The organism is Lysinibacillus sp. NPDC093712 (genome assembly GCF_050280025.1).
In the GTDB taxonomy this organism is placed as follows: domain Bacteria; phylum Bacillota; class Bacilli; order Bacillales_A; family Planococcaceae; genus Lysinibacillus.
In genome coordinates, this window is sequence record NZ_JBNNUU010000014.1 from 1 (window position 1) to 57,671 (window position 57,671).

55 protein-coding genes and 3 tRNA genes (1 of these 58 running past the window's edge) are annotated in these 57,671 nt (G+C 38.1%); 5 read left to right on the forward strand and 53 right to left on the reverse strand.

Annotated elements, in window-relative coordinates; genetic code table 11:
• Positions 1–913: 913 nt before the first annotated feature.
• The 17 genes from lysS to ACQKNX_RS24725 all read right to left on the reverse strand — a co-directional run bounded on the left by lysS (position 914) and on the right by ACQKNX_RS24725 (position 21,239).
• A complete protein-coding gene (lysS, locus tag ACQKNX_RS24645; protein WP_427431202.1) occupies positions 914–2,416 on the reverse strand; it encodes a lysine--tRNA ligase in 1,503 nt (500 codons plus the stop codon).
• Positions 2,417–2,652: 236 nt separating this feature from the next.
• Positions 2,653–3,693 (reverse strand): tRNA dihydrouridine synthase DusB, encoded by a 1,041-nt coding sequence (gene dusB, locus ACQKNX_RS24650; RefSeq protein WP_427431203.1) that lies wholly within the window; start codon positions 3,691–3,693, stop codon positions 2,653–2,655.
• A gap of 118 nt (positions 3,694–3,811) precedes the next feature.
• Positions 3,812–4,333: a 2-amino-4-hydroxy-6-hydroxymethyldihydropteridine diphosphokinase gene (gene folK, locus ACQKNX_RS24655; RefSeq protein WP_427431204.1), complete on the reverse strand. Its 522-nt coding sequence runs from the start codon at positions 4,331–4,333 to the stop codon at positions 3,812–3,814.
• Entirely contained in the window at positions 4,333–4,698 is a 366-nt protein-coding gene (gene folB / locus ACQKNX_RS24660) for a dihydroneopterin aldolase (RefSeq protein ID WP_340821420.1), read from the reverse strand. The genes folK and folB overlap by 1 nt, the downstream gene beginning before the upstream one ends.
• The gene (gene folP, locus ACQKNX_RS24665; RefSeq protein ID WP_427431205.1) at positions 4,698–5,552 is read right to left on the reverse strand and encodes a dihydropteroate synthase; all 855 of its coding nucleotides are present in this window, start codon (positions 5,550–5,552) and stop codon (positions 4,698–4,700) included. Before folP ends, folB begins: the two co-directional genes overlap by 1 nt.
• Before the next feature lie 13 nt (positions 5,553–5,565).
• A complete protein-coding gene (gene pabC, locus ACQKNX_RS24670) occupies positions 5,566–6,405 on the reverse strand; it encodes an aminodeoxychorismate lyase (protein ID WP_427431206.1) in 840 nt (279 codons plus the stop codon).
• Positions 6,389–6,988, reverse strand: coding sequence for an aminodeoxychorismate/anthranilate synthase component II (gene pabA, locus ACQKNX_RS24675; RefSeq protein WP_427431207.1), 600 nt, complete (start codon positions 6,986–6,988; stop codon positions 6,389–6,391). The genes pabC and pabA overlap by 17 nt, the downstream gene beginning before the upstream one ends.
• A complete protein-coding gene (locus ACQKNX_RS24680; RefSeq protein ID WP_427431240.1) occupies positions 6,985–8,364 on the reverse strand; it encodes an anthranilate synthase component I family protein in 1,380 nt (459 codons plus the stop codon). Before ACQKNX_RS24680 ends, pabA begins: the two co-directional genes overlap by 4 nt.
• Positions 8,365–9,582: 1,218 nt before the next feature.
• Positions 9,583–10,512, reverse strand: a complete 930-nt coding sequence (gene cysK, locus ACQKNX_RS24685; RefSeq protein ID WP_427431208.1) for a cysteine synthase A — start codon at positions 10,510–10,512, stop codon at positions 9,583–9,585.
• 152 nt (positions 10,513–10,664) lie between these two features.
• Positions 10,665–11,630 (reverse strand): peptidyl-prolyl cis-trans isomerase, encoded by a 966-nt coding sequence (locus ACQKNX_RS24690; RefSeq protein WP_340821425.1) that lies wholly within the window; start codon positions 11,628–11,630, stop codon positions 10,665–10,667.
• Entirely contained in the window at positions 11,614–12,495 is an 882-nt protein-coding gene (gene hslO / locus ACQKNX_RS24695; protein WP_427431209.1) for an Hsp33 family molecular chaperone HslO, read from the reverse strand. Before hslO ends, ACQKNX_RS24690 begins: the two co-directional genes overlap by 17 nt.
• 21 nt (positions 12,496–12,516) lie before the next feature.
• Positions 12,517–13,284, reverse strand: a complete 768-nt coding sequence (locus ACQKNX_RS24700; RefSeq protein WP_427431210.1) for a type III pantothenate kinase — start codon at positions 13,282–13,284, stop codon at positions 12,517–12,519.
• Between the two features lie 239 nt (positions 13,285–13,523).
• Entirely contained in the window at positions 13,524–14,357 is an 834-nt protein-coding gene (locus tag ACQKNX_RS24705; protein ID WP_427431211.1) for an aldo/keto reductase, read from the reverse strand.
• A gap of 121 nt (positions 14,358–14,478) precedes the next feature.
• A complete protein-coding gene (gene ftsH / locus ACQKNX_RS24710) occupies positions 14,479–16,506 on the reverse strand; it encodes an ATP-dependent zinc metalloprotease FtsH (protein ID WP_427431212.1) in 2,028 nt (675 codons plus the stop codon).
• A 292-nt stretch (positions 16,507–16,798) separates the two neighbouring features.
• Entirely contained in the window at positions 16,799–17,341 is a 543-nt protein-coding gene (gene hpt / locus ACQKNX_RS24715) for a hypoxanthine phosphoribosyltransferase (protein ID WP_228134267.1), read from the reverse strand.
• 69 nt (positions 17,342–17,410) lie between these two features.
• Positions 17,411–18,817: a tRNA lysidine(34) synthetase TilS gene (gene tilS / locus ACQKNX_RS24720; protein WP_427431213.1), complete on the reverse strand. Its 1,407-nt coding sequence runs from the start codon at positions 18,815–18,817 to the stop codon at positions 17,411–17,413.
• 28 nt (positions 18,818–18,845) lie between these two features.
• Positions 18,846–21,239, reverse strand: a complete 2,394-nt coding sequence (locus ACQKNX_RS24725) for a SpoIIE family protein phosphatase (protein ID WP_427431214.1) — start codon at positions 21,237–21,239, stop codon at positions 18,846–18,848.
• A gap of 371 nt (positions 21,240–21,610) precedes the next feature.
• Between ACQKNX_RS24725 and ACQKNX_RS24730 the strand changes: the two genes are divergently transcribed.
• The 4 genes from ACQKNX_RS24730 (at position 21,611) to ACQKNX_RS24745 (ending at position 22,249) form a co-directional block, all read left to right on the forward strand.
• Positions 21,611–21,685, forward strand: a tRNA-Gly gene (locus ACQKNX_RS24730).
• A 10-nt stretch (positions 21,686–21,695) separates the two neighbouring features.
• A tRNA-Met gene (locus ACQKNX_RS24735) sits at positions 21,696–21,772 on the forward strand.
• Positions 21,773–21,777: 5 nt separating this feature from the next.
• Positions 21,778–21,849 (forward strand) — tRNA-Glu (locus ACQKNX_RS24740).
• 151 nt (positions 21,850–22,000) lie between these two features.
• Positions 22,001–22,249 (forward strand): hypothetical protein, encoded by a 249-nt coding sequence (locus ACQKNX_RS24745; protein ID WP_427431215.1) that lies wholly within the window; start codon positions 22,001–22,003, stop codon positions 22,247–22,249.
• A 201-nt stretch (positions 22,250–22,450) separates the two neighbouring features.
• On the opposite strand, the gene ACQKNX_RS24750 is transcribed toward ACQKNX_RS24745, so the two are convergent.
• The 25 genes from ACQKNX_RS24750 to metG form a co-directional block, all read right to left on the reverse strand.
• Positions 22,451–22,879 carry a S1 domain-containing RNA-binding protein gene (locus ACQKNX_RS24750; protein ID WP_024362602.1) on the reverse strand — a complete coding sequence of 143 codons (429 nt, stop codon included), beginning with the start codon at positions 22,877–22,879 and terminating at the stop codon, positions 22,451–22,453.
• A 134-nt stretch (positions 22,880–23,013) separates the two neighbouring features.
• Positions 23,014–23,418 carry an FtsB family cell division protein gene (locus ACQKNX_RS24755; RefSeq protein WP_427431216.1) on the reverse strand — a complete coding sequence of 135 codons (405 nt, stop codon included), beginning with the start codon at positions 23,416–23,418 and terminating at the stop codon, positions 23,014–23,016.
• A gap of 16 nt (positions 23,419–23,434) precedes the next feature.
• Positions 23,435–23,926, reverse strand: coding sequence for a spore cortex biosynthesis protein YabQ (yabQ, locus tag ACQKNX_RS24760; protein ID WP_427431217.1), 492 nt, complete (start codon positions 23,924–23,926; stop codon positions 23,435–23,437).
• Entirely contained in the window at positions 23,923–24,222 is a 300-nt protein-coding gene (gene yabP / locus ACQKNX_RS24765; protein ID WP_004229167.1) for a sporulation protein YabP, read from the reverse strand. Before yabP ends, yabQ begins: the two co-directional genes overlap by 4 nt.
• 271 nt (positions 24,223–24,493) lie before the next feature.
• On the reverse strand, positions 24,494–24,784 hold the full coding sequence (locus ACQKNX_RS24770) for an RNA-binding S4 domain-containing protein (protein WP_427431218.1): 291 nt from the start codon (positions 24,782–24,784) through the stop codon (positions 24,494–24,496).
• A 4-nt stretch (positions 24,785–24,788) separates the two neighbouring features.
• Positions 24,789–26,249, reverse strand: a complete 1,461-nt coding sequence (gene mazG, locus ACQKNX_RS24775; RefSeq protein ID WP_427431219.1) for a nucleoside triphosphate pyrophosphohydrolase — start codon at positions 26,247–26,249, stop codon at positions 24,789–24,791.
• A gap of 9 nt (positions 26,250–26,258) precedes the next feature.
• The gene (locus tag ACQKNX_RS24780) at positions 26,259–27,878 is read right to left on the reverse strand and encodes a putative polysaccharide biosynthesis protein (RefSeq protein ID WP_427431221.1); all 1,620 of its coding nucleotides are present in this window, start codon (positions 27,876–27,878) and stop codon (positions 26,259–26,261) included.
• A 161-nt stretch (positions 27,879–28,039) separates the two neighbouring features.
• Positions 28,040–28,576, reverse strand: a complete 537-nt coding sequence (gene spoVT / locus ACQKNX_RS24785; RefSeq protein ID WP_107896456.1) for a stage V sporulation protein T — start codon at positions 28,574–28,576, stop codon at positions 28,040–28,042.
• Positions 28,577–28,763: 187 nt separating this feature from the next.
• Positions 28,764–32,276, reverse strand: coding sequence for a transcription-repair coupling factor (mfd, locus tag ACQKNX_RS24790; protein WP_427431222.1), 3,513 nt, complete (start codon positions 32,274–32,276; stop codon positions 28,764–28,766).
• Between the two features lie 278 nt (positions 32,277–32,554).
• A complete protein-coding gene (locus ACQKNX_RS24795; protein WP_228134495.1) occupies positions 32,555–32,782 on the reverse strand; it encodes an anti-sigma-F factor Fin in 228 nt (75 codons plus the stop codon).
• Positions 32,783–32,842: 60 nt separating this feature from the next.
• The gene (gene pth / locus ACQKNX_RS24800) at positions 32,843–33,406 is read right to left on the reverse strand and encodes an aminoacyl-tRNA hydrolase (protein WP_340821444.1); all 564 of its coding nucleotides are present in this window, start codon (positions 33,404–33,406) and stop codon (positions 32,843–32,845) included.
• Between the two features lie 215 nt (positions 33,407–33,621).
• Positions 33,622–34,212, reverse strand: coding sequence for a 50S ribosomal protein L25/general stress protein Ctc (locus ACQKNX_RS24805; protein ID WP_427431223.1), 591 nt, complete (start codon positions 34,210–34,212; stop codon positions 33,622–33,624).
• Between the two features lie 314 nt (positions 34,213–34,526).
• Positions 34,527–35,486 carry a ribose-phosphate diphosphokinase gene (locus ACQKNX_RS24810; protein ID WP_340821447.1) on the reverse strand — a complete coding sequence of 320 codons (960 nt, stop codon included), beginning with the start codon at positions 35,484–35,486 and terminating at the stop codon, positions 34,527–34,529.
• A gap of 24 nt (positions 35,487–35,510) precedes the next feature.
• On the reverse strand, positions 35,511–36,881 hold the full coding sequence (gene glmU, locus ACQKNX_RS24815) for a bifunctional UDP-N-acetylglucosamine diphosphorylase/glucosamine-1-phosphate N-acetyltransferase GlmU (protein WP_427431224.1): 1,371 nt from the start codon (positions 36,879–36,881) through the stop codon (positions 35,511–35,513).
• Positions 36,882–37,153: 272 nt separating this feature from the next.
• Positions 37,154–37,456 carry a septation regulator SpoVG gene (spoVG, locus tag ACQKNX_RS24820; protein ID WP_427431225.1) on the reverse strand — a complete coding sequence of 101 codons (303 nt, stop codon included), beginning with the start codon at positions 37,454–37,456 and terminating at the stop codon, positions 37,154–37,156.
• Between the two features lie 649 nt (positions 37,457–38,105).
• A complete protein-coding gene (locus tag ACQKNX_RS24825) occupies positions 38,106–38,480 on the reverse strand; it encodes a RidA family protein (protein WP_340821450.1) in 375 nt (124 codons plus the stop codon).
• A 3-nt stretch (positions 38,481–38,483) separates the two neighbouring features.
• Positions 38,484–39,311, reverse strand: coding sequence for a pur operon repressor (gene purR / locus ACQKNX_RS24830; RefSeq protein ID WP_427431226.1), 828 nt, complete (start codon positions 39,309–39,311; stop codon positions 38,484–38,486).
• 56 nt (positions 39,312–39,367) lie between these two features.
• A complete protein-coding gene (ispE, locus tag ACQKNX_RS24835; RefSeq protein ID WP_340821452.1) occupies positions 39,368–40,234 on the reverse strand; it encodes a 4-(cytidine 5'-diphospho)-2-C-methyl-D-erythritol kinase in 867 nt (288 codons plus the stop codon).
• 215 nt (positions 40,235–40,449) lie between these two features.
• Positions 40,450–40,629 (reverse strand): small, acid-soluble spore protein, alpha/beta type, encoded by a 180-nt coding sequence (locus tag ACQKNX_RS24840; protein WP_004229193.1) that lies wholly within the window; start codon positions 40,627–40,629, stop codon positions 40,450–40,452.
• Between the two features lie 113 nt (positions 40,630–40,742).
• A complete protein-coding gene (gene veg, locus ACQKNX_RS24845; RefSeq protein WP_010857021.1) occupies positions 40,743–41,003 on the reverse strand; it encodes a biofilm formation stimulator Veg in 261 nt (86 codons plus the stop codon).
• 155 nt (positions 41,004–41,158) lie between these two features.
• On the reverse strand, positions 41,159–42,040 hold the full coding sequence (rsmA, locus tag ACQKNX_RS24850) for a 16S rRNA (adenine(1518)-N(6)/adenine(1519)-N(6))-dimethyltransferase RsmA (RefSeq protein ID WP_427431227.1): 882 nt from the start codon (positions 42,038–42,040) through the stop codon (positions 41,159–41,161).
• Positions 42,033–42,599 (reverse strand): ribonuclease M5, encoded by a 567-nt coding sequence (gene rnmV, locus ACQKNX_RS24855; protein WP_340821454.1) that lies wholly within the window; start codon positions 42,597–42,599, stop codon positions 42,033–42,035. The genes rsmA and rnmV overlap by 8 nt, the downstream gene beginning before the upstream one ends.
• A gap of 167 nt (positions 42,600–42,766) precedes the next feature.
• Positions 42,767–43,978 (reverse strand): ubiquitin-like domain-containing protein, encoded by a 1,212-nt coding sequence (locus ACQKNX_RS24860; protein ID WP_427431228.1) that lies wholly within the window; start codon positions 43,976–43,978, stop codon positions 42,767–42,769.
• A gap of 135 nt (positions 43,979–44,113) precedes the next feature.
• Positions 44,114–44,884: a TatD family hydrolase gene (locus ACQKNX_RS24865; protein ID WP_427431229.1), complete on the reverse strand. Its 771-nt coding sequence runs from the start codon at positions 44,882–44,884 to the stop codon at positions 44,114–44,116.
• 253 nt (positions 44,885–45,137) lie between these two features.
• Positions 45,138–47,114: a methionine--tRNA ligase gene (gene metG / locus ACQKNX_RS24870; protein ID WP_427431230.1), complete on the reverse strand. Its 1,977-nt coding sequence runs from the start codon at positions 47,112–47,114 to the stop codon at positions 45,138–45,140.
• A 346-nt stretch (positions 47,115–47,460) separates the two neighbouring features.
• On the opposite strand from metG, the gene ACQKNX_RS24875 reads away from it, so the two are divergent.
• On the forward strand, positions 47,461–47,739 hold the full coding sequence (locus ACQKNX_RS24875) for an AbrB/MazE/SpoVT family DNA-binding domain-containing protein (RefSeq protein WP_024362580.1): 279 nt from the start codon (positions 47,461–47,463) through the stop codon (positions 47,737–47,739).
• 266 nt (positions 47,740–48,005) lie between these two features.
• On the opposite strand, the gene rsmI is transcribed toward ACQKNX_RS24875, so the two are convergent.
• The 11 genes from rsmI to ACQKNX_RS24930 form a co-directional block, all read right to left on the reverse strand.
• Positions 48,006–48,881, reverse strand: coding sequence for a 16S rRNA (cytidine(1402)-2'-O)-methyltransferase (gene rsmI / locus ACQKNX_RS24880; protein ID WP_427431231.1), 876 nt, complete (start codon positions 48,879–48,881; stop codon positions 48,006–48,008).
• Complete coding sequence (locus ACQKNX_RS24885; RefSeq protein ID WP_340821460.1) at positions 48,878–49,141, reverse strand: GIY-YIG nuclease family protein; 264 nt, start codon at positions 49,139–49,141, stop codon at positions 48,878–48,880. Before ACQKNX_RS24885 ends, rsmI begins: the two co-directional genes overlap by 4 nt.
• Positions 49,125–49,874 (reverse strand): tRNA1(Val) (adenine(37)-N6)-methyltransferase, encoded by a 750-nt coding sequence (locus ACQKNX_RS24890; RefSeq protein WP_427431232.1) that lies wholly within the window; start codon positions 49,872–49,874, stop codon positions 49,125–49,127. Before ACQKNX_RS24890 ends, ACQKNX_RS24885 begins: the two co-directional genes overlap by 17 nt.
• A 63-nt stretch (positions 49,875–49,937) precedes the next feature.
• Entirely contained in the window at positions 49,938–50,294 is a 357-nt protein-coding gene (gene yabA, locus ACQKNX_RS24895; RefSeq protein WP_427431233.1) for a DNA replication initiation control protein YabA, read from the reverse strand.
• A 27-nt stretch (positions 50,295–50,321) separates the two neighbouring features.
• A complete protein-coding gene (locus ACQKNX_RS24900) occupies positions 50,322–51,137 on the reverse strand; it encodes a PSP1 domain-containing protein (RefSeq protein WP_401014895.1) in 816 nt (271 codons plus the stop codon).
• The gene (gene holB, locus ACQKNX_RS24905; RefSeq protein ID WP_427431234.1) at positions 51,130–52,134 is read right to left on the reverse strand and encodes a DNA polymerase III subunit delta'; all 1,005 of its coding nucleotides are present in this window, start codon (positions 52,132–52,134) and stop codon (positions 51,130–51,132) included. Before holB ends, ACQKNX_RS24900 begins: the two co-directional genes overlap by 8 nt.
• A gap of 155 nt (positions 52,135–52,289) precedes the next feature.
• A complete protein-coding gene (locus ACQKNX_RS24910) occupies positions 52,290–52,730 on the reverse strand; it encodes a YaaR family protein (protein WP_427431235.1) in 441 nt (146 codons plus the stop codon).
• A gap of 106 nt (positions 52,731–52,836) precedes the next feature.
• Positions 52,837–53,166 carry a cyclic-di-AMP receptor gene (locus tag ACQKNX_RS24915; protein ID WP_024362572.1) on the reverse strand — a complete coding sequence of 110 codons (330 nt, stop codon included), beginning with the start codon at positions 53,164–53,166 and terminating at the stop codon, positions 52,837–52,839.
• Between the two features lie 283 nt (positions 53,167–53,449).
• Positions 53,450–54,079, reverse strand: a complete 630-nt coding sequence (tmk, locus tag ACQKNX_RS24920; protein WP_427431236.1) for a dTMP kinase — start codon at positions 54,077–54,079, stop codon at positions 53,450–53,452.
• Between the two features lie 17 nt (positions 54,080–54,096).
• On the reverse strand, positions 54,097–55,521 hold the full coding sequence (locus tag ACQKNX_RS24925; protein ID WP_427431237.1) for an aminotransferase class I/II-fold pyridoxal phosphate-dependent enzyme: 1,425 nt from the start codon (positions 55,519–55,521) through the stop codon (positions 54,097–54,099).
• Between the two features lie 657 nt (positions 55,522–56,178).
• Positions 56,179–57,671, reverse strand: the 3' portion of a protein-coding gene (locus tag ACQKNX_RS24930; RefSeq protein WP_427431238.1) for a S26 family signal peptidase. The gene runs 76 nt beyond the window's last position; the window shows 1,493 of its 1,569 coding nt (coding positions 77–1,569); its start codon lies beyond the right edge, outside the window; its stop codon occupies positions 56,179–56,181.

A 57,671-nucleotide genomic window follows, 5' to 3' on the forward strand; every position in this document is an offset into this window, starting at 1 on the left:
ATTTTGATGTCCAAAATTTCGTTTCGTTCACTAACGAAGTTAGTTAATAGAAACTATATTGATTACGTTTTGCTTGTTCAGTTTTCAAGGTTCATTTCGTTACCGTTTATTTTCAGTAACTTTTATATAATAACATTTTTCGATTTTCTTTGTCAACAACTTTTTGAAATATTTTATTTCCTTAAGAAGTGACAACTTTTATATCTTACCACTATGTAATGTTGATGTCAACACTTTTTTGCGATGTTATTAATAGTTTGTAATGCTTAATGTTGCGTCGTCTTAGCGACAAGTAATAATTTAACATGATTCTAGAATCTCTGCAAGTGTTTTTCTACAAAAATATCATTTTATAAAAAAAACGTCATTAGTAAGCTATTAATAGCTTATTCTAGCTTCAATGTTTTTGCATTTATTGTTACTCTAAAACATTAATTTTACTATACCTCTGTTTTTATAATTTCACAATAAAATAAAGAGACCCTTTTTATAAAGGATCTCCCAGATTGTAGACAAACTCGAAGTTTTTCGAATTTGTCTATAGTCCTTTTTTATTTAAAACTAATATAGGGATGACTACTGCCATTGATTTCTGCTACGGGCGGGCGCTTTCCGAGGGCACATCGTAAGTCGCAACCCTCGCTAACGCGCGGTCTGTTGCGTCTTACGTTTTGTGCGTTCTGAGCAGGAGTCGCCCACCCTCCCCTTATATGTATTGCAGTCTACTATAATGGCTACTTGGACATGGCAAACAGCTTCATAGAGCGGGGACGCTCGAAGAGTATGGCAAGACGAAAGTAAAAACCCATTTTTCACAATAAAAATAACAAAAGGAATTAAGATTTCTATTCTTAATCCCTTTTGTCGACAAGCTGAGTGACCCTTTTTATAAAGGATCTCCTTATATAAGATATTATTTTGTAGTGTGGCGCATTGTTGGGAATAATAATACGTCACGAATTGATGGAGAGTTTGTAAGAAGCATGATTAAACGGTCGATACCTATACCTAAACCACCTGTTGGCGGCATACCGAATTCTAAAGCTTCAATAAAGTCATTATCCATTTCGTGTGCTTCGTCATTACCAGCTTCTTTTTCAGCTAATTGCGCCTCAAAGCGTTCACGTTGATCGATTGGGTCATTTAGTTCTGTAAAGGCATTTGCATGCTCACGACGCACGATAAACAACTCAAAACGATCTGTAAAACGCTCGTCCTCTGGATTTTTCTTCGCTAAAGGAGAGATTTCTACCGGGTGACCGAACACGAATGTTGGTTGTACAAGAGTTTCTTCTACTTTTTGCTCGAAGAATTCGTTAATAATATGGCCGACTTCATGCGCAGCCTTTACTTCCACTCCATGCTCTTGAGCAAGTGCCTGAGCTTGTTCTTTCGTCATCGGTTGCCAGAAATCTACACCTGTAGCTTCTTTAACAGCATCTACCATGTGAACACGTCTCCAACCAACTGCTAGGTTGATCTCATCTTCACCGTATTGAACTAACGTTGTGCCAAGTACTTGTTGTGCTACATGTGCAATTAGGTTTTCTGTTAATGACATAATATCTTTGTAGTCCGCATAAGCTTCGTACAGCTCAATCATTGTGAACTCCGGATTGTGACGAGTTGAGATGCCTTCGTTACGGAATACACGACCAATTTCATAGACTTTTTCTAGTCCACCAACGATTAAACGTTTTAAGTGCAACTCGATAGCGATACGCATATATAGTTCCATATCAAGTGCGTTGTGGTGAGTAATGAATGGACGAGCCGCTGCACCACCAGCAATAGTATGAAGCATTGGTGTTTCCACCTCTAAATAACCTGCGTTATCTAAATAGTTGCGAATAGCACGTATAATTTTAGAACGTGTAATAAATGTATTTTTGCTATCTTCATTTGTCATTAAATCTAAATAACGTTGACGGTAACGTTGTTCTACATCTTGTAAGCCATGGAATTTTTCAGGCATAGGACGTAGCGCTTTAGTTAGGAATGTAAATCCTTCAGCTTTTACTGAAAGTTCTCCCACTTGCGTACGGAATACGTTACCACGTACACCAACGATATCGCCTAGGTCAGCTTGTTTAAATAAGTTATAAGCTTCTTCACCAACATGGTCCTGACGAACGTAGATTTGAATTTGGCCACCTAAATCTTGAATATGTGCAAATCCAGCTTTCCCTTTACCACGCTTTGTCATAATACGACCTGCGATAATAACTTCTTGTAAGTTTTCTTCTAGCTGTTCTTTTGTTTGATCTGCGAATTGTTCGCGCACTTCTGTAGATAAATGTGTACGTTCAAATCGACTACCAAATGGATCTTGTCCGTTCTCTTGAATAGCAGTCATCTTTTGACGTCTCACCAAAAGCTGATCATTTAACTCTTCTATGTTTGACACTTGTTTCACTCCTTATTAAATTGTCCGCGTTTACGTCCATAATATTTCTATTGTACACAATTTTAAAGCTGTATTCATCTGTTTCGGTTTAATTTCCAAAAGAGTTAAAATTATTAATAATTCTAAAAATTAAAGTGAGCATAAAAAGATTTATTCCTTATACACTAGTTTGTTCTATATCTTTCTTTCCATGAATCATATAAAAAAGAGGCATCTCAAAATAAAACTGAGACGCCTCTTTCACTTTATACAATTAATTCTTTCTGTTCAGATACAAAAATACCAGAATCAAGCTCTTCATATTCTTGCACAATCCCATTTAGTATAGCGCGTAGCTCTACTGCTGTTTCGGTTTGGTTAATGGCACTACGAGCTTTACCATTACCGCGGATACCTTTTAAATACCATGATGCGTGTTTACGCATTTCGCGCACAGCCACACTCTCGCCTTTTAATTGCAGTAGACGTTCAAAGTGCAGTAAACATACATCCATTTTTTCACGAACCCCGGGCTCGTCTTTTAACTCACCTGTTTCAAGGTATTGGACAGTACGATAAATCATCCATGGATTACCTAATGCCGCACGTCCTATCATTACCGCATCCACACCCGTTGTATCAAGCATACGTTTTGCATCTTGCGGTGTTTCAACGTCCCCATTGCCAAGCACAGGAATATTTACATTTTCCTTTACTTGACGAATAATATCCCAATTCGCTTTACCTTCGTACATTTGCACACGCGTACGACCATGAACCGCTACCGCTGAAGCGCCAGCACGTTCTACAGCCTGTGCATTTTCTATAGCAAAGACATGTTCATCATCCCAGCCGATGCGCATTTTGACACTGACTGGTTTTTTCACAGCATCTACAACTGCTGCTACCATTTCATATATTTTGTTTGGATCTAAAAGTAAACGAGCGCCTGCTTCACACTTAATAATTTTATTAACAGGACAGCCCATATTAATATCAATAATATCAGCAGTTGTGTTTTCGTCTACATACTTCGCCGCTTCTACTAATGTCGTTTTATCTCCACCAAAAATTTGTAATGAAAGGGGGTTTTCTCGTTCATCGATATACAGCATACCTAACGTTTTTTCGTTTTTATTAACGATCCCTTTATCACTAATCATTTCGGCATATACAAGCCCTGCTCCGAATTCTTTGACTGTTAATCGGAAAGCAGAGTTACAAATCCCAGCCATTGGTGCTAAGACGACACGGTTGTCCATAACAATATCGCCAATTTGAAACGGCTTCTCAGATGTCTGACTCAACGTCGATTTCCTCCTTCTACGGGCTTTTACCCTATCATTCCTAAAGATCTATTGTTCATGCTTAGGCAGTTATTGTTAAGTTAACCACAAATAATAAGGTATCATCCATTTATGCTCGTTACTTCAAAGAAGGCATAAATCTCGTATCCGATGATTCCTTCCATAGCATTATGCCTTCCTCTTGGCAATTTAACTGTTTCAGCGTTTCATGCGCTCGTTGTAATTGCTCTCCTACTGGTGTAGGCGTAATTTCTATTAGTGGCACTAACACGAAAGCTCGTTCATACATTCTTGGATGTGGCACAAGCAAACTCTCTGTTTCAATATTTTCGTGATTGTAGAGCAAAATGTCAAGGTCAATGATTCGAGGTCCCCATCGAAACTCTCTAACACGACCTAGCTCATTCTCTACTGCCTGACAAACCTTTAGCATTTCCGAAGAAGAGTAGCTCGTTCTAATATAAACCACAATATTTAAAAAATCCGCTTGGTCAGTGTAACCTACAGCAGCTGTTTCATATATAGAAGATATACGTACAACCTCTACCCTTTCTTTTCCTATCAAAAGCTCGATAGCATGCTGAAGGTTTTCATAGCGCTCGCCAATATTTGTTCCAATTGATAAATACACATCATTCATTAGAAATCACCTCTAATAAGCTCAACTGAAACTTCTTTATAATAACCATGTATTGGAGGATCTGGTTTGATGAGCTCAACTCGAACACCTTTCACCTTGTCAGGATAAGCAGAAAGTATACTGTTTGCAATTTTCGATACAAGTGCTTCTATTAACTTAAATGGCTCACCCTCAACAATGTCACGACATAGCTCATACACTTCCGCATAATTTACAGTGTATTTTAAATCATCTGTTTCTCCCGCCTCGGTCATATCAACCGCAAGCGAAACATTGGCACGAAAGCGTTGACCAAGTGTTGTTTCTGCCGCTAAAACACCGTGGTAACCATAAAACTGCATGTCCTTTAAATGAATATAGTCCATTATGCTTCCTCCTCATATACACGTTTGCCGACTAATACATCTGTCATCTGCGAAGCACGTGCCATTTCCTTCACATCATGCACACGAATCATATGGCAGCCTTTTTCAATACCGTAAACAACGGTTGCAGTCGTACCTTCTATTCGTTCTTCTACAGGAAGCTGTAATATATTGCCGATCATCGATTTACGTGAAGTAGCTAATAAAACCGGGTAACCCATATCCACTAAATCAGCAAGATGCTGCATCATTGCAATGTTATGGGATGTTGTTTTAGCAAACCCAATACCTGGATCTAAAATAATATGCGTGTCCGGCACACCCGCCTTTTTCGCAATTGCAATACTTTCTTCAAGATCAGCCTTTGCTGTTTTCCAAAAATCAGTTCCGTAGTCTACGTTTTCACGATTATGCATTAGAATTATAGGTACATTTAGTTCTGCAGCAACCTGTGCAATTGCAGGTTCTGACTTTGCACCCCAAATATCGTTAATAATGTGCGCACCCGCTTCAATTGCGGCACGCGCTACGTTCGCTTTATAAGTATCAACTGAAATAATCGCTGGCACTTCTGCTATTAGCGCCTGTATCACTGGTACAATGCGAGCAATTTCATCTTCATCAGAAATGCGCTCATAGCCAGGGCGTGTCGATTCGCCGCCTACATCAATAATTTTGGCACCATCAGCGACCATTTTTTTTGCTTGTTCTACTGCCGCCTCGACGTTATTGTATTTTCCTCCATCTGAAAAAGAATCCGGAGTGACATTTAAAATACCCATCACGAATGTCTCGCTTGTATAGTCTAATGTAATCCCGTTAATCGTTAACGGTGTTGTATATTTTTCTAGCATTTTGACGCTCCTTCTATTCTTGTTCCACTTCTTTAACAAACGCTTCATGTAAACGCAAATAAATAGGTCCTTTATTGCCTAACAACTGTATATCTTCTATTCTACAAATTGGAACAAGCTCTTGCACAGAGTTTGTAATAAAACATTCGCAACCTTGTTCCACATCATTTTTAGTAAAAAGACCTTCTTGTACTTCAATTCCTAGTGATTGTGCACGCTCAATTACCCATGCTCGCGTTATCCCAGGTAAAATACCAGCTTCTAGAGAAGGCGTATATAGTATATCATCTTTTACCCAGAAAACATTTGATGTAACACCTTCAGCAACATAACCTGCTTCTGTTAAAAAGAAACCTTCCTGTGCGGCTAATGAAGGCATTTCAAATCTCCCTAAAACGTTATTGCCATAATGATGTGACTTTACACGAAACTCTCCTTCAGGCGTATTGCGTCTTGTCTCTAACCATTGCGCAGTTTTTTCCTGCCCACGAGGTGCATCAAGTAATTCCTTACGAAAAACAATAACATTTGGTTGCGTATATTCCCTCGGCTGTAACCCAATACCATGCTCACCAGCAGAGACATTTACACGAAAATAACCATCTGTGCCATCCGCCGCTGCATTTAGTTGTTTACAAACAGCAAGCAAATTCTGCTTTGTATATGGCATGTGAATATGGAATTGCGATAGTGCCGCTTGTAATCTTTCCATATGCGCATCCCAAAACAGTACTTTTCCATTGTAAGTACGAAATGTCTCAAAAAAACCTAACCCATATAAAAAGCCGTGGTCAAACGGTGAGATTCGTAATTCATCCGCCGCTACGTAGTTTCCATTAATCCAGCACTGCATTTTGCTTCGCTCCTTGTACGTACAATTCGATAAAATGACGTAGCAGCTTTTTCCCCTGTTCCGTCATAATAGATTCCGGATGATATTGCACACCTTCAATTGGATAGTCTTTATGGCGAATACCCATAATTTCTCCTTCTTCAGTCCATGCAGTTACGTCCAAGCACTCTGGTAATGACTCTTTCTCCACAATAAGGGAATGATAACGTGTTGCTTGAAACGGATTTGGCATACCTGCATGTAGCCCTAATTCTGCATGTAACACAGGAGATGTTTTACCATGCATTAAACGCTCAGCACGAATAACATGTCCACCAAATACTTGAGCAATTGCTTGATGTCCGAGACAAACACCTAAAATAGGAATATTTCCCGCGAAATATCGAATGATATTTAAACTTTCACCAGCTTCGTTCGGACTACAAGGTCCTGGTGAGATAACAATCATATCTGGCGCAAGTTTTTCAATATCTTCAACTGTTAACGAATCATTTCTTTTCACTATTAACTCATGTCCAAATTCTCCAAAATACTGCACAAGATTATATGTAAAAGAATCATAGTTATCAATCATTAAAATCATTTTGCTCGCTCCTCTGCCATTGCCTTAGCCTGCCACATCGCTTTTGCTTTATTTAAAGACTCTTGGTATTCTCTTTCTGGAACAGAATCTATAACAATACCTGCACCAGCTTGTATATGAGCTATTCCATCTTTTACAAATGCTGTTCGAATAACAATATTCAATTCCATATCCCCTGTATAGCCTAGCCAGCCAATGGAACCTGTGTATAATCCTCGACGTACCGGTTCCAGTTCTTCAATAATTTCCATCGTACGAATTTTAGGTGCCCCCGTAATCGTACCGCCTGGGAACATTGCTCGCACAACATCTGCATTTGTCTTGCCGTCAGCTATTTCACCACGTACATTTGACACAATATGCATGACATGTGAATAGCGTTCAATCACCATAAACTCGTCTACTTCTACAGTACCGTATGCTGAAACTCTCCCTAAGTCATTACGCTCTAAATCTACAAGCATTACATGCTCAGCTCGCTCTTTCTCGTTATCAATTAATTCTTGCGCCAATGCAATGTCTTCCTCTTCCGACTTCCCTCTCGGACGCGTCCCTGCTATTGGTCGCGTTGATAACTCATTACCGTGGCGCTTCACTAGCAACTCAGGTGATCCCGACACAACGGCAAACTCAGGCGCTTCAATATATGCCATATATGGTGACGGATTAAAAGTACGTAATGCCTCATAAACATCCATCGCAGTAGCATTTAACTTTTTAGATTGACGCACCGATAAATTTACTTGAAACACGTCACCCTGCGCTATATATGTTTGGATTTTTCTCACTGCAGCTTCAAAATCAGTTCCTGCGAATGATACAAGTAATTCATTTTCATCATGCAGCACTTCAACAGCACTTGTCTTTTCAAATTTTCGTAAACGTAAACCTTCCTGTGCCGCTACTTGCCATGCTTGCGCGCGCTCTTCTAAATTCACATCGCTGTCTGCTAACTTCATAAGCGTCACTGCATTTGTCGAGACATCATGTACCGCCCAACAGTCAAATAAATAAAAATAAATATCGGGCACCATTAAATCATCCGATGCCACTATAGGCAGCTCTTCAATTTTTCGAGCGTAATCGTAAGACACAAAGCCAATTGCACCACCCTGAAAAACTGGTAGCTCATGGTCATAAGTTAATTGATAGGTAGCTACTAATTGTTCTAGTAAATCAAGCGGCTCGCCTGTTAACATTTCACTGTTCCCATTTCTCCACTTCACTAGCAGACCACCTTCAATTGATTGGGCCGTTGCTAAAGGTTGCCAAGCTGCAATCGAATAGTGCCCTCCACGTCCACTCTCTAAAAAAACATGGGCTTGTTCATGTTCTGTTTGCTTCTTATAACTATAAAAAAACGCGTCTGCGTCCATCTTCATTGATTTAGTTGATAAAGTATTCACGTCGCTATTCCCCTTTGAATCATATGATGTGATTCCATCTTAACTAGAAAAAAGAAAAGATGCGAATTTTTTTTGCTAACAAAAAATAACTATAAACACCCCACTTACTACAACCGATTGCAAGCACAATGCAAATACCATTTAGTAACAAGCGCACCGTTTATTTCACAAAAACGCAAAAATAAAAAGACTCCTATAATAGGTGTCTCTTTAGAGTATAGGCAAACTGTTGATTTCGGTTTCATGCACTCCCTTTCAGCAGGTAAGTCTCCAACTAATTTTAGTGGTGCCTGCCGCAAAAATTGGTTTTCCTACAGGAGTGTCACACATCCCACAAAACGCAGCGAGCTAAAAATTTCAGGTGAGTATTAACTACATCTCCCTACTTCCCCGTATGTTTCCCATATATATCGTTGAATAAGTTTTTAATGATTCTTGCATTCTGTACATTGTTATAACAATGGGTAATTGGCACAAAATTCGATTTATATACTTGGACGCTCTAAAGATGAGTAGAGGTTTTCCACTAATGGATAGATAAACGAAAAATTAATCGCGGCCTCTAGTTTTCCAACTGAATGGTCTTGTGGCACCAATTAGTCAATTGTCAGCATTTCTACTTGTTTACGTTCATTGATTTAGTTCTTCGACATCATTTTCCATCACCTCAAATAGATTATTTTATTTATAGTAGACTGTTAGCAATACATATAAAGTTGATTGGAGTGGAGAGCGGGCGACTCCTGCTCAGAACACACAGTACGTAAGACGCAACAGACCGCGCGTTAGCGAGGGTTGCAGCTTACGATGTGCCCGCGGAAAGCGCCCGACCGTAGCGGAAATCAACGGCAGTAGACCTCTAAATATCATATATAATCATAAGTGCGATAATTGTACTGTATTTTCACTTTTTCCTTCGAAAGAGCGTGTTGACACTAGTTGATTGGAGCGGAGGACGGGCGACTCCTGCTCAGAACACACAGTACGTAAGACGCAACAGACCGCGCGTTAGCGAGGGTTGCGGCTTACGTTGTGCCCGCGGAAAGCGCCCGACCGTAGCGGAAATCAACGGCAGTAGTTATCACCTATATTAGTTTTAAATAAAAAAAGGACTATAGACAAATTCGAAAAACTTCGAGTTTGCCTACAGTCTGCAAGACTCATAGATGAGCCTTTTTTAAATTCAAATTAGTCTTCAAATTGATATAAAGGTGTAGATAGGTAACGCTCACCGTTTGAAGGTACAATTGCAAGAACATTTGAGCCTTTACCTAAACGTTTTGCAGTTTCGATAGCTGCATAAATCGCCGCTCCTGAAGAAATACCGCATAGAATTCCTTCTTCACGCGCAACTTTACGAGCTACATCAAACGCAATTTCATTTTCCACAGGGAATACTGATGAATAAACATCTGTATCTAATACTGCAGGCACAAATCCAGCACCAATACCTTGGATTTTATGTGGACCTGGTTGGCCTCCTGAAAGTACTGGAGAGTCTTTTGGCTCAACAGCAATAATTTCGATTTCTGGATATTTCTCTTTTAATACGCCACCAGCACCTGTAATCGTACCACCTGTACCAACGCCCGCAATAAATGCATCCAATTTTAAGCCATCAAATGCTTCTACGATTTCTGGACCTGTAGTTAAACGGTGTACAACCGCGTTAGCTGGGTTTGTGAATTGTTGTGGTAAAAAGTATCCGTGTTCTGCTGATAATTCTTCTGCCTTAGCGATAGCACCTTTCATACCTGCTGGTCCAGGTGTTAACACTAAATCAGCACCGTATGCACGTAACAGGTTACGGCGCTCTAAACTCATTGTTTCTGGCATTACTAAGATTGCTTTATATCCTTTAGCTGCAGCGATCATTGCTAATCCAATCCCTGTATTACCTGAAGTCGGTTCAATAATAGTGCCACCTGGTTTTAACGTACCGTCTTGTTCAGCAGCTTCGATCATTGCTAACGCTAAACGGTCTTTTACAGAACTTCCCGGGTTAAAATACTCTAATTTAACATAAACAGTACCTTCGTTCTCACCTGTTGCATGATTTAATTTCACGATTGGTGTTTTACCAACTAATTCAGCTACCGAGTTTGCTAATCTACTCATTTATTAATCCACTCCTAATCCCTACTATTTTTATAGGTTTTACTTATTTTGTATTTTATCAATTTTTTAGTTGAATTGTCAATCAATAAAACTTATATTTTCAGAATATTTATTAGAAGCCAGAAAGTACGATACTCCCTGGCTTCCTTTTATCATTTCTTTGCCTCACCATAATACCAAGTTGCCTTAAACTCCGACCAAAATGCTTCTGGTGTTATAGATTGTTGCAATTGCTCCAACGCAAGCTCTCGTTCGATATGTTCTTTCACATCGTCATATGTAAAGGATTGACCTTCTATTACTTCTTGAACTTGCACAATTCCGTAATGTCCGTTATCTAACTTAAATGCCTTACTAACCTCATTAGCTGATAAAGCTTTCGCTGCCTTCAAAATAGCTGGATCAATATTGCCCTGCTTTTCAGTTAGGAAACCGATATCTCCACCTAAGCTAGCTGATGCGCTATCAATTGAAATTTCGCGTGCAAGCACAGAAAAATCAGAGCCATTTTTCAGTTCACTTAACGCTTCGTCAGCTGCCTTCTTTGAATCCACCTCAATGAAATTCGTACGATAGCTTGTTTCAGTATTGTATAACGCTTTGTTTTCTTCATAGTATTTTTTAATACTATCTTCTTTAATAACTACATCTTTAGTCAGTACTTTATCTAAAATAAGACCTGAGCGAATTTTCTGTTTTAGCTGCTCAGCTGATAAATTTTGCAATGCTGTATCGAATTTGTCTTGAGCTGAACGCATTAACGCAAGCTCTAAATCAATTTCTTTTTCAGACACTTTTATTTTATATTTATCGGCTGCCTTTTCCATCACTGATTCATTCACTAAATTTTGGAGTGTCTCTTTACCATAGCGTTCTTCCATAGCAATCATCCACTCTTGGCGTGTTATGACATCGCCATCTACGGCAGCGACTTGTTCGTCGCTACCGATTTCCTGACCGTTATTTGGAATTAACCAAGCAATGAACCATAAAAGATTTCCTAATAATAATATGGTAAAAATTATTAAAGCCGGTTTTGTTTTTAAACGGCGTTGCAATAAAGGCGTTTGGTTTGATGTTGAAGATGGTTGTGGTCTACGATTACGCGTTGAGCTCATCAATAAACCCTTCTAGTTCTTCTTTTGAGAAATGGTATGTTTCTAAGCAGAAGTGACATTGTGCCTCTGCCTCCCCATCTTCATCGATCATTTCTTGAACTTCCTGTGAACCTAAGCCTAAAATTGCTGCTCCAAATCGCTCTTTTGAACATTGACATTTAAATTCAACCGGCATTGAATCTAAAATTTGGACTTTTCCTTCTCCTAATACAGCCTCTAAAATTTGCTCTGGTGTAAAACCTTTTTCAATCATTTTTGATACAGGTTCAATTGTTGCTAAATGCTGTTCGATTGCATCAATCGTTTCTTCTTCACAGCCTGGCATAAGCTGAAGAATAAAGCCACCTGCTGCAAGAATTGAATTATCCGGATTTACCAATACGCCAAGTCCTACAGATGAAGGCACCTGCTCAGATGTGGCAAAATAGTAAGTAAAATCTTCTGCAATTTCGCCAGATACAATCGGTGTTTGTCCAGAGAACATATCACGTAAGCCGAGATCTTTTACAATCGTTAACGCACCTTCTGTCCCAACACCAGCTCGTACATCTAATTTGCCTTGTTCGTTCAAATCAAAATGCACGTGAGGGTTTGTCACAAAACCGCGCACTTCACCACGTGCGTTACTGTCAATCACCATAGGACCGATTGGACCATTGCCCTCGACTTTAATTGTGATTTTCTCTTCACCTTTTAACATAGCTCCCATCATTACACCAGCCGTCATTGAACGACCAAGAGCTGCCGACACAACAGGCCAAGTATTATGACGACGTTGTGCTTCCCCTACTGTTGCAGTTGTACATGCTGCAAAAACACGCACCTGCCCATTGAATCCTAACCCGCGAACTAAATAATCTTTCATAAATGAAAAGTCCCTCTTTTCTTATTGGTTACGTTTATATAATTTATATAAACCTTTTAATGTTAAAAATGGATCAACTACATCTATAGCTTGCGTCTCTCCAGCAATTAAATTTGCTAATCCACCTGTTGCAATAACAAGCGGCTCTTCCTTACTTTGTGCTTTCATGCGATTAACAATGCCCTCAACTTGCCCAACAAAACCATAAAAAATGCCCGCCTGCATCGCAGAAACGGTAGTTTTTCCAACAATATGTGTAGGGCGCAGTATTTCAATACGCGGTAACCTAGCTGCCTGCGTATAAAGTGCCTCAGTTGAAATCGCAATTCCCGGTGCAATAGCGCCACCCATGTAATCGCCTTTTTCATTCAAATAACAATATGTTGTCGCTGTACCAAAATCCACAATAATTAACGGCGCTTTATAAGCATCCAGTGCTGCTATAGCGTTTACAATACGATCCGAACCAACCTCGCGAGGATTTTCATATTTAATATTTAATCCTGTTTTTACACCTGGTCCAACTACTAGTGGTTTTTTACGAAAATACTTTTGACACATAGATTCTAATGAAAACATAATTGGTGGTACAACCGAGGATATAATAATGCCAGTAATTTGTTCAAATGAAATGCCTGCATGATTAAAAAAAGCAAGTACTTGCATCGCATATTCATCTTCTGTTTTATGAAGATCTGTTACCATTCGCCAATGGAAAGCTAGCTGGTCATTGGTATTATAGACTCCCAATACTATATTTGAATTTCCTGCATCCAAAACTAAAATCATGGACGATGCCTCCATATCAAATTCACCTTTATGCCATGTGCTAATTTGCATTTAACGGTAGTGCAAATCCACTTCCATGACTAGTCGCTCCTACTTTATTTTTAGAAGGCGCTTCAATGAACGCCAAATAAAGTTTGAACACTTTAGAAAATGATACCACACTTTTAAGACATTGAAACAGCATTCCTACTCACGATAAAAGGAGCTACTCTAAATTTTAGAAGGTAGCTCCTTGAACGTTATTTAAAATTAAATTTTTCAGGATCAGGACCACAACGTAGGCCGTCGTTCATTGCATCTAATTGTGCCATTTCCTCATCTGTTAAAGCAAAATCAAAAACATGTAAGTTCTCTGTCATACGTGTTGGTGTCATTGTTTTTGGAATTGTTACAACATCATGCTGAACATCATATCGCAACACAATTTGCGCTGGTGTTTTACTGTATTTACTCGCTAACTGTTGAATCAACTCTTCCTCTAACAATGAACCATTCATTAAAGGTGACCACGCTTCTACTTGAATACCGTGTTCTTTACAGTAGTGACGCACTTCTTCTTGCGTTAAATGAGGGTGGAATTCAATCTGATTGATGACCGGAATAACCGTAGTTTCTTTTAATAAAAGTTCTAAATGATGCACATGGAAATTACTTACACCTATCGAACGAACACGGCCGTCCTGATAAATTTTTTCAAGTGCTTTATATGCATCAATATAGTTCGTATTTAAGCCTGGCCAATGAATTAAGTATAAATCTAAATAATCTAAACCTAATTTTTCTAAACTACTATCATATGCGACAAGTGTCTCTTCATAAGAAAGTCCATCATTCCAAACTTTAGACGTTACAAAAAGTTCATCGCGCGAAACTAGTCCTTCATCAATTGCTGCGCGAATTCCTCGCCCAACACTTTCCTCATTACGGTACACTTGCGCAGTATCTATACTACGGTAACCTTTTGCGATAGCAGTTTTAACAGCTTCAGCCAAATCATCTCCATCTGGCACACGGAAGACACCATAGCCTACTAAAGGCATTTCTAGACCATTGTTCAATGTTACATTTCCCATGTTCAACACTCCAATCCATTATGCAGATGCATAATATACTATTTATATCCTAATGCTTCATACTAAAAAAAGGCAAAGAAAAAGACTGCTTATGAAAATTCATAAGCAGTCTTTTACGTGATTACTCACGCTTTTCGTCGATTCCTTTTGGAGCATCATTTTGATCCGAACCTTCTTTTGGTAAATCCGCTGTTGTTGGCGTTGGCGCATCACTTAGCAATTCTTTTTCAAGAACAGGTTTCCCGACTTTTTCTAATGACGGTTGTGCTTCAGCTTTTGGCGCTTCGTCTTCATCGTTTTCCACCGCTTCCGGTTCTGGTAGGACACCATGATTACGTAAATGCTCAATTTCTTGCGCATTTAATGTTTCTTTTTCCATTAATGTTGTCGCAATTAAATCAAGTAACTGACGGTTTTCTGTCAGAATACGTTTAGTACGTTCATATTGCGTATCGATAATTTTTTGCATTTCTTTATCGATTTCATAAGCAACTGAATCAGAGTAGTTTTGATCTGAATTGAAGTCACGACCAAGGAATACATTCCCTCCTTGACTTGACCCAAACTGCATTGCACCAAGATTTTCACTCATGCCGTATTCTGTTACCATGGCACGTGCAATACTTGTTACCTTTTGGAAGTCATTATGAGCTCCTGTAGATACTTCACCTAGCACAATTTCCTCTGCCACACGACCACCAAGTAGTCCTGCAATACGGTCTAAAAGCTCTTGTTTCGTAGTGAAGAAACGCTCTTCCTTCGGTAACATAATCGCATAACCACCTGCTTGACCGCGTGGTACAATCGTTACTTTATGAACTGTATCCGCTTCATCAAGTTCTAGACCAACTACAACGTGACCAGCCTCATGGAAGGATACAAGTTTTTTCTCTTTTGCTGAGTAAACACGGCTAGCTTTTGCTGGACCTGCGATTACACGGTCAGATGCCTCATCGATATCTGCCATATTAATCGAACGTTTACTTTTACGAGCAGCTACAAGTGCGGCTTCGTTTAATAAGTTTTCTAAATCGGCACCAGAGAATCCCGGTGTACGTTGTGCTACAGCTGCTAAATCGACTGAATCCGATAGAGGCTTATTGCGTGCATGCACTTTTAGAATTGCTTCACGACCTTTTACATCAGGATGTCCTACTGTAATTTGACGGTCAAAACGACCTGGACGTAATAACGCTTTATCTAAGATATCTGGACGGTTTGTTGCAGCGATAATAATAATACCTTCGTTCGCACCGAAGCCATCCATTTCAACTAGTAATTGGTTCAATGTTTGCTCACGTTCATCGTGTCCACCACCAAGGCCAGCGCCACGTTGACGACCAACAGCATCAATTTCATCAATGAAAATGATACATGGAGCATTTTTCTTTGCATTTTCAAATAAATCACGCACACGTGAAGCACCTACGCCGACAAACATTTCTACGAAGTCAGAACCTGAAATCGAGAAGAATGGAACGCCAGCTTCACCAGCTACTGCACGAGCAAGTAATGTTTTACCAGTACCCGGAGGACCTACAAGTAAGATACCTTTTGGAATACGAGCACCAATTTCAGTGAATTTGCGGTGATCTTTTAAGAAATCTACGACTTCTACAAGCTCCGCTTTCTCTTCATCTGCACCCGCTACATCAGTAAAACGAACTTTTTTCTTTTGGTCATCGTAAAGCTTAGCTTTACTTTTACCAAAGCTCATTACTTTATTGCCGCCACCTTGAGATTGACTCATTAGGAAGAAGAATAAGAAGATGATAATGATGAATGGAATAATACCTGTAAAGAACTGTACCCATCCACTCGTTTCTGGTGCTTTCAAGAAATCTATATTGCTATTCTTATCCTTAGCAGCAGCATCGATTCGATCCATCAATGATTGGTTATCACGGGGAAGGTTAACTGTAAAACTTTCGCCTTTTTCATAACCTTTCATGGAACCTTCAACAATATATACTGATTTATCAGGTTGAATTTTTGCTTCTGTAATTTCATTCTTATCAAGAGCTTCTAAAAACTCTGGGTAAGTAATTTCTTTCGTCGGTGATTTACCACCGTTGAAAGTACCAAATATACCAATGATCACTAGGAAAATCAGTAAATAGAATATGGTATATCGAAATATTCGATTCATCTCCAGCCTCCTCATTACAAACAGAAAAATTATAAGTAAAATCTTAACATATCATGATTTCATCATACAACGAAAAGCCTTACTTAAAAAAAGTTTCGTTCGAATTTTGTCGAAATCTAAACATATTTATTCCTACTAATTAAAATCCCAGCCTATTTGCACCCGGTGATTCCTTTTTGGCACAGCTTTTGTGTGCCCGTAATTGAATTGTATCTTAACAACACAACACCTATGTCAGCCGCTGGAGGCTTTAACTCGTACCCACTCGTGAAATCGAGCGGATATTTAAGCATTAAAACGAATAAACTTCCGGTTTTAAAATACCGATGTATGGTAAGTTGCGGTATTTTTCCGCGTAGTCTAAACCATAACCAACTACAAAGCCATCTGGAACTTTGAAGCCAACATAATCAGCAGCAAGATTTACTTTTCGTCCTGACGGTTTGTCTAAAAGAGTAACAATTTTGATTGATTTTGCTTTACGGTACTTAAATAGATCTACTAAGTAGCTAAGCGTTAATCCGCTATCGATGATGTCCTCGATAATTAATACGTCACGCCCTTCAACACTTGTATTTAAATCCTTTAAAATCTTTACTTCCCCAGATGAGACAGTAGCATTACCATAGCTAGAAACATCCATAAAATCAAGCTCAATAAAAGAATCGAAACGTTTCATCAAGTCTGTCATAAATGGCATCGCACCTTTAAGTACGCCAACAGCTAACGGGAATGAATCTTTATATTCCTCTGTTAATTGGGCACCTAGCACAGCGATTCTTTCTTGCAGTTGTTCTTCAGTAATCATAATTTTTTCGATGTCATTTTGTAACATATCGATTCCTCCTCGTGTTGTTTCAAAAATTTTCAACCTGTATGTAGGTGAAATATTTTACAAAGACCATTAGTCTACGATGAGCACTGTATCATCGCTTGGCTGCGGGGTAGTTGAAAAGTAAATACCCATACGCACACCAATTACCGCTACGACCTCGTCAGATTGAGAAATCAGTAACGGCCAGCTATTTCGCTCATTTAAAGGAATCTTTTCATCTATAAAAAGGCGAGATAAACGTTTGGGCTTATCCATTCCTTTTAACAGCATTCGGTCTCCTTCCTTACGTGCCCTAATATAGAGTGGAAGTGTAAGTTTATTAGCGTTGAAGTAAAAAAGTTGTGCAGAGTCCGTAAGCAATTCAGGTGCTAATTCAGATAGCCGAACGACAGATAGACGAACACCGTTTGTTAATATCGTCCCTCCATTAGCAGTCAAAACAAACCCATTTTCAGGATAAATTTCACTTTCTAATGATTCGCTTTTCTGAATCGTCAATTTGCCATAACGGCGAACTGCTATAAAACCTTCTGGCAAGTGAATTTCAGCATACCCAGATGTTGTTTCACAAAGCTTTGAAAGCGAAGTTAAGATAGCATAACTTTGTATCGTATTTGAATCTTTGTAAAGATAGTTTAATAGTATTAAAATGAGCCTCCTTTGTAAAGCAGGTGCTACCATTTCAAACGCTTCTATCTCCATACTACACATATTTCCATTGTATAATTTTACTGTTTTTGAAAATATGTCTTGCGCAAGTGTCATTAAATACGCATCATCCTCTTGCAAATGCTTTGTAAAACGACTCGTCTGCTCAGCTACACGTGGGTTTTCCGCCTCCAATAGTGGTACTACGTGGTGTCTAAAGCGATTTCTTACGTAGGAATCTTTCGTATTGCTCGCGTCTTCACGATAATTCAAGCCTTGCTTCTGTAAATATTCCCTTATTTCAGACTTTGTAACCGTTAAAAACGGACGAATTAATGATTTTCCTTCAAAAAAACGCTGTGAGCGAATACCTTGCATACTATTCATCGTGGCATTTTTCGTCAGGGCCATTAATACTGACTCCAGTTGGTCGTCCGCATGATGTGCAGTTACAAGCTTGGTTGCCATCGTTGTATGTATGATTTCTCCAAAATAACGATAACGTTCTCTACGACAAACTAGCTGTGAGTTGCCATTTTCTGACGCTATAATTTCTGGAATTGGAATCGCTGTTGAATGCAAAACAATACCATATTTATCACAATATTTTTGCACAAAAGCTCGATCCTCCGCTGATGCCTCGCCTCTTAACATATGATCGACATGCACTGCCTCGATTTCAATCCCCCATTGTTCTTTTGTTTTAACAAAATAATGGAGTAATGCCATTGAATCTACACCACCCGAAACGGCGATGAGAAGATGATCGTCTTGCTGTAGTAATTGCTCTTCATCAATAAATTGTTTAACTTTTAATTCAAATGACAAACGCTTCTCCTCCCCTTTTCGTTTTCTTTTATGAAGATTTACTCATGGAATATTGAACCGGTTTAAATACCGCCCATGTTGGAACGACGTGGGTAACTTCTAACATCAACACTGTACAGTCATCTTCTATTTCATAATACGTCTGGAAGGACTGCATAATGGTTGTTAATTTATCTTGGATTGTTTTATTTGTACTTGCTACCTGTTGTGCGAATGCTAAAAATGCTTCTTCCTGTTCATCCCAATCGGCAACACTTGAAAACAGACCATCTGAATGCATAAGAATGACATCGCCTGCCTTAAGCTTTCTTTTTTCAGCCTCAACCGCTGAAATCGACAAAAAGCCAACTGGCGCTGCATTACTTTCTACTTTCAACACCTCTTTACCTCGTAAAATATAGGTGGACATTCCCCCAGCCTTCCAAGACCATAAATCACCATGTTGTAAATCCACTAGAGCAAAATCAAGCGTTGCATACATATCATCTTGTTGTTTAAGCGACATCACATAATGCAATGTATGCATAGCAGTCTCGGGATTCATATTGAAATTCAAGCATTCCCGCATTAAATGAATCAATTTTCTACTCTCATGCTGTGCTTCTTTACTCTGTCCCATACCATCGGATAATAATATTGCAAATAGCCCTGGATGCAGTTGGAATAGCGCATGGGAGTCTCCAGAATATAGTGTTGCATCTTTTGACATACTATATATATCATACTCTACTTCAAAGCTAATAGCTGACCTAAAGCTTATTTGTATGTGACGAAATGGTACATCACATTCAATTACTTTTTCAATTTCAAATGGTTCATCAAAAATATCATATAAAATTGGTAAAATCATACGTTCAGCCAATGTTGTGTCCTCTTCCCAATCGACACGTGCAGGTGCTAACGCGCACACTATTTTTCTTGCTCCCGCTTTATTGCTCAGCACATCAAGTTGAAAACATTCTATATGGGCATCCTTCAATCGTTGCACAATATCCTTCTCCACACTAACGAATGAAATCGTTTCTTCTTTCATCTCAGCGATGAGCTGATTAAGGTGGTTACTCATATCACGTAGCTGTAGTGCAATCATTTTTTTACCGTGAAAATACTGGCCATTAATACGCTCTCTATAAAGTTCAGTATCTAACTCCTCGAATATTTTCGTTGATTTAACACATTTATAACGTATTTGTTCTTCTACTCGGTGGATAGCTGATTCTTTGCCTACCCCTTTCATATGAAACCAATCCGTCATAAGCTTGTCCATGCCATTATTTTGTGCCCCCCAGCACCGATCATGGCGAAAACAGCTTAAACATGTATTCATAGGGGCCACTTCCTCCTTCACCGCTACAGGTGCCGTCATAAAGCGTTCAAAGACTAGCTCTTTCATGAAATGAACAAAGTGTTGAAAGTGCTCTAGCTTAAATGTAACATGCTCTGTCAACCAATGCTGCCTTGCTAATAACACTTCTTCCCGTTGTGGAAAAAGCTTATTCCGTACTTTATCTGAATAGCTTTTAGGAATAACTAAAAAAATAATACTGCCTATAGCAATTGAAGTGAAATACACGCTATCTAAAGGTAATGTTGCATCATAAAATAAAAAAAACACACTTGGCAAGATACTACCAATCGCAACACCAAACCTCCCTGCACGCGCTCCCACACCTGCACAAAGACCTGTTAAGGTAGCTACTGATAACATCCCTGTAAACGATAGCTTGGCCACCCCGATAAGCGTCCCGAGTATCGCTCCTATAACTGTCGCTAGTGGCACACTTCCTACAAATGCACCAAAACAAATTAGTAGCTGCAATAAAAAAATCGGCAATGAAAAATAGCTAATGACGACCGCTTGCATTCCTGTTAGCATAGCTGCAAATACGACTAGCGCTGAGCCAAGCCTTTCATATGTCCAATTGCTTGTAAACCACTCATATGAGTTGACGAAGAGCACTTGCATAAATAATGTCATAATAAGTGCTAAGGCAACCTCACACCCTACATAAAATTGCACAAGCACAGGCGGAAGACCCTGGTACATGATGCCCTGCCACAGTACTTGCACGCTTAGTACAGCGAGAGAAACGGCAATGCTTTGAGGGAGTCGCCAATATCGGAATCGCATTATACACTCGTACATGCCTATTTGTAATGCTAGAATGAGGACTTGTCCAAAACCTAGGAAATAGCAGCCTATTAAACCGCCAAATAATACGAATTTCGCATACTCTTTATACTTACTGCGAATTATCGCCCAAAAAGGTACAGAGAAAGGTACAGCTGCTTCAAACACAACAGATTGAGCTAAAAAAAAGGATGTTAAAAAAAATAGGGAACCTATCAATAATTGCCTTTTTCTCGCCCCCGATTTTTGGTCGTCTACATTCGCTGTTTCATACCATTCAACACTAGTCATTTCATAATCCCCTTTCTACACTTTTTCGTTATTATAAGAAATTATGTGTGGAAAGATTGTCTGACGATGGCAAAAAAAAATATAAACATTTCGACGAATACATATGCATAAATACGATAATTGTCAGTAACTACTAAAAAAATGGGTAGCTGTACATGTTTGCAGTAATAATTTTTCGCAATATTCCACTATTAACTGTATTTATGGTACTAATGTCAATTTTCGCGTTCAAATTCTTCCTTTCTTTGTCTTTTCATTAAGCTAATACACGTTTTTTCAACTTTATTAGATTTTTATTAAACTTTTTCCATAAAGATATTGACACTTTTATTAATGGATTGTATTATTTAACTTGTCCTTTAAAAAGACATGCGGAAGTAGTTCAGTGGTAGAACACCACCTTGCCAAGGTGGGGGTCGCGAGTTCGAACCTCGTCTTCCGCTCCAATAATATTTTGGCGGCCTAGCTCAGCTGGCTAGAGCGTACGGTTCATACCCGTAAGGTCGGGGGTTCGATCCCCTCGGCCGCCACCATAATTGGCCCCTTGGTCAAGCGGTTAAGACACCGCCCTTTCACGGCGGTAACACGGGTTCGAATCCCGTAGGGGTCATACATGTAAAAACGTCTCAGATGTACTTCTGAGACGTTTTTTATTGTTTCGGACATAGTAACAAGTAACGTTAGCATTTTAGTATGCCTACCTTCTCAAAATATGGCATACTTATTATAAAATGCACATGTTACTAGGAGGTTCACCGTCTTTGGGTTCATTAACTAAAGCTGCTTTAACATGCGGGAGTGGCTCAATGATCATTCTCGTATCAATACTCATCAACTTACCCTTTGCTATTCAAATTTTTTTACTTCTTGCAGGTCTCATCATAAGCATATATGGTGTGTACTTACTCGTAAAAATGGTGACTAATCCTGTGGAGAAGACACCTGAAACAACTCCGGAGCAGTCTGTGTCAGCTCCAAAGAAGAAAAAAGGACCGACTTCAACTTTATAGATACGCCCTATCCAAAATCGTACTTCACCACGTAATTTCAACTACATGAAATTACGTTTTTTGATTCCAGTAATACTAACTGCCCTCAGTTATTGTATAGAATTTGCGCTTACAAACAAAAAAGATTAGCCTTTGTTATAAACAAAAGCTAATCCCCGTTCTATTTAATACACTTTTTCTACGATTAAAACAGTCAGCAAACTACCCTCTTCTAGCCCCGCGACCACCACGTTTTGACTCTGTAGCACGTTTTAATGTTGCTAGACGTTCATCACTATCTTTTAAGAAACGTGCCATTTTTTGCTCAAAGTTTTCCTTCGGCTGATGGCGTTCGTTACGATCATTAGAACGATTGTCACGACGCGGACGTTGAGGACGCTCTGGTCTCTCAGCTTGAGGCTTTGCTTTACGGATTGAAAGACCAATCTTTCCATCCGCTTCAACATTCATCACTTTTACTTCAACTTCATCTCCAACTTTTAGATGCTCATTGATATCTTTTACATAATTGTCAGCAACTTCACTGATGTGTACTAAGCCTGTTTTGCCGTCTGGCAGCTCAACGAATGCTCCAAAATTTGTGATTCCTGTTACTTTACCTTGTACCTTGCTGCCTACTTCAATTGACATAAAAAAAATGCTCCTCCTTAAAAATTAAGCGACTCTTTTGAGCCATGTAATCAATTTAATCAAACTTTTTACTTCAATAAGTTTCTCTTTTCATTATATATAACTAAAAAAGTGTGTCAACAATACATAGCTTTTCAGTCGTCTTTTTTATCTTTCTTCTCAGGAATAATGAAAATAATTTCACCTTCCTCTGATAAGAAGTACTCTTTGCGTAAAAGCTTTGCAATATACTCATCATCTTCTAATTGTTTAATCTTAAGATTTAACGAATCCTGCTCATCTTTTACTTTTACCAAATGCTGAGTTGCCTCTTGTTTTTTCTTTTCTTTTTCAGCTAGCGTCTCAGATTGATGGACTAGAACATTTACGAGGAAGGCGATAATGACGACTGGCACAATCGCAAAAAAAACAATACGGCGCATTTTTCGTTTACGCGATTGCACTTTACGATTCATAGCTTTATCCGTGTTACGGACATAGTCATTATCAAGCTTTGTGTAGTTTTGTTGTTCATCTTTTGATGAATGACGTTTAGTCATGCCCGCACCTCCGAAGTTATTGTTGTCTTTTATTATACTTGATATATCGAAATTTTTTTAATAAAGTGTAGGACAAATACGAATAAATTTTGACAAAAGGTCTTAAGACGAATGCACCCATTTTCATAAATATGTGTAGGATTTGTCGAATAATAGCGATTATTAAACGTACGATAAACCAAAAGGGTTTCCATGTTATATTCACTATTATACGTGCAATGAAACGTAAAAAGGTTTGAAAAAAGGTTTGATATAAAAATATACCAGCAATCTGCGCAAGCGGGTCGTAAGCCCGCCATGCGCCATCTTTTAACCAAAACAATAAATAATACGTTAACCCTCCGAGTAGAATCCAAGTCAACAATTCTAAAACCATCATCCACTTTCGGAGGCTTGACCTTTTTGGAGTTGAAAAAACAATGAGCCTTACACTATCAATAATAAATCCAACTGCGATACCGCTCACAACCATGACTAATAGCTGAACGAATTGCTGACTAACAATCATCCAAACAATTTATGAAGGAAACCTTTCGAGAAGCCACTTTCCTCCTCGTCATACTGCAAGGTTTTTACAGTTCCTTCAAGCGTCAATAACCCTTTGTCAACATCTAAGTGAACGATATGCAGTTCCTCTCCACGAATCAATAAATGCCCTTGGGACGTCTTAATAAAAAACTCTTCCTGATCAAAGCGTTCAATTGATTTTACAGAAGTCATGTCCATTCTTTTACGATTACGAATCGTTAAAATATGTTCTCCAGATGGAATTGTGTAACGATTACTTTCTTGATGTAGCGTCATTTTTTTCCTCCTTTAGTCGTCCTAGCTTCTGTTCACTTTATGCGGACAACCTTAAAAGCATGACAAACTTTATGAAAGTTGCCTTACTTTTATTAAGAAAAATTTATAACGATACTAGCAAATCAATTACAACTGGTATAATTGCGCCCAGATTTTTTTCGAGCACGATTAAAATTTGAGGCATCTGCAGGAATCTTTAACCTGATTCAGCCAGCGTTTGAATCCTAAAAAATCAGCATTGGAGTTATCACGATAGAGGACAAAGTAAAAATTAGTCTTCGTCATCAATAAATTCAGGCTCAACCTTTTCAAGACGCTCTTCTTTTAATATTGTAAACATCTTTGCTGCATCTTCTTTTTTTACAGTGTCACGCAACTCTTCCACGCGAGCTGTGACAATTTTTTGGCCAAAACGAATAGCTAGTTCGTCGCCATCCTTCACACTACTACTAGCCTTCGCTACTTTATTATTAATCGTGATACGACCTTGGTCAGCGACTTCTTTTGCTAACGTACGTCGTTTTATTAATCGTGAAACTTTTAAATATTTATCTAATCGCATATTATTACTCCTTCTCAAGTTGCTTTGCTTCATGCCAAAAAGCATCTAATTGTTCCAGTGTATAATCTGAAAATGGCTTACCACTAGCTTTTACTTTCGCTTCGACATAGCCAAATCGTCTTGCAAACTTCTCATTTGCATGTAGCATGGCCTCTTCTGGTGATAGCTTGTAAAAGCGAGCTAAATTAACGAGCGTAAATAACACATCTCCAAATTCATCGAGACGCGTCATATTAGACCCTTTCGCTACTTCATGACGGAATTCCTGCCACTCTTCTGCAAACTTATCCCATGCGCCATCTACATCTGGCCAATCAAAACCAACTTTAGCTGCCTTTTGTTGATAATTGTACGCTGTTTGCAGTGCAGATGATGCACGATATTCCTCCTCCAATAACGGCTTGTCACTAATACCTTTTTCTTCAGCCTTGATCGCTTCCCAATTGGCAATGACACCGTCAGCATCCTCAACTGAGGCATCTCCAAATACATGAGGATGACGACGAATCATTTTTTCACTAACTGAAGCCAAAACGTCCTCTAATGTGAAGTAGCCTTGATCTTCTCCAATTTGCGCATGTAGAAATACTTGTAATAACACATCCCCAAGCTCTTCAATCATCGCAAAATCATCTTCTGCATCTACAGCGGCTAAATATTCATGTGCTTCCTCTAGTAAATATTTCTTTAACGATTCATGTGTTTGCTTTTGATCCCACGGACACCCATTTGGTCCACGCAAAGTAGCAATAATTTGGCGGAAAGTTGCCCAATCACGTAACGCTTCCTCTTGAGAAGTCACCGGAGGTACATAAACCGTTGTTAAATTATTTACTTCAACACTTTGGTCAAGCTCATATAGCGGAACGGTCACTAGCTTTTCTTGAGAGGAACCCGCTGCTGTCACGACCGTTACTGGATATTCATCATCATATTTCTCCATCAATGTCAGCTTCACTTCCGACGCGCTGAATGTATCATATACTTGTGCAATTAAAATGTGCTGGCGCATATTAATGTCGTGCATCGAAAAGCTTGTGCCATCAAGTAATTGAAAGCCCTCAATTGGGTCAATTTTTAAGGCACCAAAAATAGGGTCTAAAAAGCTCTGACCACCTTCTATTACTACATTGACCTTTTCTTCTTGCGCTGCTCGAATAAGAAGCTGCACCGTTTGCTCTGCAACTAGCGGATGACCAGGTACAGCGTACATCACGTCCCCCATTGCAGTAGCCTCGATTAATCTTTGCGCGATTTCTTCATACACCGGCTGGAATGTACTATGCTTCTCATATACAGCGTCAAAGCTTTCAAATTGTAAGCCTTCGTTAGCTAACTCCTCTAATACAGGGTGATCCACCGTCCGGACAAACAACTTATTAGCCGCTATTAATTTTTTATAAACGCCCATTTGCAACTGATTGAAATCACCAGCGCCAAGGCCAATTATCGTTAATGTATTCAATAACTCCACCTACTTCTTTCTATTTAACCATAGTTGATAAACAGCCATTCTACGACCAAAAGGTAGTAGATACCATTCTTTTTCAGCAAGTACTCGTAGTTTTGCAATGCAAGTAATCATCACCATTGCGCCAATACAAACCGCACTGAAGCCAGCAACCACAGCGACAAAGCGTTCAGATAAAAATCCATTTAACAAAGCTGGGGTAAATTGAAGCCAAAGTATTACGACCACTGACATACATAATGATGCAATGCCAAGCTTTTGATAAAAGCTTGCAGGTGCCAATTGAATACCTGTAATTTTCTTTAAGTACAACACGAGCGCTAATGCTGTGAATAAAAGTCCCACATTATTAGCAACAGCAGCGCCTAGAACACCAAACGGTGCAATTGTGAAGACATTTAGTAATACTTTTAATAAAAAACCTACAAATAAAAATAGAGTTGGCATTTTTAATTTCCCAAAACCTTGCAAAATAGCTGTAAATGTCAAAATAATTGACAACGGTACAATTTGTAAAACATATAACATGAGTACTTCTGATAGTGCATCTGTTTTAAATAACATTGCATTAATATAAGGCATGACTAGTATTAGCCCTAGTGAAGCTGCCCAGCCAAACAATACAGAAGCCCTATACGTAAGCTGCATAAACGGCATCGCACTGCGCCCATTTTGCTTGTTAGACATATGTGCAACAAGTGGCACAATAGCAAGGGATAATGAGGCTGCAATGACAACTCCTAGTTGCACCAATGGTTGTCCGCGATCATAAATACCTTTTGTTTCCTTAGCTAATGTCTCGTCCATTCCACTATCTATAAGTAGCGAAAAAATAGTAAATGAATCGACAAGCTGATAGCCAAGCAATAACAAGCTACTCATACTCACACTTAAACTTAGCAATGTCACCTCTTTTAACACAGGAAAGCTTGCTATTCGTTGTTGTTGTTTGCCAATAAAAGAACCAAAGCGTTTTCTAAAAAGAAACGCAATTAATAATAAGCCAACTACTTCTCCGATGACCGTCCCAATAATAGCCATTTGTCCTGCCCCATAGAGGGACTTTGTCGTCGTCATAATTATAAACGTACCAGCCAATATAACGGAAACTCTTACCGTTTGCTCCAGTACTTGTGCATAAGCAATTGGCTCCATAATCCCTCTCGATTGAAAGCCACCCTTAAAAATAGCAAGTGCCGGCATTACTAATACAATAAAAGATCCTGTGCGTAGTAATAGCGCAAGATTGGCATCACCCATCATTTTCGCAAGTACATCTGCTCCAGCAAATAAAACACCAAAAAACACGAATGACAGCACCGTTAAATAACGAAAAATAATCCGCATAATGCTTCGTCTTTTCTGTGTACGTTCTTCCTCATCTACAATACAATCATTATCTGCAAGCATTTTTGAAATAGCTACCGCAAAACCACTTGATGTCCATACTACAAAGATGGATATTACAGGATATACTTGTTGATAAATGTAAAATCCTTCGTCACCAACTAGATTTTGAAAAGGTACACGATAAATTGCGCTTAAAACTTTCACAATGAGGGCTGCAATGGTTAGTAATGCCGCACCCTTCATGTAACTTTTCATACCAAATCGTTCCGACATAAATTGTCCTCTTTCCTTCATTTAACAATGCCAATAGTATAGCATACCTCAAAAGTATGACGCTCACGTTAACACTGTTTCCGCTATCGCCACAGCATTATGTATACAAAAAAAGTTATTGTTTACCCTAAAAGAGTCATGACAATAACTTTCGATGTTCATCAATTATTCATTTGTTTTGCTAAGAAATTAGCAGCTGTTTCCACTACTTTTACTTCTACTTCACCAACAAAATGTACTTTAGATAAAACAATGATACAACCAATTGGATCACCGTTCACCATGATTGGTGTTGCACAATATGATTTAACTTGCTCATATTGTCCAGGAACAATTTCAATAGTTGTTTCCATTTTCTCAATTTTTGTTGAGCGCTCGTCCATAAAACCTTCTGCAAAAGATGTAATACGGCGATTGATATATTCTTTCTTGCCAATCCCTGCAACAGCGATTACTTCGTCTCGGTCTGTTACAAACGCTGGAGTACCTAGCGTTTCATACAATGTTTCTACATACTCACGTGCGAATTCTCCTAAATCATTAATTGGAGAATACTTTTTCAAAATGATTTCACCTTCACGGTCCGTATAAATTTCTAACGGGTCACCTTCGCGAATACGTAGCGTTCTACGAATTTCTTTCGGTATTACCACACGTCCTAAATCATCTATACGACGAACAATTCCTGTTGCTTTCATGCTAAACTGCCTCGCTTTCGTATTCATTAAAATTTTTCTACAACAATAGTATGGTTTTTCTCAAGACAATCTATGCAAAAAATGAACGAAAAGGATTTTGAATCCAACATTATTTTTTTTAATAAAAATTTGTCTTTTCATACAATAAGGCTGAACTTGCCAATTTGTCAACAAGTTCAGCCTTTTTTCACATATTTTTTTTCGATTTTGCAATAATCTGCATTATTTCTTCTAATATATCAAAATGATGGTATTTATTGCATTTACGCTCATCAATTGTCAATATCAACTGCATACTATCCATACCGAAGCCAACAGCTCGCTCAAATTTCATCGTTTCAGTTACAATTTTACTACCATCTACTTTTGCAGAACCCTCTTCAGATATCAAAATAGAGATAACCTTTTGCTTTTCTTTAATAGAGGAAACGCCCATTTCTAAGCCCCAAATTTTCATCCGTGCAATACGCAGTAAACGCGCTGTTTCAATTGGTAAATCACCGAAACGGTCTTGCAATTCTTCAATAATCTCTTCGTATTCATCCACTTGGTCCATCGCTTTAATGCGTTTATACATTTGAATTTTTTGATAACCATCCGGAATATACGTATCAGGAATATAAGCATCGATGTTCAGTAAGATTTCTATCTCTGGCTTCTCCTCTTTTTTCACGCCAGTTTGTCGTTCTGCAATGGCCTCTTCTAGCATTTGCGAGTACAAGTCAAAGCCAACAGAATCAATAAAGCCATGTTGCTGTGCACCTAATAAATTACCAGCTCCACGAATTGATAAGTCACGCATAGCAATTTTAAAACCAGATCCGAGCTCCGTAAATTCTTTAATAGCTTGTAGTCGTTGCTCTGCTACATCTGTCAGTACTTTATCACGCTGATACATAAAGTATGCATATGCTACTCGATTTGATCGACCTACACGACCTCGTAATTGATACAGTTGCGCTAAACCCATTCGATCTGCGTCATGGACAATAAGCGTGTTAACATTAGGAATATCTACTCCAGTCTCGATAATTGTCGTCGTAACGAGAACATCATAATCCCCTTCAATAAAGGCTAAGATGACAGATTCTAATTGTGATTCAGTCATTTTACCGTGTGCATGTCCGATACGCGCTTCAGGGACAAGCGTTTGAATCTCGTCAACCTTCCGTGCCATATCCTCCACTCGATTGTATAAGTAAAATACTTGGCCACCACGTGCCATTTCACGCTCAATTGCTTCTCGTACTAGTGCACCACTATGCTCCATAACATAAGTTTGCACTGGGAAACGGTTTGCAGGAGGCGTTTCAATAACCGATAAATCACGTACACCAACCATAGACATATGCAATGTTCTTGGAATAGGTGTTGCTGTTAAAGTTAACACGTCGACATTCGTTTTCAGCTGTTTAATTTTTTCCTTATGTGTAACACCAAAGCGCTGTTCCTCATCTACAATGAGTAGGCCAAGATCTTGGAACGTTAAATCTTTAGATAATATTCGATGAGTTCCTATTACAATATCAACTTGCCCGTCTTTTAAACCTTTTAACGTTGCTACTTGCTCTTTTTTCGTACGGAAGCGCGATAGTAGACCAACATTAATTGCAAAGTCCTGGAATCTCTCTCGGATCGTCTCGTAGTGCTGCTGCGCTAAAATCGTCGTAGGCACGAGGAAGGCAACTTGTTTACCATCTTGAATGGCTTTAAATGCCGCACGAATGGCTACTTCTGTTTTGCCATATCCTACGTCGCCACATACTAGGCGATCCATTGGGCGTTCTCGTTCCATATCACGCTTTACTTCAATAATTGAACGTAGCTGATCTTCTGTTTCTTCATAAGGGAATGATGTCTCAAAATTACGTTGATCATCATTATCAGGCGCAAAAGCATGCCCTATTTCCGCTTCACGCTTAGCATAGAGCTTAATCAAATCATCTGCAATATCTTGAACGGCAGAGGAAACCTTTGCTTTAGCTTTTTTCCACTCAGCTCCACCTAATTTATGTAGCTTCGGTTCGCGATCTTCAGATGCCACATATTTTTGAATTAAATCGATTTGCTCCACAGGCACATATAATTTATCATCTGCGCGATATCGTATATGCAAGTAATCTTTATGTGTCCCATTGACTACTAGTGTTTCTACACCGATATATTTCCCAATCCCATGGTGCACGTGCACGACATAGTCGCCCGGCTTAATTTCTGTATAGCTTTTAATACGTTCTGCATTTGTCATTTTTTGAGGGCGTGATTTTTTCTTTGCTTGCTGTTTAAATAATTCATCCTCTGTTACGACTGCCAAACGCTGCAAAGGCCATTCAAATCCGCTTGATAATCCGCCCTCTACAATATAGAGGCCAGACTCAGTCGGCTCCCCAATTGTTGCATGAATATCGTATTCCTCGAGCATTTGCTGTACACGATTCACGCGGTTTTTATCCCTAGCTATGATAAGGACCGTAAATTTACCAAGCTGCCAGCGTTCAACTTCATTTTGTAATAATGCCATTTGCCCGTGGAATTGCTGCATCGGCTTACATGAAAAATTAGTTGTCTTATTAAAGGTAATACCAGCAAACGTACGTGAAAATAATGAGAAATATAGCTTCTGCTGTGACAGCATTGCCAAAATCTCCTTTAAAGAAAAGGCTGGCTTCACATCGTGTACCATTTTCCCCTCTTCAATCAGTGATAAAAACCACTCTTCTTCTTCACGCTCCCATGCATCCATTACTTCTTGAATGCGGCCAAGCTCATCAAATAACACGATGCCATCCTGTGCAAAATAATCACCTAAATAAGCCGTTTTATCATATAACAACGAGCCATATTTATTAACGAAATCTGGGAGGTTTCCTTGTTGCAACAGTTCAATATCGTATTGAATATGTTGATACAGAAGCTCTTTCGTCTCCTGTTTCTTTACTTTTTTCAAGCTTGTCGCTAACGCAATTTCTAAACGACCTGCTAAAGCTATTCGTTCTTCCTTTGTCAAAATGACTTCTGACGCAGGTAAAATACGCACTTTTTGTAATTTATCTATTGAACGCTGATCATCTGCAGAAAATGTGCGAATCGAGTCTACTTCCGTATCAAATAACTCTATTCGAATAGGTGCTTCTAAATACGGAGGATATATATCTAAAATGCCTCCACGCAACGCAAATTCACCAGGCGTAGTGACCATTGAGTTACGGACATATCCCATCGCTACGAGCGTTTGGAGCCATTCCTCTATTTGTACTTCCTCGCCTACGGCCGTCTGTAAAAAATAATGTATCCAATGTTCTTTCGGTGGCATCATTTTTCGCAAACCAGCAATAGGTATAATGTAAATGGCTTTTTCACCTCTCGCTAAACAATCAAGCGTTGCAATACGCTCTGCTCGAAGCTCCGGAGAGGCTACTGATAAGTCAGCAGCAATAAACTCATCTGCTGGGTAATAGTGGACATATTCCTCTCCTAATAACCCTACGAGCTCATCCGCCATTTTTTGTGCCTGCAATAAATTGGGTGACACAATATAAATTGGTTTTTGTACATGGTCAAATAACGCATCGACCATAATTGGCCGTGCGCTTCCTGTTAAACCTGTAATGAGCTGAGATGCTGTATTGCCGCTCTGAATCTCCTGTAAAAATGATGTGATATGTTTGTCCTGCGACACAATCTGTCGTAAAACTTCCACAGTCAAAAGCTCCTTTCAGCGCGAAAATTCTAATTATTCAATGTGCTTCATACTATCAATCTAGTACAATATTACACATTTCATTTGTCTAATTATCAAGTTCACCTTTGTGTAATTGTCCTAGTCATTAAACTCTCGGTTTAGAAAACATAACGCACTTATATACATCATGTTTATTATCCTTGCATTACTATTGAAAGCAGCGTTTATTTCTACTTCAAAAAATAAAAACGGAAAAAGCTTTGAACGCACGCAATGTGCGCCAAAGCATCCTTCCACTATTGAATCCATTTATTGAGTGCGTGATAATCTGGATATTGTCTAAGCGAATCCTCACATTGCTCACAAATGCAGTGTACAGTCGTTTGCCCATGTTGATCCTTTTCAACATAATCATCTGCCTCACCTAATTCGAAAATATGCAACTTCCGAATTGTATCATCTGCATCAAATGGTAGTGTTCCTATTTCTACTTCACAATGCCTACAACGGTAGCGAATTGCCATCTCCAAATCATCCTCCTTTAAGCAACTTACTACTTAAAGTATAGACATTTTGGAAAAAGATTATGCACCGTTAAATTGGCTCATCACATCAAGAAATGGTTTTGAAAGAGACGCTTCTATTGCATTAACACTATTATCAATAGCATCTGCCATAACAATATTGTCTTCTTTAGAAAACTTTGATAGCACATAATCCGCTACCTTCATACCAGCCGGTGGACGACTCACACCAATACGAATTCGATTAAATTCCTGTGTTCCTAAATGTTGAATCAAAGATTTAATGCCGTTATGTCCACCCGCACTACCTTTTTGACGCAAACGCAATTTTCCTGTTTCTAAATCTAAATCATCATAGATTACAATTAAATCTTTTACATCAATATCAAAATAGTCCATGAGAGGTCTAACGCATTCACCTGATAAGTTCATATATGTTAAAGGCTTAACAAGTAGAACCTTTCCTTCAGGACGATGTACTGTCGCATACATGCCATTGAATTTTGAAGTTGCTAACGGTGCATCCCACTTTTTAGCTAATGCATCAATTACATCAAACCCAATATTATGTCTTGTATGCTCATAAGGTTTACCTGGATTTCCTAAACCAACGATAATTTTCATAAGTACCTCACTTCTTTCAATCTAATAGTCATTATTTTACCATACTGAGCTATAAGAAAACATTTCGTTCATCCCCGATATGAACAAATATATGTATGATAAAAATTTATCGGTCCGTCGTAAAAACCGTTTATTTTTACTACAACAAAAAAAAGCTATCAAGTCCGTCTTTTACGACTTCCTCGATAGCTTTCCCTTCAAACATACATTTAATCTTATGACTCAACGCTTTCTTCTACTTCAGTATCGTCTACAGAAACAGTTGGCGCCATAATTGTTACTAAAATATGATCATCTTCGTTCACAATTTCAAAATCTACATGATCGCGAATATCCGCTACCATAATACTTTCTCCAATTGCTAGTTTCGTAATATCAATTTCTAATGTATCTGGAATATCAGTAGGTTTAACTTTTATTTTAACTTCCAAATTCGGCTGCATTAAAATGCCACCTTCACCTACACCAGCTGATTCTCCAACAAGTGTTACCGCTACGTCTACTTCTAATTCTTCAGACATATTAATTGCTAAAAAATCTACATGATTCACTTCATCTTTCAGTGTACATCTTTGTACTTCTGATACAACGACATTTACCCTTTCACCATCTAACTCCACCGGAATGACACCATTACGCCCGTTTTTTTGAACGAACTGTCTAAATTCTTTCGCTGAAATAGAAATTGGGGTTGAATCTAGTTTGTAGCCATAAATAACAGCAGGAATGGCTCCCCCTTTTCTAAGTTGGGTTAATGTCGAACGATGCCCAGCTTCGCGCTTATTTACACTTAAGACTGTACTCATACTATACCTTCCCCTTCCAAGAAAAATTATTTATGCCTTAACACTGTTGCCACATACCAATTACAGAATTCAATATAAAAAATGCTACCTTCTGTTATTTGTTTATGACAGTCGCTAAAGGCTTTTATAATATTTACATCTCTATTTTTTAATGAGCGTAAATATTACACAGTAACAAATACTATTATACCCTTTAATTCGAATATTCAAACTTAATAGCTATACAAAAAGGACAAATCTACTCATAAATGTAGATTTGTCCTTTTTTTGTCACACATTATGCTATATCAAATATATATTTATTCTAATTAAAATTAATCGAATAAAGTACTTACTGATTTGTTTTCGTATACACGAGAAATTGCATCTGCCATTAATTTAGCTACTGAAAGCTCTGTAATTTTTGGTGATTTTTTCTCTTCAGAAAGTTGAATTGTATTTGTTACTACTAATTCTTTAATCGCAGAGTTTTCAATACGCTCGATTGCTGGACCTGATAGTACTGGGTGTGAGCAGCAAGCATATACTTCTTTTGCACCAGCAGCACGTAAAGCGTCAGCGCCAATTGTAATTGTACCTGCAGTATCGATAATATCATCAATCAAGATTGCCACTTTACCATCAACATTACCAACGATATTCATCACTTCCGCAACATTTGGTTTTGGACGGCGTTTGTCAATAATTGCAATCGGTGCTTTTAAACGTTCTGCCATTTTACGCGCACGCGTTACTCCACCGTGGTCAGGTGAAACAATTACGATTTCCTCAGAAGGAATACCTTTAGATTTGAAGTAATCAGAAAGTAAAGGTACCGCCATTAAGTGGTCAATTAAAATATCGAAGAAACCTTGGATTTGTGGTGCGTGTAAGTCTAAAACGATAACACGTGTTGCACCAGCCGTTTCAAGTAAGTTTGCCACTAATTTAGCTGTAATTGGCTCACGCGCTTTTGCTTTACGGTCTTGACGAGCATAACCATAATAAGGCATTACAACGTTAACTGTACGAGCAGATGCGCGTTTCACAGCATCTACCATAATTAAAAGCTCCATTAAATGTTCGTTTACAGGTGCAGAAGTAGACTGCACGATAAACACATCACAACCACGAATACTTTCTTCAATACTAATTTGAATCTCTCCATCGCTAAAGTGCTTAACTGAAGATTTCCCTAATTCAACTCCCATTTCTTGCGCAATTTCTTGGGCTAGTGGGTTATTAGAATTGAGTGAAAATATTTTTAATTGTGAGTTTGCATATTGATACGGCATGATGGCCTCCTGTTTATTTGATAATTATTTTGAATTTAATTTGCTTACATAATTCGGTTTGTTTTCTTGTCTTGCACGCGCAATTGCTAGTGCATCCTCAGGAACTTCTTTTGTAATTGTAGATCCTGCTGCAATAAATGAACCTTTTCCAACTTTCACTGGCGCTACTAAGTTAGTATTACATCCTACAAATACATCATCTTCAATAATTGTTTGGAACTTGTTTTTCCCATCATAGTTTACTGTAATAGAACCACAGCCAACATTGACGTTATTACCTATTTCAGCATCTCCAATATAGCTTAAATGAGATACTTTTGTCTCGTTACCTAATTTACTTTTCTTCACTTCTACAAAGTTACCGATTTTAACATGGCTACCGATATCAGAAAGTGGACGAATATGTGCAAACGGTCCAATTGCTGTATCTTCCGCTACAGTGCTTTCTCGTACAACAGATGAATGCACAGAAGTACGGTCTCCAATACGGCTATCGATAATTTGTGTATTTGGGCCGATTAAGCAATCTTCTCCAATTACAGTTGCTCCTTCAATCATAGAGCCTGGTTGAATCACTGTATCACGACCAATTACTGCTTCTGAGCTAATGTACGTAGCATTTGGGTTAATGATTGTCACGCCATTACGCATATGACGCTCATTAATACGCGCACGCATTAACTCTTCCGCTTGTGACAATGCCACACGGTCATTCACACCGAGTGTTTCTTCAAAATCATCCGTTACATAAGCTTCAACGATATCGCCTTGTTTTTGTAAAATTTCAATTACATCAGGTAAATAAAACTCACCCTGTGCATTATCATTTTTCACAAGTTTTAACGTTTCAAATAATGCTTTATTATCGAAGCAATATGTCCCAGTATTTATTTCTTTTACTCGTTGCTGCTCTTCACTTGCATCTTTTTGTTCAACAATTTGCTCCACCTGTCCACCATCGCCACGTAAAATACGACCATAGCCAGTTGGATTTTCAGCAACAGCTGTTAAAATTGTTGCTTTTGCATTTTTTGCTTGATGATGCTCAAATAAAGCTTTCATCGTTTCAGGGCGAATAAGTGGCGTATCACCGCAAACAACTAATGTTGTTCCTTGCTCGCTACCTAAAATTGACTCTGCTTGTTGTACTGCATGTGCTGTACCTAATTGTTCAGCTTGTAAAACATACTCGCTCTTATCTCCAAGTTGTTGTTTTACTTTTTCTGCACCATGTCCTACAACCGTTACGATGCGGTTCACATCTAACGTTTGTATGTGATCCACTACATGCTGTACCATGGGTTTCCCACATACTGGATGGAGCACTTTATATAATTTGGACTTCATACGTGTACCTTGACCTGCAGCCAAAATGACAGCAAAAATATTGCTCATCAGTAAGTCCTCCAATACGCTCATTTTCTCTTATGACTATATAGCAAAATTCATCTATTTTCAAGGCATGTAGAATTGACTAAACGGTGAATTCCTAAATCAAACACACCTTATGCTCGAATGTAATGAGCTATACACTACAATTTGCTGTTTTTCTCTTTTTTGAAAAATAAAAAGAACTCCTCAATGATTGAAGAGTTCTTTTTATTTTCTTCCGCCAAAAGGATACTTATTTGTAAATAACCTTTAAACGAGCATTTATTTTCATAAAACTATACGCCAATTCCTTCTAATTCAGCTGCTTGTTCCGACTCTGGCACATCGCTAGAGTTATGATAAGCATTTAAAATAATCTCTTGAATTTTGTTACGTGTCGTCGAGTTGATAGGATGCGCAATATCTCTAAATTCGCCATCTGGTGTACGTTTACTCGGCATAGCGACGAATAAGCCTGTATTCCCATCAATAACGCGGATATCATGTACCACAAACTCATTGTCGAGTGTAATGGAAGCAATCGCACGCATGCGACCATCCGTTTGTACATGACGTAATCTTACATCAGTAACTTCCATTTTCTCACCACCTCTCATCTTAGATGCCTAAATGAAAATATTATATTCATATTACCGAATATTTCCCTTTTTATAGTCTACCAAATTTTCTAAAAAATTTGAATACTTCATTTTTAATTCGTTATAATATTTTCTCTAGTTTACGGTAAATTTGACAATTGTTTGTCAAAATTTTAAAAATAATTAATTACGCGGGATTATTACTCCTTTTTAGCCTTCTAGAAAAGCCCCTCTTAAAAATCTGTGACATGCAACGGATTCATTAATTTGTTTCAGCAGAGGTTTAAGCCCACTCTGAAATCAGTGCATATTTAGTTTTTATCCGCCTCTTTTAGAATTAGAAGGCATATGCTACAGCTAGGTAATAAAAGCCCTATAATAGAGCTTTCAGCCTGTTCATAAAAATTAATGCTACTAAATTAGAATTACGCTACCAACGTGTTCAGCTGGTTGGAGTAAAACGCCACGACTTCTGCGTAGAACAGCACGCAACGTAATGCGCAACAAACCGCACGTTAGCGAGTTGTGGCTTACAGAGTGCAGGGCAGAAGCCGCCACACGCAACGTAAAGCAATGGCAGTATAAATCTATAATAAAAGAATAAAAGCCCTTTAAAAGAGCTTCTGTTCTTTTAAAGGGCTACTAATTTTTATTTTACGATTGCGATAACTTCTATTTCTACTTTCACATCTTTTGGTAAACGTGCTACTTCCACTGCTGAACGAGCTGGTTTATGCTCTCCAAAATGACTTGCATATACTTCATTCATTGCAACAAAGTCATTCATATCCTTCATAAAGACTGTTGTTTTTACTACATTGTCTAGTGATGAGCCTGCAGCCTCTAGTACTGCCTTTAAATTAGCAAATACTTGGTGTGTTTGAGCGACAATATCACCCTCTACTAATTCGCCTGCTGCAGTTAATGGAATTTGACCTGAACTATAAAACATCCCGTTAACGATCATTCCTTGTGCATATGGTCCAATTGCTGCTGGTGCATTCGTTGTAGATACTACATTCATTTGTCATTTCTCCCTTTTTGTAAAATAATTGCCTTCACTTAATGCAATCGTACGATCTTTTTCATTGACCTCATGAAGCTTTACAAGTGAATAGTAATCATCTACTAAAGTTTCGTCTGCATGCTCTGCCTCAACTAGCACAGCGATGCCTGCTAATTGACAGTCAAACTCTTCTAATAGATTCTTCATGCCGTTCATCGTACCACCGACCTTCATAAAGTCATCGGTAATAAGTACACGCTGTCCACTTTTCATGCTTCTTTTAGATAATACCATTGTCTGAATTCTTCGAGAAGAACCAGATACATAGTTTATACTAACTGTAGAGCCTTCTGTTACTTTGCTATCTCTACGAACGACAACAACTGGAACATTTAAATGCCTTGCAATGGCATGGGCAATAGATATTCCCTTTGTTGCTACTGTCATAATAACATCGATTTGCTGGTCAGCAAATGCAGATGCAAAAACCTTCCCAACTCGATTAATTAAATCTGGATTGCCCAATAAATCCGTCATAAATAAATAGCCACCAGGTAACAAACGATCTGAATGTTCAAGCTCAGCTTTTAAATCCTGGATGACTAAACGAACTTCCTCTTCGGACATTTTAGGAATATACTTCACACCACCTGCTGCTCCTGGCACTGTTACCAATAACCCGATTCCTTTTTCTTCGAAAGTTTCTTTAACAATCGTTAAATCTTCGCTAATCGAAGACTTTGCGGATTGATATAATTCTGAAAAATAAGTTAGCGGGATCAGCTGATGTGGATGTTCTAGTAAATAGTACGTCATATCAACTAGTCGTTCACTACGCTTCCATTTCATGCGACCCTCTCCTAAACACGAATATTTATAGGTAAAATTAACACAATTATGCGTTTTTAAGCAAGCGTATTACGCTCCCCTAATATGCGCACAGCATATACTTCTTCACAAAAACCTCGTAAGCCATTGTATATTCGGCTCACTCTGGCCTCAGTATCCACGAGACCAAAGACCGTTGGACCGCTTCCGCTCATTAACGTCGCATCTGCCCCAAAACGTTTCATCTGTTCTTTTAACATAATAACTTCCGGATGTAACTTAAATGTTACAGTTTCCAAAACATTTCCTAAAGATGCACATAATAGCTCATAACTTTCTGTTTCAATTGCTTGGATCATTTGCTTTGTATTAGGATGCTCAAGCCCTTCAACCTTTAAGCCACCATATACTTCTGCTGTTGACACCCCGATTTTAGGCTTAGCTAACACGACCCAACAGCTTGGCGGTGCAGGTAATTCTTGAATTTTCTCCCCTCGCCCAGTTGCTAGTGCAGTACCTCCGTAGACACAAAAAGAAACGTCTGAACCGATTTTAGCACCGAGCTCCGCTAGCTCGTCTATTGATAGTTTTAAATTCCAAAGCTCATTTAAACCTTTTAGCGTTGCCGCTGCATCGCTACTGCCTCCTGCAAGACCTGCCGCAATCGGTATTTCTTTTTCAATTGTAATGGATACACCTTGTCTAATGCCGTATGTATCTTTTATAAGACGCGCTGCTTGGTAAGCAAAATTGCGGTGATCATTTGGTACAAAATTATCCGTTGAAATAATTTCAATTACTCCATCTTCTCGAGATTCTAAGCTAATGCGATCTGCCAAATCGACAGTCGTCATGACCATCTCCACTTCGTGATAATTATCTGGTCGTTTATATAGAACATCTAATGTTAAATTAATTTTTGCAGGCGCCTTTACATAAAGCATCTTACTTCCTCCCTCATATACTACACGCATAAACAGCCGTTCATTTTTCGCGCAAGATAATTCATTTTATTTTACCATAATGAGAAAGCAAACTGAAAAAAGAACCGTTTTAAAAACGGTTCTCTCTCGTCAGTTGTTTTGTTGTGTTCAGCATCGGCTCAATTCCTAGCTGAATGAAGTAAAAAATGTAAGCAAGTTATTTTATGCGAAGTACACTACTTACGCTCTTGCTCACTGCTTGCTCTTTCCGCCATCTCAATGGCACGTTTCACCATATTACCAGCATCTCGAGCTTTAATTCCGCCCCAACCTTCTTTTTGCACAACATCATAAAATCCAAGTTCTTTGGCGATCTCTTCTTTTAAACGAGGTGACATGATTCCCTTTCTAGGCATGCAAACTCCTCCTTTAACAACTGACGAAATTAGTATGTCCGATAAAACGAAAAACACTCATGTAGTTTTTAACATACATGAGTGCTTCAAAATATAGAAATAAGTACTAGAAACTATTTCGCGACAGCAGCCTGTGCTTCGTCTAAAAATGTAATCTCTACTGCCTCAGTTAAAATATCTGTGTAGCTATACGATACGCGCTTGCACGTATTGTCTTCTTGATCAAGTTCAACTACAAAAATTGCGCGATATGTTTCACGCAATATCCCTGCACACTCGACCGTTTTCTTGCGACCTCCGTTTGCTTTTAACTGCAAACGTTTACCCAAATGACAATCCAACGACTTTTTAATGTCCGCTAAAGTTTTTGGCATTTTCGCTTACACCTCACTATTAACTAGTATAAGGGATACGCCCAAAAATGTCAACAAAATATAATATTTTATCAGCCCTTTATAAATGTTGTCAACTTATTTTTTTTAAAAAAATACGTTTTTTTTAATTTCGACTGAAAATGTAACATATTTTTTCAATTTGCAAAGGTTGGATATAAGGCATCCGCTAACTTACCAAACTCTTGAATTGACAGCGTCTCACCGCGACGAGTTGGCTCTATATTCACAGATTCTAAAGCTGCAATTATTTTTTCTTTGTTTGCTTTACCATTTGGTAGAGCCGATTGTAAATTATTTAAAATTGTTTTACGGCGCTGTACAAATGAAGCGCGTGTTACGACGAAAAGGAAATCCTCGTCAATAACGTTTACCGGTGGCTCATTATGCTTAATAAGGCGAATAACTGCTGAATCTACATTTGGTTGTGGCATAAAAACAGTTTTCGGCACGGTCATAGCAATTTCAGCCTTTACATAATACTGAATTGCAATAGATAGTGAACCATATTCTTTTGTTCCTGGTTTTGCTGTAATGCGATCAGCGACTTCCTTCTGCATCATCACGACAAATCCACGAATTGGTAAACGATCATTTAGCAATTTCATTAAAATAGGCGTCGTAACATAATAAGGCAAATTAGCTACAACCATAATATCTTCAATGCCTGGCATTTCTTCCTCAATGACCTTCGCCACATCAGCCTTTAAAATATCCGAATGAACGATAGACACGTTATTATATGGACTTAACGTATCTGCTAGTACTGGTAATAAGCGCTGATCTATTTCAAACGATACGACTTTTTTTGCGCTACGTGCTAGATGCTCTGTTAATGCGCCAATGCCTGGACCCACTTCAATTGCGCCACTATTTTCCGTTAAATTTGCATGGCTAACGATGTTTCTTAAAATATTTGGATCAATTAAAAAATTTTGGCCTAAACTTTTTTTAAACGAAAATCCATATTTCTTCAAAATTTCCTGTGTTCGAATCGGTGTTGCAATATCCTTATGCATTATTTTCCTCCTGATCTACCTGTGCGACAGCTGCACCAAATTGCAGTTCTGTTATTTGAAACATTTTCAATCTTTTATGAAGTTGTTTACCATTTGTTGCACCTATATTTAAAATTTCTCCTAGACGATCTCGGCGGCTTTTCGCCGATGGATGACCAATTAAGCGAGCAGTCATTAAATCTTCTAGTGTAATATCATCAGCAATGGGCTCAGTGCTATTTGGCGTATAAACAAGACTTAACGCCTCACGAATATCCTCATCTGCCGCATGCTCAATACCTAAACCTTTACCATTCTTCGCAATTGTTTTGGATTTTGGTAAAAAGGCATGTTTAACACCTTGTACGTGTTGTTCAATAATTGCTCGAATTCGGCGTCCTGGATAATCAGGGTCTGTGAACACTATGACACCTCGTTTATCCTGTGCATGCTGAATACGTTTAAGCGTCTCTTCTGAAATAGCAGATCCATTCGTTTCAATCGTATCTGCCTGAACAGCTCGCTTAATGGCGGTTGTATCATCTTTTCCTTCAACGACAATCACTTCTTGTATTTGCAAAAAGGCTCCTCTTTTCTACCTTATCTTCAGACCATTTTACAACTGCCCTGTATGATTGTACAGAAATACAAAGCTATTGCGTCGTATACAAGAAAAAAGCTTTCCTGCCAGTCAATACAGGAAAGCCAATGCTTAGTGAAAACATTTTGATATTTTTTACATTTTTTTTAATTTAATACTTTAATACGCACTTTCTTGCGTCCCCAATTACGAGCTTGTGCATCTGATTGTACTAGTATGTCGATCTTATTACCCTTAATTGACCCACCAGTATCCCCAGCAATCGCTGTTCCATAGCCTTCAACCCAAACTTTTGAGCCTAGTTTAATAACAGATGGATCTACTGCAATTACCCTTAAGCCAGAATCTGAACGTAAGTTAATGCCAGTAGCTGATGTTCCTGAACAACCCTTACAGTAAGGTGTATACGCGGTTGCAGTTACATAAAACTCTTTTCCACTAGATGGCTCCGCTGAACCACGAGACACAGTTGTAGTGCTTGCTACTAATTGTTTAGTACCAACGGCAACTACTTGTTTCTTTGGCTCATTTATGACTTTTTCAGATTGTAAATTTTTCGCGACAATTTTGCCGTTTTCTTTAACGACTTCATACGTTCGAGAAATTTTACCCTTCTCGCCCGTAGTTACTACTTTTTGTTTCCCTTTTAGCAAAGAAGCATCCTGCTTCTTTTCAATTGCGAAATCTAATGAGTCTTCCACTACATCGATAACCTTTTCTACGCGAACTACTGCGATTTTACTCTCTGGAGTGATAACGTCCTCCAGATTATTCTCGACACGATCGAATTCATTTAGCTGAATTCCCTGTTGTTTTAAAAAGTTAGCGACCGTAGTCGAAGTGGACCAAACTTGTCTATTTTCTAAACCATCGACAAGCGTTACCTGAAACGCTTTTTGAATATCGATTTTGTTATCTGCTCCTACTTCTGTATCCAAGCTTTGCTTTAATGTATCATGCTCTGATACTTCGATATTTGCTTCCTTCAAAATGTTCTTCACTAGTTTTTCAGTTGTCCAAACTTTTGACTGATTTCCATCAACTGAAATTGTTACTTCTTTTGCCTGTTCCCAAGTAATTGCTAATCCATTAACAATTTTGGCATTCAGAGAGGGTGATATTTTATCATGCGCTGCTACGTCTATATTTTGATTTTGTAATAGTTCTTCTACAGTTTTGGCATGTGTTGCTACTTCAATTGCTTCCCCGTTAGCGCTAAGCGTTACGGTTTTTTTAGTACCTTGGTAAAGTACGAATGAAATTACTGATACAAACAGGACAAGTGAAACAATTCTTATCACTGTTTGCTTACTCCTCAATGATCCTAAGAACAAGTTTTTCATGGAATTATTTGACATGAAAAAACGCCTCCTTAATACAAAGTTGGATTATACGGACTAGAATTAGCACTGTCAACCCGATTGTATTTCAAAAAAATTTGACCATGCTATTTTAGCCAACCGCAAACACAGTATTGGAGGCACTTTAGCTAGTTAATCGTCAATCCTAAAAAATTTTTTTGCATTGGCAGTCGTTACTTGAGCAACTTCCTCAATTGATATTTCTCTTAAACGTGCAATTTCCTCTGCAACTAACGGCACCAATGCTGGTTCGTTACGTTTACCGCGATAGGGATGTGGCGCTAAATATGGCGCATCTGTTTCAATCATTAAATGCTCTAAAGGTATTTCCATTGCGACTTCCTTCGGCATACGTGCATTTTTAAAAGTCACTGGTCCACCAAGACTAATCATAAAATTCATCCCAATGCATTGACGGGCAGTTTCTACACTTCCGCTATAACAATGCATTACACCTCCAACAGAAGCTGCGTTTTCCTCGCGCAAAATGTTGACTACATCTGCTGTTGCCTCTCTGTTATGAATAATAATTGGTAAATTTACTTTTTGCGCTAAATGAATTTGCTTGCGAAAAAGGGCTTGTTGAACATCCTTTGGTGATTTATCCCAATAATAGTCTAATCCCGTTTCGCCAATTCCGACGACCTTAGGATGTGCTGCCAATTCTTCGATCCATTTTAAATCCTCTTCAGTACAATCTATGGCATCTACTGGATGCCAACCAATAACACCATAAATAAAATCATATTGCTCTACTAATTCCATAGTTTTTTCAATCGTTTTACGATCAAATCCTACAACTACCATAGTTTCAACTTTTGCTTCAAGAGCTCGATCGATGACTTCTTGTAAGTCTTCTTTATACTGCTCTGCATTCAAATGTACATGTGTATCGATAAACATTGCCATTCTCCTAACATTGATTTTATTAAAAATTATTATTTCATATTTTGCATCAGTATTACAAATTTGTTACAAACAATTTAGTATTGTGACAATACACATATATATATTCGCCATAACTATTACCATATACCTAAAATTCGTCAATTTACGCATTGCATAAATTATCCTAAAATAATTAAATAGCCATTTTTAGTCCAAATTTACAATGGCCTGCTGAATATTTTCTACTCAGCAGGCCATTCTTCGTTTTTTATTTTACCTTTGCACCATTTTCAAGTTTTGGATCAACGGATGCAAGCTTTAAAATTCCATCTTTTTCGCCAGCTAATATCATTCCTTGTGACAATTCACCACGTAACTTAACAGGTTTTAGGTTTGCAACTACGATTACTTTTTGCCCGACTAATTCTTCAGCAGAATAGTACTTTGCAATACCTGAAACTACTTGGCGTTGCTCATAACCAAGGTCAACCTGAAGCTTTAATAATTTATCTGCTTTAGGGACTTGCTCACATGCTGTAACCGTTGCCACACGTAAGTCAACTTTCATAAAATCATCAATTGAAATTTCCGGAATTTCTGGAACCTCAACAGCTTTTGATTCTACGCTAGGTTCTTCCTCCTGAGAAGTTTTTACTGAGCCACGCATTTCCTCTCGAATATAAGTAATTTCAATTTCGCTATCTAAACGAGGGAAAATTGGCGTTCCTTTTTCTACCACTTTAATGTTTGCTGGAATAGTATTACCGAATGTTTCAATTGTTTCCCATGCTAAGAATTTGTCATCTAGACCCAATTGTTGGATAATACGTGTCGGTGTAGATGTCATAAATGGTTGTAACATGACTGCAATATGTTGCAAGCTCTCTGCCAAATTTCGCATAACAGCCCCTAATTTTGGTTTATCCGCCTCATCTTTAGCAAGAACCCATGGTTGTGTTTCATCAATGTATTTATTTGTGCGTGATACTAGCGTCCATAGGTCGGCTAATACGACACTAAATTGCATTTTTTCCATACTTTCTTCATATTTAATACGTACTGATTCTGCTTGCACTTTTAATGCCTCATCAAATTCAGTAGATTGAAGATTTTCTGTAGGAATATTGCCATCAAAATATTTGTTAATCATTGAAATCGTACGGTTTAATAAATTGCCTAAATCATTTGCTAAGTCGAAATTTGTTCGCTCAACAAACGATTCTGGAGAAAATACACCGTCAGAGCCAAATGGAAGCTCTCTTAATAGGAAGTAACGCGTTGCATCTAATCCATAACGCTCGATCAGCATCTCAGGATATACAACATTTCCTTTTGATTTAGACATTTTACCGTCCTTCATCATAATAAATCCATGTGCGAAAACTTTTTTAGGTAATGGTAAATCAAGAGCCATTAAGAATATTGGCCAATAGATTGTATGGAAACGTACAATATCTTTTCCAACTACATGCACGTCCGCTGGCCAATATCTATTAAATAACGTTTCATCATCTGATAAGTACCCTAAAGAAGTAATATAATTTGTTAACGCATCTACCCAAACATAAATTACGTGTTTTGGGTCTCCAGGCACTTTTATACCCCAATCGAATGAAGTACGTGAAACTGATAAATCTTCAAGCCCTGGTTTAATAAAGTTGTTAATCATTTCATTTTTACGTGATTCTGGCTCGATGAAATCAGGATTTTCTTCATAATAAGCTAATAGTCGATCAGCATATTTCTTCATATTAAAGAAGTAAGATTCCTCTTTCACTTTGTGTACGGCACGTCCACAGTCTGGACATTTACCATCTTCTAATTGAGTCTCTGTAAAGAATGACTCACAAGGTGTACAGTACCAGCCTTCATACTCACCTTTATAAATATCGCCGTTATCTAAAAACTTTTGGAAAATCCTTTCGACAGTTTTTGTATGACGTTCCTCTGTTGTTTGAATGAAATCATCATATGAAATGTCCATTAATGACCAAAGTTTTTTTGCTGCTTCGGCAATCTCATTTACATATTCCTGAGGATGCTTGCCAGCTTCTGCTGCTTTTTCTTGAATTTTTTGTCCGTGTTCATCCATCCCTGTTAAGAAACGTACATCATATCCACGTAAACGTTTATAACGTGCTATCGTATCAGACGCCACTGTCGTGTACGCAGTACCAATATGAAATTTTCCACTTGGATAATAAATCGGGGTTGTTATATAGAATGTTTTGTTTTGTTCGCTCACGAGAACTGCCTCCAATGTTTCACAGTATAATATCTATTCTATCGAAGTACGAAATTCGTTTCAATGAAAGTTTATTGAATGCGAAAATTGTCGAATATTATACTAATCCATTTAATGTATTTTATAAGAAGCTTTTTTACTATAAAATAAAATCTATAATAAAAACCTTTTAAAAAAATTGAAATAACAGTTTTCTTCTCAAAAATTTTTACAAATAAGAGATTATTACTGTATTAATTAATTGACGTTTATGGCATTACTTGGTATGATAACTATCAGACAAAGAAATAATGTCGAAATTTGACGAAATACAATATAACTTTTATTTATAGGAGGAAAAATAATTATGAAATCAACAGGAATTGTTCGTAAAGTCGATGAATTAGGTCGTGTGGTAATTCCAATCGAACTTCGCCGTACATTAGGTATTGCTGAAAAAGACGCTTTAGAAATCTACGTAGATGATGACAAAATCATCCTAAAAAAATATATGCCTAATATGACATGTGCTGTTACTGGCGAAGTTTCTGATGATAACTTCCGTCTAGTTGGAGGCAAATTAATTTTAAGTCCTGAAGGCGCAGAAATGTTAATGAAAGAAATCCAATCTAGCCTAAAAAAATAATTTCTTTCTAGCACCTAAATCGAGAACAAAGATTTAGGTGTTTTTATTATTTGATAAAAATTTCTTTTTATAATGGAAAAGTAATATACATGATTCCCTTATAATGTCCATGTCAGACATCTTTTATTAAGATTACTCTTTTTTACAATTATTATCAATTTTAAATATTTTATTTTAACAAATAAAATTACAACATTTTGTAAAATTTTGTAATAATCAATCAAAAAAGGTTGCCTCTATTGAGACAACCCCGCAATTATTGGCACTTACTCACTATGATAAGCATTATAAATTTCTCGTTTTGCTACTTGACGTAGTTTTGCAACTTCTTTAATTGCTTCCTTAGAAGTAACGTCTGTTTCAGCAATAATATAATCGACGTGTTCCACAACACTCATATCTTTCCAATATGCCTCTTCTTGCTTGTCCTCTTCTGCGTTTTGATTTCCTTCTAAAACAATGCAAAATTCCCCTCGAATTTCTTCGGTTTGTGACCACTCAACCGCTTCCGTTAAGGTACCACGAAGGAATTCCTCAAATTTCTTTGTCAGCTCACGTGCTAGCACAATACGACGATCACCAACAATTAATTCCATATCCTTTAACGTTTCCTTTAAACGATGTGGCGCTTCGTAAAATAAGATAGTTTCTTGTCGATTTTTTAATTGCTCCAATTGCTGTCGTCTCTCTTTTTTTCCCCGGTTTAAAAAACCGTAAAAGAAAAATGGCTGTGGTGTTAATCCTGACGCAATTAAAGCCGATATTGCTGCATTGGCACCTGGTATTGGTACTACCGCAATTCCTTCAGCGATTGCCTTCACGACAATATCTGCTCCAGGATCAGAAATACAAGGTAGACCAGCATCACTAACTAATGCTACCGTTTTCCCTTCTCGCAAAAAGCCTAATAGCTTCTCTCCCCCAGCATCAATATTATGTTCATGGTAACTCACAAGTGGTGTATCAATTTCAAAATAGTTACAAAGCTTCTTTGTATTACGTGTATCTTCAGCAGCGATCACATCCGCTTCTTTTAATATACGAAGTGCACGTACACTCATATCCTCTAAATTTCCAATTGGTGTTGCCACAAGATATAAGTATCCTTGTTGAGTGTGCATCGTACTTTTTTGTGATTTCACGATTTATCCCTCCCTATATATTTGGTTTTTTGCGTCCGTGTTAACTGCTTAAAAGCATATTCTGCTCGCATCGCTTCTTGTTTTGTGTCGAAAGCTTCGACATATATACATTCTACAGGTCCCCTTGCCTTTGTATATTTAGCACCTTTACCTGCATTATGTGCGGCAACACGCTTGTCTATATTATTTGTATAACCTGCATAGTACGACTTGTCTGCACATTCTAATACATAGAAGAAATGGCTATTCGTTTTTTCCATAGAGCATTTCTCTCACTTCTGCTGTATATTCATTGTTTGCATCATAGACATACAGTGGGGGTAATATTTTCAAATCTGGTTTACCATCCTTTATTCCTTCTATTAATAAGGTATTGGCTTCTTTCCCCGCTTTCGGATAAATTAGCTGCATTCGTTTTGGTTCTAATCGATTGGCCCGCATCGCAGTGACAATATCTAAAAGGCGGCCAGGTCGATGAACAAATGCTGCTTTTCCACCTTGCTTTAATAATTTACTTGCAGACTGAACCGCTTCATCGAGTGTTAAATGTAGTTCGTGTCGTGCAATAGCATGATGTTCACTTAAATTTTTATCACTCGCTTCATGAGCTAAGAAATATGGCGGGTTACAAGTTACCACATCATATTTTTCCACTCCTAATTGTGATGGAATTTCCTTTACATCCCCAAGGACCATTTGGATTTGTTCCTCTAAGTTATTATAACGAATACTTCGCTCTGCCATATCAAATAAACGTGGTTGTATTTCTACACCTGTAATTTGTCCTTTCGTTCTGGCACTTAAAAATAGTGGTATGACACCGTTACCCGAGCACAAGTCAACAATTTTTCCTTTATAATAAGGTACATTGACAAATTTCGAAAGTAGCACTGCATCCAATGAAAAAGAAAAGACAGATGGGCTTTGAATAATACGTAATTCCTCTGCCAACAAATAATCTAGCCTTTCATCATCCTTTAACCAATTTTCCACGAACCTTCCTCCTACTATACAAAACAAAAGACTGACACCACCGAAGCGGGAATCAGTCTTCTATTACACATTTTGCTTATTTAAAAATGATAGACAAAACAGACAGTCTTCACCTTTACGTGAACTCCCAAAATGAACATGACAAACGTGGAAGCCCTCCTGGTATAGACGTGCTAAGTTATCATATCCCTCGCCAATATCTAATGGAATCTCTTTCTTCTCATCTGCAGCCTGTACGGTGTTCTCTTTAGAAAGTAGTTCTTCTAGACGTGAACGAAGGTGATGATTTTCTGTTTCGAGTGCCTTATGTTCTTCCATCATTAACGCTACAAATTGCTTCAATGCACCAAATTGCTCCTGCATTGCTTCGAGCTGTTGTTCGAACTCCATAACGGTATCTAAGAAATTACGGTCCTTCACCCAAGCCACCTCGTTAAATTCTCTATCTTATATAAGATTTTTTTCGCATGCCAGCAGTTCTTCTAGTGTATACTCAACCGTGCGCTCCTGCTCTTGTAAATATACTTGAATAATTCTTTCCAGCACATTTAAACCTACAACTCTTCCGCGGCCATCTGGTGTCATTGTCATTTCACCAACATCTGGCATACCTTCTTTTGCTTCTTCATACTCATCGTTTTCATACTTTAAACAGCACATTAAACGACCACACAACCCAGATATTTTTGATGGGTTTAAAGATAAATTCTGATCTTTTGCCATTTTGATAGACACTGGATCAAAATCACCTAAAAATGTTGAACAGCATAGCATTCGGCCACATGGACCGATACCACCTAATAATTTTGCTTCATCTCGTACACCAATTTGGCGTAGCTCGATACGCGTTCTAAAAACAGAGGCTAAATCTTTTACTAAATCCCTAAAATCGACCCGACCTTCTGCTGTAAAATAAAAAATTATTTTATTACGATCAAATGTATATTCAACATCAACAAGTTTCATCTCTAGTTTGTGTTCTATGATTTTTGCACTTGCTAGCTCAAATGCCCGCTTTGACTCGATTGCGTTTTCTTCAACTTGAATACGATCCCGTTCATCTGCTGGTCGTAGTACTTGTTTAAGTGGCAATACGACATCATTTTCCCCTACTACTTTTTGAGGGACAACTACCTTACCATATTCTACACCGCGAGCTGTCTCTACAATGACATATTGACTGTCTTCTAGTAGAAATGATGCTGGATCGAAATAATATATTTTACCCGCTTTTTTAAAGCGGATTCCTACTACGTTATACAAATGTATATCCCTCCTGCAGATTAAGCATTAGCTGCTCCATCATTAACGTCCTATTCATGTTACGCTGTAAAGATGCGCGCGCCTGTAAAATAGCCTCCATTTGACTAGATAGGCGTTCGAAAGTCGAATGTAACGCAGCTTCTTTAAAAGTCTGTAACATGTCTGGATAAGTACAAGCTGCTTCGGGATTAGCTTTTATTGACACTATATCACGGTAAGCAAATAGTAGTAAATCCAATGCTTGCTCCATTTCGCCTTTTTCCTTAAATAGTGGCAACCATTCCTCATGCACAACAATCATTGCTTCATGTACATTTTGGTGAATTGCCTCTACTAATTTTAACACTGTTTTTCGAGCCTGTGCAAACTGCTCATCTTTTGCTAAAAAAATAGCTGTTTCGAGCTCGTTCGTCATCATGCTAACTGTAGAAGCCATGGAGTGGGGAATTTCATTTTCTTGCAAATGCTTTAACAATAATTGTCTAGGCATTTTTTGAAATTTAATATGCTGACAGCGCGAACGAATTGTAGGTAATATCGATTGCATCTGCTCTGTTAACAAAATAGCCGTAACTTCCCCATCCGGTTCCTCTAAAAACTTTAAAATCATGTTAGCTGATGCTATATTGAGGCGGTCTGCATGATGGAGTACGTAAATTTTCCGTCCTTGCTCTACACCCATCATCTTCATCTCAGCAATGAGATCACGTATTTGATCAATTTTAATAAATTGACCTTCTGGATAAATTTGATGAATATTCGGATGATTCCCCGAATCTACACGTCTGCAATTTCGACATGTTTCACATGGAACATTTTTTTGTGGATGTTCACATAGCATTAATTTTACAAAAAAACGCATAATATCCACTTTTCCTGTCCCTTTTTCGCCATCAAAAATGTATGCATGGGCTAATCTATTTTTGTCAAAAATCGTTTGAAGCTGCTTCATTACGACTGGCTGTAGTGTGAAAAGCTCTTCAACATTCTTCGCCATTTCTTATTAAATTCCTTCCTATATCAATAAAGCCTTTTAGACTTGTACAAGTAAATTTATTTCAGTAGAAATACATTCCACCAATTTTAATATTTAAAACCCTACTGAATCAATTTGAAAAAAGCCCGCGCCTACAAGTGAACAAGACACGGGTTTTACATATATAAATTAATTAATAGACCTTTAATCTCTCCAATTTTATCGAGAAGGTCAATCGCTTCTTTTTCTTCGTCTAAAATATCTTGTGCAAGTTCCACAAGGCGACTATCAATTGTTTCAATAATCTTTAATCGTCTTCCCTCACCAAAGCGATTCCATGTATGTGATTGTTTTAATTCCATTCCATGTTCTACAGTTTCCTGTAAAAAACGCTTCACAAGCATTTTAAAACGAGCAAGCTCTCGTAAGTTCCGGGATCTTGCAACACGGTCACCAGCAGTAGAAATATCCCCCAACAATCGTGTTAATTGTTCAGTTTGCAATTTTGAACCTTGCTTAACGACCATATCACCGAATCGGTTGTTTTGATTATTATTTTGAAGAGGCTCTGTACGATTAGTATTTAACCCGACACGTAAATCTTGATTGATCTTCAAGCTGCTTTCGCCCCCAATTGCTATCTTATAAAATTCATCTTTATTTGTGAATTCGTACTGTCTGCTTGGCAATTCTTACTGAACAACATCATTATCTTTTATACCGTTAAAAATGGTGAAATTGTTCAATCGGTAAAACAAATACAGTAGCGCCCCCTACCTCTACCTCCACTGGATATGGTATATAGGAATCTGCATTACCACCTAATGGCGAAACAGGTGCAACCAACTGTTCACGCGCTCGACAATTATCACGGATAATATCTAAAACTTTGGGTATGAGAGAGTCTTCTGTTCCAATTAAGAACGTCGTATTACCAGAGCGTAAAAAACCCCCTGTACTCGCTAATTTTGTTGCGCGAAACTGATTTTTCGTTAAAGCATTCGATAAGCGGCTACTATCCTGATCTTGTACCACAGCTACGACTAACTTCATTCGCACTCACCCCTTTTATATAATTGGCCTTGATAGAATTTATTCAAAAACAGCAACTTCAATTAAAACAAAAGCACAAAATTAATTAGGCTTTCGTATTAATACCATGAAGTATAAATTGAGCTAGAGAAATTCACTACTTTATTTTATCATTGATTTGTGTAACCGATGATAATTAGTTAAATTGCATTCTTCTATAGGAAAGGTCCTCTTCTATCCGATGCAGTTCATCTGTCACCGTATGTTACCATTATATCACAAAATGGTAGCCGACTTCATGTTTTTACTGTATTGCTTCGTACAATATTGCCCATACATCTTCAACTACACGCTCAATACTTTGGTCTGCATTGACAACATTTATGCGTTCTGGATAACGTTTTACTAATTGTAAATATCCTTCACGCACCTTTTGATGAAAAGCCAGACTTTCAACATCAAGACGGTTCACTTCTCGGTCACCATGTGCATGAATACGTGCTAAACCAACCTCTGGAGAAATATCAAATAGAATTGTTAAGTCCGGTAATTTCTTCCCTATTGCAAATTCATTAATGGAAAGTACCTCATCTACACCAATGCCACGTGCATATCCTTGGTAAGCTAATGATGAATCGATAAATCGGTCACAAATTACCATTCTTCCAGCATCTAAAGCAGGTCGTACTTTTTCAAAGTAATGCTGACTTCTAGCTGCCGCATATAATAATGCTTCTGTACGCTCATCCATTGCTGTATGCTCCGGATTTAAAATGATTGTACGAATCTTTTCAGCGATTTCAATGCCACCAGGTTCTCTCGTTGCTAAAACATCTATATTTTCTAGTGATAACCGTTCAGCGATTTTTTTAATAACGGTTGTTTTGCCAGCACCTTCTGGACCTTCGAATGTAATAAATAAATTGCACTTCATGCTGTTATTGCCTCCAACTATTTAATGACCTCAATCATTTTTTCTTCTAATCGGTGATTTCCTTGGAAAGTTGCACCTGTTGCAAGTAATTCCTCTAGTTGACTTAGTTTAGCCACTGTAATTTTTTCACCTGGAACAAGTAATGGTATACCAGGAGGGTAAGGAATAATCATACTTGCAGCCGTACGTCCCATCGTTCGCATATAGGGTAGCCATTCCTTCTTCATATTCGCTATTTCATCGAACGAATACATAGGTTCTGTAATAGCTACAAAATTGTAAGCAGTTTGGGAAACAGCTTGTATTTCTGTTTTTTCAGTGTTTAATAATGCTGTAACAGCATCTTTAATGCGAACGCGTATATCTGCAAACGGGTAACTATACCCTTGCTTTAAAAGTGGCAATACAAGTAATACTTGGTGTGCATCTGCAAGCTCGGCATAGACATGCTTAGCTTCTAATGCTTCTTGTAATTGATAACCACTATAACCTTTGACTCGGAGCAATAACTTTATAGGATCATCTACTTCAATTACTTCAAGTGAGCCAATTGCACGTAATGCTTCAGCCCATTGATTTTTTTTCTCTATTATATATGCGCCATCACTCTCCATATATGTCTGTATATAATAGCGTGCATCATCTAAAGAAGCTAACAATACATACGATGGACTGCTGGATTGTAACATGCGCAAATAGTGATGAATGCTATCAACACTCACTAATTCTGAGTTCACATGCATAAAAGAAGCCATTGTCATAGCTGGCAACGTTTTGTGTGCTGACTGTACAACAACATCTGCACCAAAGGTCAATGCTGATGGCTGAAATAAAGAACAGGCACTAAAATGAGCACCATGAGCCTCATCTACCAAAACGGGTATTTTTTTTTCATGACAATATGCCACTTGCTGCGAAATTTCTTTCGATGTCACACCGTAATATGTGGGGTACGTTAATACAACGGCCTTTGCCTCTGGATAACAATCTACTGCCTGTTTTAAATCGTGATAAGAGACATGTGTTGCTGTTAATGTTCGATCATCCCATTGCGGAGAAACATATACTGCCTTTGCTCCAACTAGCTCAATTGCGTGAAATATAGACTTATGTGCATTACGTTGTACGATAATCGTATCGCCTCTTTTACATGTAGCATAAATCATAGCTAGATTTCCTACCGTAGAGCCACCTACTAAAAAAAAGCTTTTCATCACGCCATATGTATCAGCCAGTAAATTTTCTGCCTCTAAAATCATCTCTTCAGGGTAATGCAAGTCATCTAGTCCCGTTAATTCTGTCACATCGTAACGCATGACATCTTTAAAGGCTTGTGGTAGATGTGACAATTCACCATGTTTATGTCCTGGTACATGAAAAGATATATTTTGTTGTTGTCGAAAATGCTCTAAACCTTCTACAATTGGCTTTTTCTTTTGCAAAACAAGACACCCTTTTCCGTTTATTATCCTTTAATTATACGGGATTATGGCAGGATAAAAAAGCTATCCTACAAAATAGGATAGCTTAGCTTGTCGACAAAAGGGATTAAGAATAGAAATCTTAATCCCTTTTGTTATTTTTATTAAAAAAATGGGTTGGAATATCAGCGACTTTGATTAATTCCACTACTTCATAGATTTCCTTTAGTTCATAAATTACTTGCACTTTGATTTGATTGGTCTTACTTTCGTCTTGCCATATTCTTCGAGCATCCCCTCTCTATGAAGCTATTTGCCATGTCCAAGTAGCCATTATAGTAGACTGCTAGCAATACATATAAAGTTGATTGGAGTGGAGGGCGGGCGACTCCTGCTCAGAACGCACAGTACCTAAGACGCAACAAACCGCGCGTTAGCGAGGGTTGCGGCTTACGATGTGCCCGCGGAAAGCGACCGCCCGTAGCGGAAATCAACGACAGTAGTCACCCCCTATATTAGTTTTAAATAAAAATGACTATAGACAAATTCGAAAAACTTCGAGTTTGTCTATAGTCTGAGCTATCCTACAAAATAGGATAGCTTAAGATTTAAGGTGTAGAAAATAACCTAAATAGCGAACGTGCTGCTTCACCGATTTAAGACAGTAAATAATTTTAGTTACTGAATTGGCATAAAGGCAACTTGCCAAATACCGTTTTCATTTTTCACCATTTGATAGCCCATGTCACTTTCATTGTTTTTAAAAAGGATGGCTCCCCCATTATCGGACAATTCTTTAAATGTCCCATTTTTCATCGCTTTCGCCATTTCTAATGCCCAAGATCTATTTCTCTCTGCCTCTATTTGTGTATGTTGACGCATATGTTCTGCCTCGCTCCATCTTGTATAGTCTTCTCGAGTTGTATATAGGCGATACACGGTTTGTTCATCTGCTAAAAACTTCGCATATAACTGAACACGGGCTATCGTCAATGGATTTACATCACGGAATATTTCCGTATCGTTTTGTTCTCTAAAAGCATCATATAACGCTCTTTCCGTTTCGGTCCATTCATTAGACATCTCTACTGCTTCATAACCTAACACTTTCCCTATAATTTGAGAATCCGTAATTTTCGTCATTATTCCGTGTCCCCAATTATCTGCTGCTACAAAATATTCGTCTGCATTAAGGGTCAATTCATCCATATTCCAGAAAAAATATTTACGAATTTCATTTTCATCAAAAGTCGCACCATCCTCTTTCAGCTTGTCGATATATGCTTCAAACACATCGAAGCCCATTTGTGTGGCAAAACCATAGTATATATCTAGGGGTATTGTATTTACTATTATCGTTCCATCATGAATGGCAATCTTTTCTCCAGGTAATCCTACAATACGTGCTATCGTCTTTGTTCCATCTTCGGCATTTACATAAACAACGTCGCCACTATTTAGTTTTTCAATATTTGGCTCAACTACAATCGGATAAGAAGTATATTCGTTGTTACCCCGATTCATTGCATTACTTGTATACTGGACCTTATATTGTTGTCCCGACATATTACCTAGCACAGGGACCTTATCATCAATGTCTGTGTACGACCATTCTATGGAATTCATACGTTGCATTGAACCATCAATATATTCGTAAACAACACGTGCTACAGGTTGCTTGCTAAAGGCGAACCAAAACATCCCAGAATTGGATACCTCCAATATCTTTGCTTCCTGTTGTCCAACTATAACTTTCTTTAAACCGTTGCTTCTCTCTGCACCACAATATAAATAAGGTGCCTGTCTAGAGTTTAAATAATGCACAGTTACATCTTCTGTACCAAATCCATTCGTACAGTTGTCTTGGAAAACCCATTCGCTATCTTTATAAATTAAATATGTAGCGTGTACTAGCAAATCCGAATCCGTCTGTACTTTATAAACAACAAGAGCATCTTCCTTTTGCAACACATTCATTTCTTCATAAAGCACTTCATCTGCACCACTTTCCTGTAACCATAATGCTAATGAATCTTCTTTAGATAGCTTTGAATCAAACAAGATAATCACTGCTAGCAATACGATAAGAAAAACCGAGCCACTCATTATAAGAGGATACTGCCATGAACGTTTATGACTAGTATTTCTTCTAGCTTTTATTTCTTGCATGA

Excerpts from the sequence above, each read along its gene's own strand:
- folK (WP_427431204.1), bottom strand. The coding sequence starts at position 4,333 with ATGAATGATGTGTATTTATCAATTGGAACAAATATTGGCGAGCGCTAT.
- folB (WP_340821420.1), bottom strand. The coding sequence starts at position 4,698 with ATGGACTATATTCATTTAAAGGACATGCAGTTTTATGGTTACCACGGT.
- folP (WP_427431205.1), bottom strand. The coding sequence starts at position 5,552 with ATGCTAGAAAAATATACAACACCGTTAACGATTAACGGGATTACATTA.
- pabC (WP_427431206.1), bottom strand. The coding sequence starts at position 6,405 with ATGCAGTGCTGGATTAATGGAAACTACGTAGCGGCGGATGAATTACGA.
- pabA (WP_427431207.1), bottom strand. The coding sequence starts at position 6,988 with ATGATTTTAATGATTGATAACTATGATTCTTTTACATATAATCTTGTG.
- ACQKNX_RS24680 (WP_427431240.1), bottom strand. The coding sequence starts at position 8,364 with ATGGACGCAGACGCGTTTTTTTATAGTTATAAGAAGCAAACAGAACAT.
- cysK (WP_427431208.1), bottom strand. The coding sequence starts at position 10,512 with ATGAGTAGATTAGCAAACTCGGTAGCTGAATTAGTTGGTAAAACACCA.
- ACQKNX_RS24690 (WP_340821425.1), bottom strand. The coding sequence starts at position 11,630 with ATGAGCTCAACGCGTAATCGTAGACCACAACCATCTTCAACATCAAAC.
- hslO (WP_427431209.1), bottom strand. The coding sequence starts at position 12,495 with ATGAAAGATTATTTAGTTCGCGGGTTAGGATTCAATGGGCAGGTGCGT.
- ACQKNX_RS24700 (WP_427431210.1), bottom strand. The coding sequence starts at position 13,284 with ATGATTTTAGTTTTGGATGCAGGAAATTCAAATATAGTATTGGGAGTC.
- ACQKNX_RS24705 (WP_427431211.1), bottom strand. The coding sequence starts at position 14,357 with ATGGGAAATGTAACATTGAACAATGGTCTAGAAATGCCTTTAGTAGGC.
- ftsH (WP_427431212.1), bottom strand. The coding sequence starts at position 16,506 with ATGAATCGAATATTTCGATATACCATATTCTATTTACTGATTTTCCTA.
- hpt (WP_228134267.1), bottom strand. The coding sequence starts at position 17,341 with ATGTTACAAAATGACATCGAAAAAATTATGATTACTGAAGAACAACTG.
- ACQKNX_RS24725 (WP_427431214.1), bottom strand. The coding sequence starts at position 21,239 with ATGACTAGTGTTGAATGGTATGAAACAGCGAATGTAGACGACCAAAAA.
- ACQKNX_RS24750 (WP_024362602.1), bottom strand. The coding sequence starts at position 22,879 with ATGTCAATTGAAGTAGGCAGCAAGGTACAAGGTAAAGTAACAGGAATC.
- ACQKNX_RS24755 (WP_427431216.1), bottom strand. The coding sequence starts at position 23,418 with ATGACTAAACGTCATTCATCAAAAGATGAACAACAAAACTACACAAAG.
- yabQ (WP_427431217.1), bottom strand. The coding sequence starts at position 23,926 with ATGATTGTTAGTCAGCAATTCGTTCAGCTATTAGTCATGGTTGTGAGC.
- yabP (WP_004229167.1), bottom strand. The coding sequence starts at position 24,222 with ATGACGCTACATCAAGAAAGTAATCGTTACACAATTCCATCTGGAGAA.
- ACQKNX_RS24770 (WP_427431218.1), bottom strand. The coding sequence starts at position 24,784 with ATGCGATTAGATAAATATTTAAAAGTTTCACGATTAATAAAACGACGT.
- ACQKNX_RS24780 (WP_427431221.1), bottom strand. The coding sequence starts at position 27,878 with ATGTCGGAACGATTTGGTATGAAAAGTTACATGAAGGGTGCGGCATTA.
- spoVT (WP_107896456.1), bottom strand. The coding sequence starts at position 28,576 with ATGAAAGCAACAGGAATTGTTCGTCGTATAGATGATTTAGGACGTGTG.
- ACQKNX_RS24795 (WP_228134495.1), bottom strand. The coding sequence starts at position 32,782 with ATGGCAATTCGCTACCGTTGTAGGCATTGTGAAGTAGAAATAGGAACA.
- pth (WP_340821444.1), bottom strand. The coding sequence starts at position 33,406 with ATGAAAATTATCGTTGGTTTAGGAAATCCAGGTAAACCTTATGAGCAT.
- ACQKNX_RS24805 (WP_427431223.1), bottom strand. The coding sequence starts at position 34,212 with ATGAGTACAGTCTTAAGTGTAAATAAGCGCGAAGCTGGGCATCGTTCG.
- ACQKNX_RS24810 (WP_340821447.1), bottom strand. The coding sequence starts at position 35,486 with ATGCCGTATCAATATGCAAACTCACAATTAAAAATATTTTCACTCAAT.
- glmU (WP_427431224.1), bottom strand. The coding sequence starts at position 36,881 with ATGAGCAATATTTTTGCTGTCATTTTGGCTGCAGGTCAAGGTACACGT.
- spoVG (WP_427431225.1), bottom strand. The coding sequence starts at position 37,456 with ATGGAAGTTACTGATGTAAGATTACGTCATGTACAAACGGATGGTCGC.
- ACQKNX_RS24825 (WP_340821450.1), bottom strand. The coding sequence starts at position 38,480 with ATGAATGTAGTATCTACAACGAATGCACCAGCAGCAATTGGACCATAT.
- purR (WP_427431226.1), bottom strand. The coding sequence starts at position 39,311 with ATGAAATGGAAGCGTAGTGAACGACTAGTTGATATGACGTACTATTTA.
- ispE (WP_340821452.1), bottom strand. The coding sequence starts at position 40,234 with ATGCTTTATGTAAAGGCGCCTGCAAAAATTAATTTAACATTAGATGTT.
- ACQKNX_RS24840 (WP_004229193.1), bottom strand. The coding sequence starts at position 40,629 with ATGCCTAGAAAGGGAATCATGTCACCTCGTTTAAAAGAAGAGATCGCC.
- veg (WP_010857021.1), bottom strand. The coding sequence starts at position 41,003 with ATGCCAAAAACTTTAGCGGACATTAAAAAGTCGTTGGATTGTCATTTG.
- rsmA (WP_427431227.1), bottom strand. The coding sequence starts at position 42,040 with ATGCATAAGGATATTGCAACACCGATTCGAACACAGGAAATTTTGAAG.
- ACQKNX_RS24860 (WP_427431228.1), bottom strand. The coding sequence starts at position 43,978 with ATGTCAAATAATTCCATGAAAAACTTGTTCTTAGGATCATTGAGGAGT.
- ACQKNX_RS24865 (WP_427431229.1), bottom strand. The coding sequence starts at position 44,884 with ATGTTTATCGATACACATGTACATTTGAATGCAGAGCAGTATAAAGAA.
- ACQKNX_RS24875 (WP_024362580.1), top strand. The coding sequence starts at position 47,461 with ATGAAATCAACAGGAATTGTTCGTAAAGTCGATGAATTAGGTCGTGTG.
- ACQKNX_RS24885 (WP_340821460.1), bottom strand. The coding sequence starts at position 49,141 with ATGGAAAAAACGAATAGCCATTTCTTCTATGTATTAGAATGTGCAGAC.
- holB (WP_427431234.1), bottom strand. The coding sequence starts at position 52,134 with ATGGCGAAGAATGTTGAAGAGCTTTTCACACTACAGCCAGTCGTAATG.
- ACQKNX_RS24915 (WP_024362572.1), bottom strand. The coding sequence starts at position 53,166 with ATGAAGTTAGTCGTAGCTGTGGTACAAGATCAGGATAGTAGCCGCTTA.
- tmk (WP_427431236.1), bottom strand. The coding sequence starts at position 54,079 with ATGAAGTGCAATTTATTTATTACATTCGAAGGTCCAGAAGGTGCTGGC.